This is a genomic window from Streptomyces vinaceus (assembly GCF_008704935.1).
GTDB classification, from domain to species: Bacteria; Actinomycetota; Actinomycetes; order Streptomycetales; family Streptomycetaceae; genus Streptomyces; species Streptomyces vinaceus.
The window spans coordinates 1,419,940-1,477,610 of sequence record NZ_CP023692.1; the positions used below are offsets into that span (position 1 = coordinate 1,419,940).

Annotated in this window: 46 protein-coding genes (1 of these 46 running past the window's edge); 24 read left to right on the forward strand and 22 right to left on the reverse strand. The window is 72.9% G+C overall.

Annotated elements, in window-relative coordinates; genetic code table 11:
- Positions 1 to 124: 124 nt before the first annotated feature.
- The 5 genes from CP980_RS06355 to CP980_RS06375 all read left to right on the forward strand — a co-directional run bounded on the left by CP980_RS06355 (position 125) and on the right by CP980_RS06375 (position 6,045).
- Complete coding sequence (locus CP980_RS06355; RefSeq protein WP_150492948.1) at positions 125 to 952, forward strand: methyltransferase domain-containing protein; 828 nt, start codon at positions 125 to 127, stop codon at positions 950 to 952.
- A 121-nt stretch (positions 953 to 1,073) separates the two neighbouring features.
- Positions 1,074 to 1,517: an SRPBCC family protein gene (locus CP980_RS06360; RefSeq protein WP_030155115.1), complete on the forward strand. Its 444-nt coding sequence runs from the start codon at positions 1,074 to 1,076 to the stop codon at positions 1,515 to 1,517.
- A gap of 295 nt (positions 1,518 to 1,812) precedes the next feature.
- Entirely contained in the window at positions 1,813 to 2,646 is an 834-nt protein-coding gene (locus tag CP980_RS06365; RefSeq protein WP_150492950.1) for a M55 family metallopeptidase, read from the forward strand.
- The gene (locus CP980_RS06370; protein ID WP_150492952.1) at positions 2,639 to 4,006 is read left to right on the forward strand and encodes a M20/M25/M40 family metallo-hydrolase; all 1,368 of its coding nucleotides are present in this window, start codon (positions 2,639 to 2,641) and stop codon (positions 4,004 to 4,006) included. The genes CP980_RS06365 and CP980_RS06370 overlap by 8 nt, the downstream gene beginning before the upstream one ends.
- Before the next feature lie 41 nt (positions 4,007 to 4,047).
- Entirely contained in the window at positions 4,048 to 6,045 is a 1,998-nt protein-coding gene (locus tag CP980_RS06375) for a prolyl oligopeptidase family serine peptidase (RefSeq protein WP_150492954.1), read from the forward strand.
- Between the two features lie 15 nt (positions 6,046 to 6,060).
- Here CP980_RS06375 and CP980_RS06380 read toward each other — a convergent pair whose 3' ends face one another.
- Together CP980_RS06380 and CP980_RS06385 are read right to left on the reverse strand one after the other, a co-directional pair.
- The gene (locus CP980_RS06380) at positions 6,061 to 7,371 is read right to left on the reverse strand and encodes a serine hydrolase domain-containing protein (protein WP_150492956.1); all 1,311 of its coding nucleotides are present in this window, start codon (positions 7,369 to 7,371) and stop codon (positions 6,061 to 6,063) included.
- A gap of 77 nt (positions 7,372 to 7,448) precedes the next feature.
- A complete protein-coding gene (locus CP980_RS06385; RefSeq protein WP_150492958.1) occupies positions 7,449 to 8,159 on the reverse strand; it encodes a hypothetical protein in 711 nt (236 codons plus the stop codon).
- A 35-nt stretch (positions 8,160 to 8,194) separates the two neighbouring features.
- On the opposite strand from CP980_RS06385, the gene CP980_RS06390 reads away from it, so the two are divergent.
- Together CP980_RS06390 and CP980_RS06395 are read left to right on the forward strand one after the other, a co-directional pair.
- A complete protein-coding gene (locus tag CP980_RS06390) occupies positions 8,195 to 8,758 on the forward strand; it encodes a GNAT family N-acetyltransferase (RefSeq protein ID WP_150492960.1) in 564 nt (187 codons plus the stop codon).
- Between the two features lie 89 nt (positions 8,759 to 8,847).
- Positions 8,848 to 10,815, forward strand: a complete 1,968-nt coding sequence (locus CP980_RS06395) for a DUF5107 domain-containing protein (RefSeq protein WP_132759428.1) — start codon at positions 8,848 to 8,850, stop codon at positions 10,813 to 10,815.
- 43 nt (positions 10,816 to 10,858) lie between these two features.
- Here the strand turns inward: CP980_RS06395 and CP980_RS06400 are convergent, their stop codons facing one another.
- On the reverse strand, positions 10,859 to 11,830 hold the full coding sequence (locus CP980_RS06400) for an SGNH/GDSL hydrolase family protein (RefSeq protein ID WP_189998355.1): 972 nt from the start codon (positions 11,828 to 11,830) through the stop codon (positions 10,859 to 10,861).
- A 351-nt stretch (positions 11,831 to 12,181) separates the two neighbouring features.
- Here CP980_RS06400 and CP980_RS06405 point away from each other — a divergent pair, with 351 nt between their 5' ends.
- The 3 genes from CP980_RS06405 (at position 12,182) to CP980_RS06415 (ending at position 16,406) form a co-directional block, all read left to right on the forward strand.
- Positions 12,182 to 13,222: an Rv2578c family radical SAM protein gene (locus tag CP980_RS06405; protein WP_132759427.1), complete on the forward strand. Its 1,041-nt coding sequence runs from the start codon at positions 12,182 to 12,184 to the stop codon at positions 13,220 to 13,222.
- Positions 13,223 to 13,334: 112 nt separating this feature from the next.
- Positions 13,335 to 14,918 carry an alpha/beta hydrolase gene (locus CP980_RS06410; RefSeq protein WP_150492962.1) on the forward strand — a complete coding sequence of 528 codons (1,584 nt, stop codon included), beginning with the start codon at positions 13,335 to 13,337 and terminating at the stop codon, positions 14,916 to 14,918.
- A gap of 108 nt (positions 14,919 to 15,026) precedes the next feature.
- Positions 15,027 to 16,406 (forward strand): acyltransferase family protein, encoded by a 1,380-nt coding sequence (locus CP980_RS06415; protein WP_167535799.1) that lies wholly within the window; start codon positions 15,027 to 15,029, stop codon positions 16,404 to 16,406.
- Here CP980_RS06415 and CP980_RS06420 read toward each other — a convergent pair.
- Both CP980_RS06420 and CP980_RS06425 read right to left on the reverse strand, forming a co-directional pair.
- A complete protein-coding gene (locus CP980_RS06420) occupies positions 16,389 to 16,844 on the reverse strand; it encodes a RidA family protein (RefSeq protein ID WP_150492966.1) in 456 nt (151 codons plus the stop codon). The two genes, CP980_RS06415 and CP980_RS06420, sit on opposite strands and share 18 nt — an antisense overlap.
- Before the next feature lie 31 nt (positions 16,845 to 16,875).
- Positions 16,876 to 17,427, reverse strand: coding sequence for an adenylosuccinate lyase (locus CP980_RS06425; protein ID WP_132759424.1), 552 nt, complete (start codon positions 17,425 to 17,427; stop codon positions 16,876 to 16,878).
- A gap of 370 nt (positions 17,428 to 17,797) precedes the next feature.
- On the opposite strand from CP980_RS06425, the gene CP980_RS06430 reads away from it, so the two are divergent.
- The 11 genes from CP980_RS06430 to CP980_RS06480 all read left to right on the forward strand — a co-directional run bounded on the left by CP980_RS06430 (position 17,798) and on the right by CP980_RS06480 (position 31,063).
- The gene (locus CP980_RS06430) at positions 17,798 to 19,612 is read left to right on the forward strand and encodes a 3-hydroxyacyl-CoA dehydrogenase family protein (RefSeq protein WP_132759423.1); all 1,815 of its coding nucleotides are present in this window, start codon (positions 17,798 to 17,800) and stop codon (positions 19,610 to 19,612) included.
- 175 nt (positions 19,613 to 19,787) lie between these two features.
- Positions 19,788 to 20,615: a TetR family transcriptional regulator gene (locus CP980_RS06435; RefSeq protein ID WP_132759422.1), complete on the forward strand. Its 828-nt coding sequence runs from the start codon at positions 19,788 to 19,790 to the stop codon at positions 20,613 to 20,615.
- A gap of 428 nt (positions 20,616 to 21,043) precedes the next feature.
- Complete coding sequence (gene ccrA / locus CP980_RS06440) at positions 21,044 to 22,381, forward strand: crotonyl-CoA carboxylase/reductase (RefSeq protein WP_099888798.1); 1,338 nt, start codon at positions 21,044 to 21,046, stop codon at positions 22,379 to 22,381.
- A gap of 48 nt (positions 22,382 to 22,429) precedes the next feature.
- Positions 22,430 to 24,481, forward strand: coding sequence for a protein meaA (locus tag CP980_RS06445; protein WP_150492968.1), 2,052 nt, complete (start codon positions 22,430 to 22,432; stop codon positions 24,479 to 24,481).
- The gene (locus CP980_RS06450; protein ID WP_132759420.1) at positions 24,478 to 25,452 is read left to right on the forward strand and encodes an HpcH/HpaI aldolase/citrate lyase family protein; all 975 of its coding nucleotides are present in this window, start codon (positions 24,478 to 24,480) and stop codon (positions 25,450 to 25,452) included. Before CP980_RS06445 ends, CP980_RS06450 begins: the two co-directional genes overlap by 4 nt.
- 4 nt (positions 25,453 to 25,456) lie before the next feature.
- Positions 25,457 to 25,969 carry a MaoC family dehydratase gene (locus CP980_RS06455; RefSeq protein WP_030155134.1) on the forward strand — a complete coding sequence of 171 codons (513 nt, stop codon included), beginning with the start codon at positions 25,457 to 25,459 and terminating at the stop codon, positions 25,967 to 25,969.
- A gap of 2 nt (positions 25,970 to 25,971) precedes the next feature.
- Positions 25,972 to 27,177 (forward strand): acyl-CoA dehydrogenase family protein, encoded by a 1,206-nt coding sequence (locus CP980_RS06460; protein WP_030868030.1) that lies wholly within the window; start codon positions 25,972 to 25,974, stop codon positions 27,175 to 27,177.
- A 186-nt stretch (positions 27,178 to 27,363) separates the two neighbouring features.
- A complete protein-coding gene (locus CP980_RS06465) occupies positions 27,364 to 28,020 on the forward strand; it encodes a phosphatidylserine decarboxylase (protein WP_030868027.1) in 657 nt (218 codons plus the stop codon).
- Between the two features lie 34 nt (positions 28,021 to 28,054).
- A complete protein-coding gene (gene pssA / locus CP980_RS06470; RefSeq protein ID WP_099888801.1) occupies positions 28,055 to 28,879 on the forward strand; it encodes a CDP-diacylglycerol--serine O-phosphatidyltransferase in 825 nt (274 codons plus the stop codon).
- A gap of 180 nt (positions 28,880 to 29,059) precedes the next feature.
- Positions 29,060 to 30,541 (forward strand): AlkA N-terminal domain-containing protein, encoded by a 1,482-nt coding sequence (locus CP980_RS06475; protein WP_132759419.1) that lies wholly within the window; start codon positions 29,060 to 29,062, stop codon positions 30,539 to 30,541.
- A gap of 24 nt (positions 30,542 to 30,565) precedes the next feature.
- Positions 30,566 to 31,063: a methylated-DNA--[protein]-cysteine S-methyltransferase gene (locus tag CP980_RS06480; protein WP_132759568.1), complete on the forward strand. Its 498-nt coding sequence runs from the start codon at positions 30,566 to 30,568 to the stop codon at positions 31,061 to 31,063.
- 7 nt (positions 31,064 to 31,070) lie between these two features.
- Here CP980_RS06480 and CP980_RS06485 read toward each other — a convergent pair whose 3' ends face one another.
- Genes CP980_RS06485 through CP980_RS06495 form a run of 3 tightly spaced genes read right to left on the reverse strand, consistent with a single transcriptional unit; the run spans position 31,071 to position 33,775 of the window.
- Positions 31,071 to 31,499, reverse strand: a complete 429-nt coding sequence (locus CP980_RS06485) for a hypothetical protein (protein ID WP_132759418.1) — start codon at positions 31,497 to 31,499, stop codon at positions 31,071 to 31,073.
- Positions 31,500 to 31,534: 35 nt separating this feature from the next.
- Positions 31,535 to 32,035 (reverse strand): NUDIX domain-containing protein, encoded by a 501-nt coding sequence (locus tag CP980_RS06490; protein WP_150492970.1) that lies wholly within the window; start codon positions 32,033 to 32,035, stop codon positions 31,535 to 31,537.
- 36 nt (positions 32,036 to 32,071) lie between these two features.
- The gene (locus tag CP980_RS06495; protein ID WP_150492972.1) at positions 32,072 to 33,775 is read right to left on the reverse strand and encodes a BCCT family transporter; all 1,704 of its coding nucleotides are present in this window, start codon (positions 33,773 to 33,775) and stop codon (positions 32,072 to 32,074) included.
- 143 nt (positions 33,776 to 33,918) lie between these two features.
- Between CP980_RS06495 and CP980_RS06500 the strand changes: the two genes are divergently transcribed.
- A complete protein-coding gene (locus tag CP980_RS06500) occupies positions 33,919 to 35,067 on the forward strand; it encodes a glycerate kinase (RefSeq protein WP_132759415.1) in 1,149 nt (382 codons plus the stop codon).
- A 77-nt stretch (positions 35,068 to 35,144) separates the two neighbouring features.
- On the opposite strand, the gene CP980_RS06505 is transcribed toward CP980_RS06500, so the two are convergent.
- Entirely contained in the window at positions 35,145 to 35,729 is a 585-nt protein-coding gene (locus tag CP980_RS06505; RefSeq protein WP_132759414.1) for a cysteine hydrolase family protein, read from the reverse strand.
- A gap of 82 nt (positions 35,730 to 35,811) precedes the next feature.
- On the opposite strand from CP980_RS06505, the gene CP980_RS06510 reads away from it, so the two are divergent.
- The gene (locus tag CP980_RS06510; RefSeq protein ID WP_229906822.1) at positions 35,812 to 36,813 is read left to right on the forward strand and encodes a GlxA family transcriptional regulator; all 1,002 of its coding nucleotides are present in this window, start codon (positions 35,812 to 35,814) and stop codon (positions 36,811 to 36,813) included.
- Positions 36,810 to 39,608, forward strand: coding sequence for a SpoIIE family protein phosphatase (locus CP980_RS06515; protein ID WP_150492974.1), 2,799 nt, complete (start codon positions 36,810 to 36,812; stop codon positions 39,606 to 39,608). The genes CP980_RS06510 and CP980_RS06515 overlap by 4 nt, the downstream gene beginning before the upstream one ends.
- Positions 39,609 to 39,664: 56 nt before the next feature.
- Here the strand turns inward: CP980_RS06515 and CP980_RS06520 are convergent, their stop codons facing one another.
- The 13 genes from CP980_RS06520 to CP980_RS35015 form a co-directional block, all read right to left on the reverse strand.
- Positions 39,665 to 41,731 carry a SpoIIE family protein phosphatase gene (locus CP980_RS06520; RefSeq protein WP_132759411.1) on the reverse strand — a complete coding sequence of 689 codons (2,067 nt, stop codon included), beginning with the start codon at positions 41,729 to 41,731 and terminating at the stop codon, positions 39,665 to 39,667.
- A 74-nt stretch (positions 41,732 to 41,805) separates the two neighbouring features.
- Positions 41,806 to 45,045, reverse strand: a complete 3,240-nt coding sequence (locus CP980_RS06525) for a DUF3376 domain-containing protein (protein ID WP_150492976.1) — start codon at positions 45,043 to 45,045, stop codon at positions 41,806 to 41,808.
- A 20-nt stretch (positions 45,046 to 45,065) separates the two neighbouring features.
- Complete coding sequence (locus CP980_RS06530; RefSeq protein ID WP_150492978.1) at positions 45,066 to 45,254, reverse strand: BTAD domain-containing putative transcriptional regulator; 189 nt, start codon at positions 45,252 to 45,254, stop codon at positions 45,066 to 45,068.
- Positions 45,255 to 45,537: 283 nt separating this feature from the next.
- Positions 45,538 to 47,547, reverse strand: a complete 2,010-nt coding sequence (gene recQ / locus CP980_RS06535; RefSeq protein ID WP_150492980.1) for a DNA helicase RecQ — start codon at positions 47,545 to 47,547, stop codon at positions 45,538 to 45,540.
- A gap of 77 nt (positions 47,548 to 47,624) precedes the next feature.
- Positions 47,625 to 48,137, reverse strand: a complete 513-nt coding sequence (locus tag CP980_RS06540; RefSeq protein WP_150492982.1) for an O-acetyl-ADP-ribose deacetylase — start codon at positions 48,135 to 48,137, stop codon at positions 47,625 to 47,627.
- Positions 48,137 to 49,558 carry a phytoene desaturase family protein gene (locus CP980_RS06545; RefSeq protein WP_189998353.1) on the reverse strand — a complete coding sequence of 474 codons (1,422 nt, stop codon included), beginning with the start codon at positions 49,556 to 49,558 and terminating at the stop codon, positions 48,137 to 48,139. The genes CP980_RS06540 and CP980_RS06545 overlap by 1 nt, the downstream gene beginning before the upstream one ends.
- Positions 49,559 to 49,634: 76 nt before the next feature.
- The gene (locus tag CP980_RS06550; RefSeq protein WP_150492984.1) at positions 49,635 to 50,459 is read right to left on the reverse strand and encodes an inositol monophosphatase family protein; all 825 of its coding nucleotides are present in this window, start codon (positions 50,457 to 50,459) and stop codon (positions 49,635 to 49,637) included.
- 42 nt (positions 50,460 to 50,501) lie between these two features.
- The gene (locus CP980_RS06555; protein WP_150492986.1) at positions 50,502 to 52,034 is read right to left on the reverse strand and encodes an NCS1 family nucleobase:cation symporter-1; all 1,533 of its coding nucleotides are present in this window, start codon (positions 52,032 to 52,034) and stop codon (positions 50,502 to 50,504) included.
- 34 nt (positions 52,035 to 52,068) lie between these two features.
- On the reverse strand, positions 52,069 to 53,070 hold the full coding sequence (locus tag CP980_RS06560; protein WP_132759403.1) for a TIGR03842 family LLM class F420-dependent oxidoreductase: 1,002 nt from the start codon (positions 53,068 to 53,070) through the stop codon (positions 52,069 to 52,071).
- A 9-nt stretch (positions 53,071 to 53,079) separates the two neighbouring features.
- Entirely contained in the window at positions 53,080 to 54,480 is a 1,401-nt protein-coding gene (gene hydA / locus CP980_RS06565; protein WP_150492988.1) for a dihydropyrimidinase, read from the reverse strand.
- Between the two features lie 16 nt (positions 54,481 to 54,496).
- Positions 54,497 to 55,792, reverse strand: coding sequence for an aspartate aminotransferase family protein (locus CP980_RS06570; RefSeq protein WP_229906820.1), 1,296 nt, complete (start codon positions 55,790 to 55,792; stop codon positions 54,497 to 54,499).
- Positions 55,789 to 56,631 (reverse strand): nitrilase-related carbon-nitrogen hydrolase, encoded by an 843-nt coding sequence (locus tag CP980_RS06575; protein ID WP_099888818.1) that lies wholly within the window; start codon positions 56,629 to 56,631, stop codon positions 55,789 to 55,791. The genes CP980_RS06570 and CP980_RS06575 overlap by 4 nt, the downstream gene beginning before the upstream one ends.
- A 151-nt stretch (positions 56,632 to 56,782) precedes the next feature.
- Positions 56,783 to 57,671: the 3' portion of a hypothetical protein gene (locus CP980_RS35015; RefSeq protein ID WP_167535800.1), read on the reverse strand. It continues 848 nt past the right edge of the window; 889 of the gene's 1,737 nt are visible here — the last part of the coding sequence; the start codon falls outside the window, past its right edge; the stop codon is at positions 56,783 to 56,785.

Here is a 57,671-nt window from a genome sequence, read left to right on the forward strand (position 1 = left end):
CACCGACCTGCCGGGACTCCCTGCCCCACAAGGGTGCTGTCCACATGTCAAAACAGGTATCTCATCCATCGAACGGATCCCCTACGGTGATCGCAATGCTTCCACGACGAGGAGGAGTCGGCTCATGAGCGCCGAGGAGACGAAGGAAACCGCCGTCTACACGCACGGGCACCACGAATCCGTACTGCGTTCGCACCGCTGGCGCACCGCCGCGAACTCGGCGGCCTACCTGATCGGCGAGCTGCGGCCGGGGATGGCGGTCCTGGACGTCGGCTGCGGCCCCGGCACGATCACGGCGGACCTGGCCGAACTGGTCGCGCCGGGCGGCCGGGTGACCGCGGTCGACGCGGCAGCGGACGTCCTGGAGCAGGCCGCGCGGTACGCGCGGGAGCGCGGACTGGCCGAGGCGGTCACCTTCGCCACGGCGGACGTCCACGCGCTGGACTTCCCCGACGACTCCTTCGACGTAGTCCACGCCCACCAGGTGCTCCAGCACGTCGGCGATCCCGTACGGGCCCTGCGGGAGATGCGCCGGGTGTGCCGGCCGGGCGGGATCGTGGCCGCCCGCGACGCCGACTACGCGGCGATGACCTGGTACCCGGCCGAGCCGGGCCTGGACCGGTGGCTGGAGCTGTACCGCCGGGTGGCCCGCGCGAACGGCGGCGAACCGGACGCGGGGCGCCGCCTGCTGTCCTGGGCCCGGGCCGCCGGGTTCACGGACGTGGCCTCGTCGGCGACGGCCTGGTGCTACGCGACGGCGGAGGAGACCGCGTGGTGGTCCTCCCTGTGGGCGGACCGTACGACGGCCTCGTCGTACGCCTCCCTCGCGACGCGCGACGGCCACGCGACCGCGGCCGACCTGGCCGCCGTCGCCGGGGCCTGGCACCGCTGGTCCGCCGCCCCGGACGCCTGGTTCTCGGTCCTCAACGGCGAAATCCTGGCCCGGGCCTGACCCTGCCCGGCGTGGAGTCGCGGAGCGCACCGGGGAGGGCGCGGGCCCCCGGATTTGGGCCCGTGCCCCGGAGGTGGTTGGCTTGCCGCGACGAGCGGACACAACTGCTGGAGGAACAGCTATGGCGCAGGTCGAGGCCACCACGGAGCGGATCATCGCGGCTGACGCGGAGACCGTGTTCGACGCGCTGGCGGACTACACCGGGACCCGGGGGAAGCTGCTGCCCGAGCACTTCAGCGAGTACGAGGTGCGCGAGGGCGGCGACGGCGAGGGCACCCTCGTCCACTGGAAGCTCCAGGCCACCAGCAAGCGCGTGCGCGACTGCCTGCTGGAGGTCACCGAGCCCACCGACGGCCAGCTCGTGGAGAAGGACCGCAACTCCACCATGGTCACGACCTGGGTCGTCACCCCGGCCGGCGAGGGCAGGTCCAAGGCCGTGGTCACCACCGTCTGGAACGGCGCCGGCGGCATCGGCGGGTTCTTCGAGCGCACCTTCGCCCCCAAGGGCCTCGGCCGGATCTACGACACGCTGCTGGCCAACCTGGCCGCCGAAGTCGAGGGCTGAGCAAGGCCGTTGCCCGGCGGCGGCGCGGCAGCGGCGCGGCCTCCGTCACTGCCACCGGCGCCGGGCGGCTCACCGGATCGGGTGGAATTCCCCCGCCGATGTGAGCCCCCGGCCCGGGCGTGGCCCCGGCCCGGGCGTGGCCCCGGGCCGGAGCGGGCCCCGGGGGCTAGGCTGGACCCCTGCGCGCCACCGGCGTGACCGGCGTGGAATCCCGTGCGGGCACCGTCGTACGCGCCGCCCGCGTCGGCCGCCCCGCGCCGGCGCACCGCGCGCAGCCGACCGCCCGGGGGGCCCGATGAAGATCCTCGTCTCCGCCGACATGGAAGGCGCCACGGGCGTCACCTGGCCCGCCGACGTCCTGCCCGGGACCCCCCAGTGGGAGCGCTGCCGCTCCCTGTTCACCTCCGACGTGAACGCCGCCGTCCTCGGCTTCCTCGACGGCGGCGCCGACGAGGTCCTCATCAACGAGGCCCACTGGACCATGCGGAACCTGCTGCTCGAACAGCTCGACGAGCGGGCCCAGATGCTCACCGGCCGCCACAAGACCCTCTCCATGGTCGAGGGCGTCCAGCACGGGGACGTCGACGGCGTCGCGTTCGTCGGCTACCACACCGGCGCCGGCTCCGAGGGCGTCCTCGCCCACACCTACCTCGCCAACTCCATCACCGGGGTCTGGCTGAACGGGACCCGCGCGAGCGAGGGGCTGCTCAACGCCCACGTCGTCGCCGAGTACGGGGTGCCGGTCGTCCTCGTCACCGGCGACGACCTGACCTGCGTGGACGCCGACGGCTACGCCCCGGACGCGCTGAAGGTCGCCGTCAAGGACCACGTCTCGCGCTACGCCGCCGTCTGCCGCACCCCGGCCCGTACCGCCGCCGACATCCGGTCCGCCGCCCGGCGGGCCACGGCCCTCGCCGTACGCCGGGATCCCGTGCGCGGCGGCCCGTACACGGTGGAGCTGGAGTTCGACGCCGCGCACCTGGCGATGGCCGCCACCGTCGTCCCGGGCACCGAACGCTTCGGGGAACGCAAGGTCGCGTACACCAGCGAGACGATGTACGAGGGGATCCGCACCTTCAAGGCGGTCACGACGGTCGTCTCCGCAGCCGTGGAGGAGCAGTATGGCTGACATGCCCGCAGTCACGCAGGAGCCCCGGGCGGGCCGGGAGTCCCCCGTGGACCGGCTCGCGCTCGACGAAGCCGTCGATTTCACCTCCGGCCTGATCCGCATCGACACCACGAACCGGGGCGGCGGCGACTGCCGTGAGCGTCCCGCCGCCGAGTACGTCGCCGAGCGGCTCGCCGCCGCCGGCGCGGAGCCGGTCCTGCTGGAGCGCTCGCCGGGCCGCACGAACGTGGTGGCCCGGATCGAGGGCACCGACCCCGGAGCGCAGGCGCTCCTCGTCCACGGCCACCTCGACGTGGTGCCCGCCGAGGCCGCGGAGTGGAGCGTGGACCCCTTCTCCGGGGAGGTCCGCGACGGGGTGGTCTGGGGGCGCGGCGCCGTCGACATGAAGAACATGGACGCGATGGTGCTGGCCGTCGTACGGGCCTGGGCGCGGGCCGGTGTCAGACCCCGCCGGGACATCGTGATCGCCTACACCGCGGACGAGGAGGACAGCGCCGTCGACGGCTCGGGATTCCTCGCCGACCGGCACGCGCACCTCTTCGAGGGCTGTACGGAGGGCCTGAGCGAGTCCGGCGCCTTCACCGTGCACAACGGCCCCGGCCAGGCCCTCTACCCCATCGCCGCCGGCGAACGCGGCACCGCCTGGCTGAAGTTGACGGCCCAGGGCACCGCCGGACACGGCTCCAAGCCCAACCGGGCCAATGCCGTCAGCCGGCTCGCCGCCGCCGTGGCCCGGATCGGCGAGTACCGCTGGCCCGTCCGGCTCACCGGCACGGTCGCCGCCTGCATCACCCGGCTGGCGGCCCTCCAGGGGCTCACGGTGGACCCCGGCGCCCGCAGCTTCGACCTCGACGCGGTCCTCGGCAAGCTGGGCCCGGCCGGTCTCCTCGTCGAGGCGACGGTGCGCAACAGCGCCAACCCGACCATGCTCAGCGCCGGTTACAAGCTCAACGTCATCCCGGGCACGGCCACCGCGTACGTGGACGGCCGGATGCTGCCCGGCACCGAGGCCGAGTTCATCGCCACCCTCGACGAACTCACCGGCCCCGACGTCACCTGGGAGTTCCACCACCGCGAGGTGGCCCTCGAAGCCCCCGTGGACGGGCGGACGTTCGCGGTCCTGCGCGAGTCCGTCGAGCGCTTCGACCCCGAGGGGCACGTGGTGCCGTTCTGCATGGCGGGCGGCACCGACGCCAAGCAGTTCTCCCGGCTCGGGATCACCGGATACGGCTTCTCCCCGCTGAAACTGCCGCCCGGCTTCGACTACTGGTCCCTCTTCCACGGCGTGGACGAGCGGGTCCCCGTCGAAGCCCTGCACTTCGGCGTACGCGTCCTCGACCACGCCCTGCGCACCCTGTGATGGTGACCCCGTGATGGTGATTCTGTGATGGTGAGCCGGTGATGGCGGTGCCGACCGGGCCCTACGGCAGCTGGCCCTCGCCCATCGACGCGGCCGTCGCCGCCTCGCTCGACGGGCGGCCCGAGTACGTGGGCACCGTCGGCGCCGAGGTGTGGTGGACCGAGCCCCGCCCGGCCGAGGGCGGCCGCCGCACCCTGGTGCGCCGGCCCTCGGACGGCGGCCCCGAGTCCTCGGTGCTGCCGGCCCCGTGGAACGTCCGCAGCAGGGTCACCGAGTACGGCGGCCGCCCCTGGGCGGGTACCGAACGGCCTTCGGGCGGGCCCCTGTTGGTGTTCGTGCACTTCGCCGACCAGCGGATGTACGCGTACGAGCCCGACGCGCCCGGCGACGCCCGCACCCCGCGCCCCCTGACCCCGCTCTCCCCGGTCGGCGGCGGCCTGCGCTGGGCCGACCCCGTGCTGCGCGGCGGCGAAGTCTGGTGCGTGCTGGAGGAGTTCACCGGCCCGGCGCCGACCGACGTGCGCCGGGTGCTGGCCGCCGTACCCCTGGACGGCTCGGCCGCCGAGGACCGGTCCCTCGTCCTCGAACTCACCGATGACCGGCACCGGTTCACCACCGGACCCCGGCTCTCCCCCGACGGGCTGCGGGCGGCCTGGCTGGTGTGGGACCACCCCCGGATGCCGTGGGACGGCACCGAGGTACGGCTCGCCGAGGTCGGGCCCGACGGGACGCTGACCGGGGCCCGTACCGTCCTCGGCGGCCCCGAGGAGTCCGTCGCCCAGGTGGAGTGGACCTCGGCGGGGGCCCTGCTCGCCGTCAGCGACCGCAGCGGCTGGTGGAACCCGTACCGGGTGGACCCGGCGAGCGGCGAGGCCGTCAACCTGTGCCCGCGCGAGGAGGAGTTCGGCGGCCCCCTGTGGAAGCCGGGGCTGAGCTGGCTGGCCCCGCTGCCCGGCGGGCTCGTCGCCGTCCTGCACGGCCAGGGCTCCTCCGTGCTCGGCGTCCTCGACCCGGAGAGCGGGGACCTGGTGGACGCCGCCGGGCCGTGGACGGCCTGGCAGCCGACGCTCGCCGCGCACGGCAACCGCGTGTACGGGGTCGCGGCCAGCCCGCGCAGCGCCTACGAGGTGGTCGAGCTCGACGTCGAGTCGGGGCACGCCCGGGTGGTGGGCGCGGCCGGGGTGGACCCGGTGGACCCCTCGTACTACCCCGAACCCCAGAGCCGGACCTTCCTCGGCCCCGGCGGCCGGGAGATCCACGCCCACATCTACCCGCCGCACCACCCGGCGCGCCGGGCCCCCGCCGACGAACTGCCCCCGTACGTGGTGTGGGCGCACGGCGGCCCCACCGACCACGTGCCGCCCGTACTCGACCTGCACATCGCGTACTTCACCTCGCGCGGCATCGGCGTGGCCGAGGTGAACTACGGCGGCTCCAGCGGCTACGGGCGCGCCTACCGGGAGCGGCTGCGCGAACAGTGGGGCGTCGTGGACGTGGAGGACTGCGCGGCGGTCGCCCGGGCGCTGGCCGCCGAGGGCACCGCGGACCCGGCGCGGCTCGCCATCCGCGGCGGCAGCGCGGGCGGCTGGACGGCGGCGGCCTCGCTGGCCGCCACCGACCTGTACGCCTGCGCGGCGGTCATCTACCCCGTGCTGGACCTGCTGGGCTTCGCCGAGGAGACCCACGACCTGGAGTCGCACTACATCGACGGCCTGGCCGGCCCCCCGCAGACCCTCGCCGTGCGGTGCCGGGAGCGCTCGCCGCTGGCCCGCGCCGGGCGGATCACCGCCCCCTTCGTCCTGCTCCAGGGCCTGGAGGACCCGGTCTGCCCGCCGGCCCAGGCGGAGCGGTTCCTGGCCGCGCTGCGCGGGCGGCCGGTGCCGCACGCGTACGTCGCCTTCGAGGGCGAGGGGCACGGCTTCCGGCGGGCGGAGACCATGGTCCGCGCGCTGGAGGCGGAACTCTCGCTGTACTCCCAGGTGTTCGGCTTCGAACGGACGGACGTACCGCGGCTGGCGCTGGAGCCGGGCCCACCCTGATCCGAAAGACACCGCCTAGGCCGGGAGATCGAGCCCGGTGTAGATCTGGTTGAGCACGGTGGGCAGCAGGGCCTGGGCGGTGGTGCGGCCGTCCGGGGCCACGGTCAGGTTGGTCCAGATGACGAGCGTGACGTCGTTGGCCGGGTCGTGGCCCATGAAGGAGTTGAAGCCCGGGAGTTCACCGCCGTGGTAGTACAGCTCGATGTTCCGGCCGAGGTGCTGGTAGGCGATGCCGTAGCCGTACTTCTGGCCGTCGGGAGCCGCCGGGTTCTCCGCCTGCGGGCTGTGCAGCCACTGCCGCTGGGACGCCGGGTCCAGCACCGTGCCCCTCACCAGGGCGCGGATCCAGGTGGCCAGGTCGTCCGCGGTGGATACGGCCCCGCCCGCCGCGCCGGCGTAGGAGGGGTTCTGGCGCGTGTAGTCCAGGGGCTTCAGCTTCCCGGACTCCGCCGCCTCGCGGATGGCGGCGGGGTAGGGGTCGTCGGCCAGGGCGTAGACCGAGCCGCCGTACATGTAGCCGTGCGCGGCGGGCTCGGGCAGGGAGCGGTCGTCGGCGGCCGGCAGTGACGTCCCCTTCAGCCCGAGCGGGGTGAAGAGCCGGTCCCGCAACTGCTGGGCCAGGGGCCGGCCTCCGGCCTTCTCGGCGACCAGGCCCAGCAGGACGTAGTTGGTGTTGCTGTACTCGTAGGACGCTCCGGGGGCGAAGTTCGGCGGGTGCCGGAAGGCGATGTCCAGCATCTGCTGCGGGGTCCGGGCCTTGCCCGGGTCGGCGTCCAGTGCGGTCGCGAGTTCGGGTGCGCCGGTGTAGTTGTAGAGCCCGCTGCGCATCTTCAGCAGCTGGGCGAGGGTGATGTGGGCGCCACCCGGCACTCCGGGGACGTAGGCGGAGACCGGGTCGGTCAGCCGCAGCTTGCCCTCCTGGGCGAGGAGCATGATCAGCGCCGCCGTCATGGTCTTGGTGTTGGAGGCGATCCGGAAGTGGTCGCTCGTCCGCGGCGGCGTGGTGCTGCCCCGCTCGGACGTGCCGACGATCGCCCGGTACGTGCCCTGCGGGGTGCGGAGCAGCACCACGGCGCCGGGCACCGACAGCTTCTTCGCCGCGCGCTCGACGGTGGCCTGGAAGGCAGCCGGCTCGATCGGTTTCAGGGGCGGGGGGATCCGGGTGGGGGCGGGGGCGGTCATCGTCGCCGCGGGGACGGGGGCGGGCGAGGGGTCGGCGAGTGCCGGGGCGGCGGACGGAGCGAGCGGAAGGCCGGCGCCCGCGATCAGCAGGGCCGCACAAGGTGCCAGCAGGGCCGTGTTCCGGCGTGCTCGGGAGGTCCTCATGCACTCACCCCAACCCGATATGGGCAGAATCACCCAATTTTAGCAGCGCTGTCGGAGGCGGGCCGCGCCGGACCGTTTCAGGCGGTGTGCAGCCAGACCCGGAGGGGGCCCAGCGGGGCGAACCCGTGGCGAAGGGCCGTGTCCAGGTCCTCCCCGGACTCGTAGCCGACCACCGCGTGGCCGGGCCACAGACCCGCGACCGCCGCGAGGGCACCCGACCAGGCCTCGTCGCCGGGGGTGCCGTCCGCCGCGAAGACGTTGGAGAGGCCGACGACGGCGCCCGTACGGTGGGCGGCGGCCCCGGCCACGACGCGCCCGTCACCCGACCGCCCGGCGAGGAAGGCGATCTCCGGCGTGAGCAGGCCCGGGTGGAACGGGCCCGTACCCTCCCCGCCGCCGCTCCACGCCGCCTCCCAGACGGCCAGCTCGCCGGGGTCGGCGACACGGGTCCAGGCGAGGACGGACGCGGCCGGGGCGGGGGCGTGCGCCGGCCGGTGGATCCACTCGGCGCCGAACAGCACCTCGAAGCCGGCGGGAGCCAGGTCCAGGGCGGCGAAGCTGTCCTTGACCGAACAGCCCGGGGACCGCGTGTCCATGCCGGCCAGCAGGCCGCCCGCCGAGGCTTGCGGCGTCAGGGTCACGCCGTCCGGGTAGTACGGCGGGGTGCGGTGCGCGCTGGTCCAGGCGTCGGCGGTGAAGGTCCCGCCGCCGCTGACCGCCGCGCACCATTCGGCGTTGTTGCGTACCGCCGCGCGCAGCAGTTCCGGGGTGTCCGGTCCGGTGATCATGCCGGGGATCCTGCCACAGCTCATAGCCTGGGCGGATGTCCTTTTCCACGTACCTCCGCGAGGGGGAGCACGTCGGGCTGCGGCCCTTCCGGCTCGCCGACGGCCCCGAGTTCACCGCACGGGTGCACGAGAGCCGGCACCTGCACCACCCCTGGCTGAACCCGCCCGCGACGATCGAGGAGTACGAGGCGTACGCGACCCCGCTCATCGAGGCGGCCGGCCGGGTGGGCTTCCTGGTCTGCGAGCGCGGGACCGGGGCCATCGCGGGCTTCGTCAACGTCAACAACATCGTCTACGGGGCCTTCGACTGCGGGGCCCTCGGCTACGGCGCCTTCGCGCACTCCGCCGGGCGGGGCCTGTTCCGGGAGGCGCTGCGGCTCGTGGTGGCGCACGCCTTCACCCCCGGGGGCGGGGGCGGTGGCGGCCTGGGGCTGCACCGGCTGGAGGCCAACATCCAGCCGGGCAACGCGGCCTCCCTCGCGCTGGTCCGCGGGGCCGGGTTCCGGAAGGAGGGGTTCTCGCCGGACTTCCTCTTCGTCGACGGGGCCTGGCGGGACCACGAGCGCTGGGCGATCACCGCCGACATGCCCGTCGCGTAGCGCTCCGGCCAGGGCTTTGCGTAATCCTGACCGGTGGTGATCCGCGGAACCCCTGTGCACCGGCCGCCCCTGCGTGTTCCATTTCCTCCATGGCCACCACCGTCCGCCGCGCCGTACTGAACCTGCCCGCAGCCCCGTTGGGCCCCGAGAACCCTCTGCCCGTCCTGCGCGCACCCGCCGACGCGCACACCCTCGACGAGCGGTCGCGCGAGGGCCTGCCGCGCGACATGGCCCGGCAGATCGGGTACGAGCCGCTGCGCTCGCTGCTGCCCGTACGGCTGCGGGACGGATACCGACGGCGCCGGCAGGAGCGCGAGTTCGAGGCCGTCGTCCTGGAGAACGCGCACCTGCGGGTCACCGTGCTGCCCGGGCTCGGCGGCCGCGTCCACTCCCTCGTGCACGTGCCCACCGGCCGTGAACTCCTCTACCGCAACCCGGTGTTCCAGCCCGCCAACTTCGCCCTCAACGGCGCCTGGTTCTCGGGCGGCATCGAGTGGAACATCGGCGCCACCGGCCACACCACCCTCTCCTGCGCCCCGCTGCACGCCGCGCTCGTCCCGGCACCCGACGGGGGCGTGATGGTCCGGCTGTGGGAGTGGGAGCGCCTGCGCGACCTGCCCTTCCAGGTGGACCTGTGGCTGCCGGGGGACTCCGAGTTCCTCTACGTCGGCGTCCGCGTCCGCAATCCCCACGAGCGGCCCGCCCCCGTCTACTGGTGGTCCAACATCGCCGTCCCGGAGGACCCCGGCACCCGCGTCCTCGCCCCCGCCGACGAGGCCTGGCACTTCGGGTACGAGCGGTCGCTGCGCCGGATCCCCGTGCCGCGGTGGGAGGACCAGGACCGTACGTACCCGCTGCGCAGCGAGTACCCGGCCGACTTCTTCTACGAGGTCCCGGAGGGGACCCGGCCGTGGATCGCCTCGCTGGACGCCGGGGGGCGCGGGCTCGTCCAGACGTCCACGGCCCGGCTGCTCGGGCGCAAGCTGTTCGTCTGGGGCTCGGGGGAAGGCGGCCGGCGCTGGCAGGAGTGGCTGACCGAGCCCGGAACGGGGGGCTACGCCGAGATCCAGGCCGGGCTCGCGCGGACCCAGCTGGAGCACGTACGGCTGGAGGCCGGGGCGGAGTTCAGCTGGCTGGAGGCGTACGGACCGCTGGCCGCGGACCCGGGGCCGGTGCACGGCCCCGACTGGGCGGCCGCGCGCGGCGCCGCGGAGGCGGCCCTGGCCGCGGCCCTGCCCCCGGAGCGGGTCGAGGAGGCGTACGGGGCGTGGCGCGGGTGCGCCGACACGGAACCCGGGGAGCGGCTGGCGACGGGCTCGGGCTGGGGCGCGCTGGAGGTGCTGTGCGGCGGGTTCGAGCTGCCCGGCACCCCGTTCGAGGAAGCGGGGCTCGGCGAGGCCCAGGCGCCCTGGCTGGAGCTGTGGCGCACCGGGGTCTTCCCCGCGCCGCGCAGGGTGGCGCCGCCGGGGCCCAGCCTGGTCGCCCCGCACTGGCGGGACATGCTGGAGACGGCTCCGGCGGATCCGCTGACCGAGTACCACCTGGGCGTGGCCCAGTGGCACGCGGGCGACGTCGCGCAGGCGGTGCGCAGCTGGGAGCGGGGGCTGGCGCTGGCGCCCTCGCGGTGGCCGCTGCTGCGCTGCCTGGCGGTGGCGGACGCGCTGGCCGGGGACCCGGCGCGGGCGGCGCAGCGGTACGCCGAGGCCTTCGAGGACCTGGCCGAGGAGAGCCGGGGCGGGGAGCAGTGGACGGCCGCGGAGTCGGCGCTGGGGCGGGAGGCGATGACGACGCTGCTGGCGGCAGGCCGGCTGCCGGCGGCGCGGGCGGTGTGGGACCGGCTGCGGCCGGCGCTGCGCGAGGAGGGCCGCTTCCGGCTGCTGGCCGCGCGGCTGCTGGCGGCGGAGGGGCACGTGGGCGCGGCCCGCCGGGTGTTCGAGGACGGATTCGAACTCCCGGACCTCCGTGAGGGCGACGAGATCCTGTCGGAGGTCTGGTCCCGCATAACGCACCGGCCGCTCCCCGCGACGTACAACTTCCGCATGCGCCCGCCGACGTAGGCCCACGGCCCCAGGGGGGACCGTGGGCGGGGGGCGTCGTTCGTCAGCGCGGCTCGATGGCGTCCAGGATGGCCGCTGCGACGTGGTCGGCGGCGTTGCGGTGGCCCTGGGCGTTGGGGTGCACGACGGCCGGGCGGCCCTGGTGGTCGAGGACCCCCTCGACCCACTTGCCGGCGTCACAGACGCTGTGGTCGCGGGTGGAGTCGTAGAGGTCGACGTACGTGGTGGAGCCGTGTGCGGCGGCCGACTTCTCGATGGCCTTGTTGAGCGGTTCGAGGACGTCCCGGCGCAGCCAGTCCAGGTCGCCCCCGGTGATCGAGAGGAACTGCTGCGGGTTGTTGTAGCCGCACTTGGAGGTGGCCGCGGGGATGACCGTGGGGTAGCCGACGGCCAGGATCCTCGCGTGCGGGGCCCTTTGGTGGAGTGCGGCGAGCATCTCGCCGTACTCCTCGCCCACCTTGGCCAGCCGGGCGGGGATGCTCGCGGCCAGTTCCTCCTTGCACGGAGTGCCCACGCCGCCGCTGCCCGAGCCCAGGAGCAGGCACTGCGTCAGGATGTCGGCGAACCCGATGCTGTTGCCGCCCGCGCCGACGGTGATCACGTCGGTGCCGGGCCCGACCGCCTCGGACTGCGGCGGAACCGGGGGGAAGGGGTAGTCCGGGTCCTCGGAGAAGGGCGGCAGGTGCCGCCCGATCGGCTCCTGGGCCCTGAAGGTGACGTCCTGGATCGTGGCGGCGCCGCAGCTGACGTTGGTCAGCTCGATCAGCGAGCCCAAGTCCCGGTCGATGACCTGCGGGTACGACTGGTCGGTGCGCTCGCAGCCGTCGCGGGGGTACTCGAAGACGTCACCGGCGGCCGGGATGACCCCGGCGGTGTAGGAGTCGCCCAGGGCGACCCATTCGTAGGAGGCCGCGGCCGCGGGTTGCGCCCCGGCGAGTTGTACGGGGACCAGGGCTCCTGCGGTGAGAGCGGTGGCCGAACCGAGCAGGGCCAGACGAATGCGGAAGCTCGCCACGAATCCTCCAGAGATGGGGCGTTGTCAACGCTGTCAGCGCTACGACCATACGGAATCCGTCACTCCATGCACTAGATCGAATACGGACAGTCACGCGGCGAGGGGGTCCACGGGTCTCGCGCCGCGTTGGGCGCGCGTTCTGAACGGACATGTCCGTTTCGCTCGCCAAGATCTTCCGCCGGTGACGGATTCCGCGCGGCATGGGGGCCGTGAGGCGGGTGCGGTCGGCGCTCCCGAGACCCCAGCCGTCCCCTCCGCACGTACGGGTGTCCTGTTCGCGACCTTCCGCTCCCGCACGATCATGGGAACGTTTGTTCTATTCTCGGATCGAGAACACCGAGGGAGGCGCTCATGCGCTGGGACAATCTGACGGACGGCCCTGGGGCCCCGGAGCAGTCGGGGGCGCTCTTCGGGGCGGCCTCCGTCGTCACGCGGACCTTCGACACCCCCGAGTTCCGCGGGATCACCTTCCACGAGGTCCGCGCCCGCTCGGTCCTCAACCGGGTGCCCGGCGCCTCGCGCATGCCGTTCGAGTGGACGGTCAACCCGTACCGCGGGTGCAGCCACGCCTGCGTGTACTGCTTCGCCCGCAAGACGCACAGCTACCTCGACCTCGACACCGGCCTCGGATTCGACTCCCAGATCGTCGTCAAGACCAACGCCCCCGAGGTGCTGCGCCGCGAACTCGCCGCGCCCCGATGGGCGGGCGCGCACATCGCGATGGGCACCAACGTCGACTGCTACCAGCGCGCCGAGGGCCGCTACCGGCTGATGCCCGGGATCATCGAGGCCCTGTGCGACCGGGCCAACCCCTTCTCCATCCTCACCAAGGGAACGCTGATCCTGCGCGACCTCCCCCTCCTGCGGCGGGCCGCCGAGGTCACAGAGGTCGGCATCTGCGTCTCCGTCGGCTTCACGGACACCGACCTGTGGCGGACCGTCGAACCCGGGACGCCCTCCCCCGCCGCCCGGCTCGCCGCCGTACGGGCCCTCACCGGGGCCGGGATCGAGTGCGGGGTGCTGATGGCCCCGGTCATCCCCTTCCTCGGGGACTCCCCCGAGCAGCTGCGGGCCACCGTCCGGGCCGTCGCCGAGTCCGGGGCGACCTCCGTGACACCCCTGGTACTCCATCTGCGGCCGGGCGCCCGCGAGTGGTTCACGGCGTGGCTGGGGGCCCACCACCCCCACCTCCTCCCGCGGTACGAGCGCATGTACGCGGGCGGCTCGTACGCACCCACCTGGTACCAGCGGCAGATCACGCGGCAAGTCCACCAGCTCGCCGCCGAATTCGGCATCGGACCCTCCCGGCGGGGCGCGGCCCGCAGGATCCCCGACGCCGGACGCACGGCCGGGCCCGCGCCCGCCGAACCCGTCCAGCTCAGCCTCTTGTGACCTCGTACGGCCCCTGAAGGCTCATCACATCGGGCCAATCAGTGGCCCAATACCGCCTTCCGGGCGTGGTTTCCGGGACGATTCCGCCCAGAACCCTCGGCTGGGAGGCCCCATGCTCCACCCCGCGAAGAAGCGCGGCCCGCTGACGAAGCGCGCCGCCGCCCTGCTGTCCGTCGCCACCGCGACCGTGGCCGCCGTCGTCACGAGCCCGGCGGGCGCCGCGCCGACGGCCGCCGCGCCCGCCGCCGCCCTGCGCTGGACCGGCTGTGCGACCCCGCGGTACCCGACGCTGCAGTGCGCCTCCCTCAAGGTCCCGCTCGACCACGACCAGCCGGGCGGCCGGCAGATCTCCCTGGCCCTGACCCGGGTCCCGCACACGGCCGCCACCTCGCAGGGCCCGCTGCTCGTCAACCCAGGCGGACCGGGCGGCAGCGGCCGCGCCCTGGCCGGGTTCGTCGCCTCCGCCCTGCCGAAGGACGTGGCCGCCCAGTACGACGTGATCGGCTTCGACCCGCGCGGCGTCGGCAAGAGCGAGCCCACCCTCGACTGCGGGCCGGGGCACTTCACCCCCGTGCGCCCGGACTCCGTACCGCTGGACGCGCAGACCGAGCAGGCCAACCTGGACCGGGTGAAGTCCTTCGCCGATGCCTGCCAGGCCAAGCACGCGGACGTGCTCCCGTACATCGGCACCGTCTCGGCCGCCCGCGACATCGAGACGCTGCGCGGGGCGCTCGGCGCGGCGAAGGTCAGCTACTTCGGCTACTCGTACGGGACCTACCTGGGCGCGGTGTACGCCAAGCTCCACCCGGACCGGGTGCACCGCCTCGTCCTGGACTCGGTGGTCGACCCGGGCGGGGTCTGGTACGAGGACAACCTCGCGCAGGACCGGGCCTTCGACGCCCGGCACAAGTCCTTCCTGGCCTGGGTCGCCCAGTACGACGAGAAGTACGGTCTGGGCACCGACCCGGCGGGGGTCGAGGAGCGCTGGTACGCGATGCGGGACGCCCTGCGCGGGACCCCGGCGGGCGGGAAGGTGGGCCCGGCCGAGCTGGAGGACACCTACATGCCGGGCGGCTACTACAACGGCTACTGGCCGGTCCTCGCCGAGGCGTTCTCGGCGTACGAGGTGGCCAAGGACCCGAAGCCGCTGGTGGCGGCCTACGAGCGGTTCGGGGCGGTGGAGCCGTCCGCGGGCAACAGCTACAGCGTGTACACGGCCGTGCAGTGCCGGGACTCGGCCTGGCCGAAGGACTGGAACCAGTGGCGCGCCGACATGTGGCGCACCCACGCGAAGGCCCCGTTCATGACCTGGAACAACGCCTGGTACAACGCCCCCTGCGCGTTCTGGAAGACGGAGCCGCTGGCCGCGCCGGACGTGAGCAACGCCTCCCTCCCGCCGGCCCTGCTGCTCCAGGCGACGGAGGACGCGGCGACGCCGTTCGAGGGGGCGCTGAGCATGAAGGGGAAGCTGAAGGGCTCGGCGCTGGTGGTCGAGGAGGGCGGCGGCAACCACGGGGTCGCCCTCAGCGGCAACAAGTGCCTGGACGAGAAGGTGGCGGCGTACCTGCGCAGCGGCCAGGCCTCGGACGCGACCTGCCCGGCCCAGGCGGCCCCGAAGCCGACCCCGGCCACCCGAGCGGTCCCGCCCACGGCGGGCGGCACGGCCCTCCACGGCCTCCTGGGCTTCCGCGGGTAGAGGTCGAATCGCGGCAGTCGGTACCGGTTCGCGGTGTTCCGCCCGTCCCGTCCCCGGAGCTTCCGTGAAGGGGGAGGGAACGGGCGGACATGGGTTAGGGTCCCTGCGGTGAAGACGCTGATATTCCCGCTCGCCCGGCGCGGGGCCGCCACGGCCCCAAGCCCCGCCGCAGGCGCTCGACTCGGCTGGCTGGACGCGCTGCGCGGCATCGCCGCCCTGGTCGTGGTCCTGCACCACTTCGACGTGTTGCGAATGCTGCCCTTCGGCGGGATGGTCTGGCGCAACTTCGACCTCGGCCTGTTCGGGGTCATGCTGTTCTTCATCGTCAGCGGCTACATCATCCCGGCCTCGCTGGAGCGCCGCGGCGACGTCCGGGGCTTCTGGATCGGCCGGCTCTTCCGGATCTACCCGGCCGTCATCGTCGCCTTCGTCGCCGCGATGATGATGCTCCCGGCCGGGGACGGTTCGGTCGCGCTGCTGCGCACGGGCGACGACCTCGCCTCGCTCGTCGCGAACGGCCTGATGCTCCAGGACATGCTGGGCGTCATCAACGGCATGAACGTCACCTGGACCCTCTCCTACGAGATGGTCTTCTACTTCTTCGTCACCGCCCTGTTCACCCGGGGCCTGCACCGGCCCAGCGCCCCGATCGCCGTCGGCTTCGCCGGCGCCGCGCTGGCGATCGGCACCGCCCTGGCCCCGCAGATCCTGCTGACGCAGCTCGGCTCGGTCCGCCTGCTCCTGCTGATCGCCACCCCGATCGTGCTCCTGGGCTTCTGGGGTGTGCTCAGCGGCAACCGCAGGGCCACCGCGGCGGGTGCTCTGCTGCTCGGCGCACTGGGTCTGGTCCTCGCCACGCTCAACAGCCGGGCCGTCGCGTTCGAGACTTTGATGATCTTCGCGACGATGTTCGCCGGCACCGTCGTGTACCGGGCGCAGCACGGCACGGTCCGCCGGGTTCCGGCGCTGCTCGCCTGCGGGTCCGTGGTCCTCGCCGGCGTGCTCGTCGGATGGCTCTACAACCGGAACGGGGTCCAGGACAGCACCTGGACCTCCGGCTGGAAGGCCTGGTCGCTCTCGTACCTCGCGGCCTGGATCCTGTTCGGCGTCTTCTTCCTGCTGCGGGGGCGGCGCTTCCCGAGGCCGCTGACCTGGCTCGGCGCGATCAGCTTCTCGATGTACCTGCTGCACTTCCCGCTGCTGCGCACGATCGGTCCGCCGCTGGGAGTCCCGCCGATGCCCGAGTCGACGCTCGGGAAGATCGCCTGGACTGCGATCTTCCTGACGGTGCTGATGGCCGCGAGCCACCTGATGTACCGCCTGGTCGAGCTGCCGGCGCAGCGCCTGGGCAAGCGCGTCCAGCAGGCGGCGAACCGCCGCCGCCCGGCCGCCGCGCCCGAGGGGGTCCCGCCCCGGCCTGCGGAGGGCCGGGGCCGGGAGACCGCCGCCCGGACGCCGGACGAGGCGGCTTCAGCTTCCCGCGGCTGACCGGTCCGGCAGGACGGCGAAGGCCTCCACCTCCAGCAGGAGCTCCGGACGGACCAGAGCGGCTACCTGGACGGCCGAGGACGCCGGCAGCCGATCGGCGGGGATGACGGCGTCACGCGCCTCCCGGACGGCAGGGAGGTGGGCCATGTCCGTGACGAAGTACGTCAGCTTCACCACGTCGTCGAAGGTCGCCCCGGCCGCTGCCAGGCAGCGCCGGAGGTTCTCGAACACCTGACGGGCCTGCGCGGCGGCGTCGCCCGGGCCGACGACCCGGCCCCGTTCGTCGAAGGCGCACTGGCCGGAGACCGCGACGAACTGCCCGGTGCCCCGGACGACGTGGCTGTAGCCCGTACCGGGATGGACGCCGTCCGGCGCGGATATGCGCGCGACGTGGTGGTGGTCGCGGTGGTCTTCGGGCCTGCTCGTGGGATCGCTCATGCGGTCGATCATCTCAGCGGGCTCGGCGCGCTCAGCGCAGTTCGCGCAGGGACCTCGTCGCCGCCAGCGCGAGGCGGGGGTGGGACTGGGCGCGGGTGAGGACCTCGCGGGCGCGTGGGTCCGCGAGGGTGCCCAGGCCCTCCACACAGGCCAGGGCCACCCGCCAGTACGGCTCGTGCGGGGACAGCAGCCGGGACAGCGTGGCCATCAGGACCGGGGCCGACTCGGGGGCGCGCAGGGCCGTGAGGAGCCGTACGGGCTGGAGGGCGTAGGCCGTGCGCAGGGTGTTGGTGGCGAGGGCCGCCGCCGCGCGGGCCGTACGCGGGTCGCCCAGGGCGGCCAGCGCCTCGGCGGCGGCCTCGCAGCGCGCCGGGTCGCGGTGGTTGAGCAGCAGCACCAGCGGCTCGAAGGCCCGCCGGTCCCCGGCCAGACCGAGCCGGTACGCGGCCAGTTCGCGGGCCCACAGGGGCAGGCCTGCGGAGGTCAGGGAGGCGGCCAGGGCGTCGGGGTCCGCCGCGATCAGCTCCTCGTACCGCGGGGACTGCCCGGATTCCGTCCGCAGGCGCTCCAGCACGTCGTTCACTCGGCCACCCTAGGGCGGCGCGGCCCCCGCCACGCCGGGTTTGCGGAGATGGCTGATCGATGATCGATGATCGGTACATTTGGGCGGTACAGGTCACATCTCCGCGCTCTGGCGCGGCAGTTACCGACGGGTTACGCTCCTTTCAACGTACGAGGCCGGCCTGGTGACGCAGCCGCCCCGTATCAGTCGGTTCGGTAGCTCCCACGACTCCCGTGCACCAGCTACCTCTGCTGCCTCTCGTGTACGGCGCGGCCCCGGGACAGGGTCCGCCGTTCTCCGCCCCGCGCCTCTCGACGGGCCGGAGCTCCCGCCGCGCGTCGTGCGCCGTGCGGCGCCCTCAGTCGTCACCCTCTTCCACTGGAGTCCCGCGATGGACCTTCCGTCCACGTCCAGTCAGTCCACCGGCCAGTCCGCCTTCCAGACCATCGCCGTCGTCGGCCTCGGCACCATGGGCACCGGCATCGCCGAGGTCCTCGCCCAGGCCGGCCGCGAGGTCATCGGCATCGACATCAGTGAGGCCGCCACCCGCCGGGCCACCGCCGCCCTCGCGGCCGCCACGGCCCGTTCGGTGGCCCGCGAGCGCCTCACCGAACAGGAGCGCGAGGGGGTCCTCGCCCGCTTCCGCACCTTCACCGAGCTGTCCGCGGCCGCCGACGCCGATCTCGTCATCGAGGTCGTCCCGGAGAGCTACGAGCTCAAGCAGCGCCTCTTCCGCGAGCTCGACGCGATCGTCCGTCCGGACACGATCCTGGCGACCGGCACCAACGCCCTCTCGGTGACCCGGCTCGCCGCCGAGTCCCAGCGCCCCGAGCGCGTCCTCGGCCTGCACTTCTTCAACCCCGCCCCGGCGATGAAGCTGGTCGAGGTGGTCTCCAGCGTCCTGACCGCCCCGCCGGCCGTCGAGGCGGTCACGCTGCTGGCCCGCGAGCTCGGCAAGGAGCCCGTCTCCGTCGGCGACCGCCCCGGCTTCGTCGCGGACGGCCTGCTCTTCGGGTACCTCAACCAGGCCGCCGCGATGTACGAGGCGAAGTACGCCTCCCGTGAGGACATCGACGCGGCGATGCGGCTCGGCTGCGGTCTGCCGATGGGCCCGCTCGCGCTGCTCGACCTGATCGGCGTGGACACCGCCCGCACCGTCCTGGAGGCCATGTACGCCTCCTCCGGCGACCGGCTGCACGCCCCGGCCCCGGTCCTGGGCCACCTGGCCGAGGCCGGCCTGACCGGGCAGAAGTCCGGGCGCGGTTTCTACACGTACGCCGGGCCGGGCAGCTCCACGATCGTCCGCGACGCGCAGACCCCGCTGGACGGGGCACGGCTCGGCGAGGGCCGCCCGGTCGCGACGGTCGGCGTGGCCGGCTCCGGCACCATGGCGAGCGGCATCGCGCAGGTCTTCGCGCAGGCCGGGTTCGCGGTGGTGCTCGCCGCCCGCAGCCAGGAGAAGGCGTCCGCCGCGAAGGCCGCGATCGGCAAGTCCTTGGACCGTGCGGTGTCCAAGGGCAAGCTGACCGAGGAGAACGCGGCGCGGACGCTGGAGCGGATCAGCCCCGCCGGCTCGCTGGACGCCTTCGCCGACGTGGACCTGGCCGTGGAGGCCGTCGCCGAGGACCTGGCGGTCAAGCAGGAGCTGTTCGCCGCCCTCGACAAGGTCTGCAAGCCGGGTGCGGTGCTCGCCACCACCACCTCCTCGCTGCCGGTGATCGCGGTGGCCCGCGTGACCTCGCGCCCGCAGGACGTGATCGGCATGCACTTCTTCAACCCGGCTCCGGCGATGAAGCTGGTCGAGGTGGTCCGGACCGTTCTGACCTCCGACGACGTGCACGCCACGGTCCGCGAGATCTGCCTGAAGGTGCGCAAGCACCCGGTGGACTGCGGGGACCGGGCCGGCTTCATCGTGAACGCGCTGCTGTTCCCGTACTTGAACAACGCCGTGAAGATGGTCGAGCAGCACTATGCGAGCCTCGACGACATCGACGCCGCGATGAAGCTGGGCGGCGGGTACCCGATGGGCCCCTTCGAGCTCCTGGACGTCGTCGGCCTGGACGTCTCGCTGGCGATCGAGAAGGTGCTCCACAAGGAGTTCCGCGATCCCGGCCTGGCCCCCTCCCCGCTGCTGGAGCACCTGGTGGCGGCGGGCTGCCTGGGCCGCAAGACCGGCCGCGGATTCCGTGAGTACGCCCGCCGGTAATCAGCGCCCCGGCCAGGTGCCCCCAGAGCCGGATGCGTGGGGAGGGCTGCTCGGGTCTGCCGCACCCTCACGGCAGGCCGTACCTTCCGAGCCCAGTGCGGGCCCTCCCCCGCATCCACCCCCGCCCCACCCCCCTCAGGCGCGCTCCCCCGCGCGAATGAAGTACTTTCGCTCTATGTCCCAGCCCGCCAAGTCCTCGCCCCGCGCCGCCACGGCCTCCGACAGCACCGAGAGCGCGGCCGGCACCAAGGCGGCCGCGCAGCGGCTCAAGATGCGCCGCGAGCTCGCCGCCGCCGCCATGGAGCTGTTCGCGACCAAGGGGTACGAGGCGACGACGGTCGACGAGATCGCCGCGACGGCGGGGGTGGCGCGCCGGACCTTCTTCCGGCACTTCCGGTCCAAGGAAGAGGCGATCTTCCCGGACCACGACGACACGCTGACCAGGGCCGAGGCGGTGCTGGACGTGGCGCCGGCGCACGAGCACCCGCTCGACACGGTGTGCCGCGGGATCAAGGAAGTCATGAAGATGTACGCCGCCTCGCCGGCGGTGTCGGTCGAGCGCTACCGGCTGACCCGCGAGGTGCCGGCGCTGCGGGAGCGGGAGATCGCCTCGGTGGCCCGGTACGAGCGGCTGTTCACCCGCTATCTGCTGGCCCACTTCGACGAGACCGACCACCACGACGGCAACGACGACCCGCTGCTGGCCGAAGTGGCCGCCTCGGCGGTCGTGACGGCCCACAACCACGTGCTGCGGCGCTGGCTGCGGGCCGGCGGCCAGGGGGACGTGGAGGCAGAGCTGGACCACGCCTTCTCGATCGTGCGGAAGACCTTCGGCAGCGGCATCGGCGCGGGCCGCACCCTGGGCGGCGCGCCGTCCTCGGCCCCCGCCGCGCCGGCGGAGGTCCGTACGCAAGGTGAGGTGCTGGTGGCGGTGGCCCGTACGGACGCCCCGCTCGACGAGGTCATGCGGACCATCGAGGAAGCACTCAGAAACAAGCAGTAGTCGCACACATCACAGTGGCCGCTCCCGTTCCGGGGGCGGCCGCTTTTGTTTGTCCGACTTGCCCCTACTCACCGGTAACTCTGATCGATCATCGCTCATCTGCGCAGGTCAATAGGCAAATGAGAGAAAGTTTTGGCACGCGGTGCCTTGCTGAGTGACACGGGGTGCCATACGTTGAATCTCGTCCGGATGTCCCCGCGGTCCACGCCCACTCGGCACGAGCCGCGCCCCGGATGCCTGCGTCACCAGGCCCCGCGCATGCCTCACCACGGGCACCGCGCCAGCACCACAGCTTCGCCGGACCGACGGCACTCGCAGTACCGCAAGCCCGCAAGCAGCCGCATGCACCGCAGTACCACCCACACCACACCCGTTCCACGCACCCGCGTATCCCTCAGCGCACCCTCAGCGCTCGCCGGAGGCACACCGTGAAGGACATCCTCGACGCGATCCAGTCGCAGGCCGCTACGGCCGCCGACTTCGCGGCCCTGCCGCTCCCCGACTCCTACCGCGCGATCACCGTGCACAAGGACGAGGCGGAGATGTTCGCGGGGCTCACCACCCGTGAGAAGGACCCGCGCAAGTCCCTGCACCTCGACCAGGTCCCGGTCCCGGAGCTCGGCCCGGGCGAGGCCCTGGTGGCCGTCATGGCCTCCTCGGTCAACTACAACTCGGTCTGGACGTCGATCTTCGAGCCGGTGTCGACCTTCAGCTTCCTGGAGCGTTACGGCAAGCTGAGCGACCTCAGCAAGCGCCACGACCTCCCGTACCACGTCATCGGCTCCGACCTCGCGGGCGTCGTGCTGCGCACCGGCCCCGGCGTCAACTCCTGGAAGCCGGGCGACGAGGTCGTCGCACACTGCCTCTCGGTCGAGCTGGAGTCCTCCGACGGCCACAACGACACGATGCTCGACCCCGAGCAGCGCATCTGGGGCTTCGAGACCAACTTCGGCGGCCTCGCCGAGATCGCACTGGTCAAGTCCAACCAGCTGATGCCCAAGCCCGGCCACCTGAGCTGGGAGGAGGCCGCCTCCCCCGGCCTGGTCAACTCCACCGCCTACCGCCAGCTGGTCTCCCGCAACGGCGCCGGCATGAAGCAGGGCGACAACGTCCTGATCTGGGGCGCCAGCGGCGGACTCGGCTCGTACGCCACCCAGTTCGCGCTGGCCGGCGGCGCCAACCCGATCTGCGTGGTCTCCAGCCCGCAGAAGGCGGACATCTGCCGCTCCATGGGGGCGACCGCGATCATCGACCGCAGCGCCGAGGGCTACAAGTTCTGGAAGGACGAGCACACCCAGGACCCGAAGGAGTGGAAGCGCTTCGGCAAGCGCATCCGCGAGCTGACCGGCGGCGAGGACATCGACATCGTCTTCGAGCACCCCGGCCGGGAGACCTTCGGTGCGAGCGTCTACGTCACCCGCAAGGGCGGCACCATCACCACCTGCGCCTCGACCTCGGGCTACATGCACGAGTACGACAACCGCTACCTGTGGATGTCGCTGAAGCGGATCATCGGCTCGCACTTCGCCAACTACCGCGAGGCGTGGGAGGCCAACCGCCTGATCGCCAAGGGCAAGATCCACCCCACCCTGTCCAAGGTCTACTCCCTGGAGGAGACCGGCCAGGCGGCCTACGACGTCCACCGCAACCTCCACCAGGGCAAGGTCGGCGTCCTGGCGCTGGCTCCCGAGGAGGGCCTGGGCGTGCGCGACCACGAGATGCGCGCGACGCACCTGGAAGCCATCAACCGCTTCCGCGACATCTGATCCGCCCGACCGTCCGAGACCGTTCAAGGGCCAAAGGGACAGCCTGAGATGACAGAGCGCCAGAAAGACCGTCCGTGGCTCATGCGGACGTACGCCGGCCACTCCACGGCCGAGGCGTCCAACGAGCTCTACCGCCGCAACCTCGCCAAGGGCCAGACCGGCCTGTCGGTCGCGTTCGACCTCCCGACGCAGACCGGCTACGACCCCGACCACATCCTCGCCCGCGGCGAGGTGGGCCGGGTCGGGGTCCCGGTCTCCCATCTGGGCGACATGCGGCGGCTGTTCCAGGACATCCCCCTGGAGCAGATGAACACCTCGATGACGATCAACGCCACCGCCATGTGGCTGCTGGCGCTCTACCAGGTGGCCGCCGAGGAGCAGGGCGCGGACATCGCCCAGCTCCAGGGCACCACCCAGAACGACATCGTCAAGGAGTACCTCTCGCGCGGGACGCATGTCTTCCCGCCCGGGCCCTCGCTCCGCCTGACGACGGACATGATCGCGTACACGGTCAACCACATCCCGAAGTGGAACCCGATCAACATCTGCTCCTACCACCTCCAGGAGGCGGGGGCCACCCCGGTCCAGGAGATCTCGTACGCGATGTCGACGGCGATCGCCGTGCTCGACTCGGTGCGCGATTCGGGCCAGGTCCCGGAGGATCGTTTCGGCGAAGTGGTCGCCCGCATCTCGTTCTTCGTGAACGCGGGCGTCCGCTTCATCGAGGAGATGTGCAAGATGCGCGCCTTCGGCCGCATCTGGGACCAGGTCACCCGCGAGCGCTACGGCATCGAGAACGCCAAGCAGCGCCGCTTCCGGTACGGCGTCCAGGTCAACTCCCTCGGCCTGACCGAGGCGCAGCCGGAGAACAACGTCCAGCGCATCGTGCTGGAGATGCTCGCGGTCACCCTCTCCAAGGACGCCCGGGCCCGCGCCGTGCAGCTGCCCGCCTGGAACGAGGCGCTGGGCCTGCCCCGGCCCTGGGACCAGCAGTGGTCGCTGCGCATCCAGCAGGTCCTGGCGCACGAGAGCGATCTGCTGGAGTACGAGGACATCTTCGCCGGATCCCACGTCATCGAGGCCAAAGTCGACTCCCTGGTCGCCGACTGCCTGGCCGAGATCGACCGGATCCAGGAGATGGGCGGCGCGATGGCCGCCGTCGAGTCCGGGTACCTGAAGTCCCAGCTGGTCTCCTCGCACGCCGAGCGGCGCGCCCGGATCGAGGCGGGCGAGGACAAGATCGTCGGCGTCAACTGCTTCCAGCAGACCGAGGAGAACCCGCTGACGGCCGACCTGGACGGCGCCATCATGACGGTCGACCCGGCCACCGAGGCGCTGACCGTGGAGCGGATCGCGCGCTGGCGGGCCGAGCGGCAGGAGTCCTCGGACCGGCAGGGCAACGGCGACCCGTTCGTCTTCCCGACGGTGATGCAGGCCCTGGACCGGCTGAAGGAGGCCGCGGCCGGGACCGAGAACCTGATGGAGGCCACCTTGGAGTGCGCCCGCGCCGGTGTCACCACCGGCGAGTGGGCGAACGCCCTGCGCGAGGTGTTCGGCGAGTTCCGCGCCCCGACCGGGGTCTCCTCGGCCCCCGTGGCGGTCACCGCCGAGGAGGGCACGCCGCTGGCCCTGGTCCGCGAGAAGGTCTCCCGTACCGCCGAGGACCTGGGCTCCGGCCGGCTGCGCCTGCTGGTCGGCAAGCCCGGCCTGGACGGGCATTCCAACGGGGCCGAGCAGATCGCCGTACGGGCCCGCGACGCCGGGTTCGAGGTGGTCTACCAGGGCATCCGGCTGACGCCCGAGGAGATCTCCTCGGCGGCGCTGGCCGAGGACGTGCACTGCGTGGGACTGTCCATCCTGTCCGGTTCGCACAGCGCGCTCGTGCCGGACGTGCTGGAACGCCTCCGTACGGCGGGGGCGGGTGACATCCCCGTGGTCCTCGGCGGCATCATTCCGAACGCCGATGCCATCGCCCTCAAGGCGGCCGGTGTGGCCGCCGTGTTCACACCCAAGGACTTCGGTATCACGGAGATCATCGGCCGTATCGTCGACGAGATCCGGAAAGCGAACAAGCTCGACCCTCTGGAGGTCCCCGCATGACCACGCCCTCTTCCCCCGTGAACCGGCTGCGTCCGCGCCGCTCCTGCCTCGCGGTGCCGGGCTCGAACCCCCGCTTCCTGGAGAAGGCCCAGGGCCTGCCGGCCGACCAGGTCTTCCTCGACCTGGAGGACGCCTGCGCCCCGCTCGCCAAGGAGGGCGCCCGCCACACCATCGTGGACGCGCTGAACAACGGCGACTGGACCGGGAAGACCCGGGTCGTGCGCGTCAACGACTGGACCACGCACTGGACGTACCGCGACGTCATCACCGTCGTGGAGGGCGCCGGCCAGAACCTCGACTGCATCATGCTGCCGAAGGTCCAGGACGCCCAGCAGATCGTGGCGCTGGACCTGCTGCTGACGCAGATCGAGAAGACGATGGGCTTCGAGGTAGGCAAGATCGGCATCGAGGCGCAGATCGAGAACGCCCAGGGCCTCAACAACGTCAACGCGATCGCGCAGGCCTCCCAGCGCGTGGAGACGATCATTTTCGGGCCGGCCGACTTCATGGCCTCCATCAACATGAAGTCGCTGGTCGTGGGCGAGCAGCCGCCCGGCTACCCGGCGGACGCCTACCACTACATCCTGATGAAGATCCTGATGGCCGCCCGGGCGAACAACCTGCAGGCGATCGACGGCCCCTACCTCCAGATCAAGAACGTCGACGGGTACCGCGAGGTCGCCGGACGCGCCGCGGCCCTGGGCTTCGACGGCAAGTGGGTCCTGCACCCCGGCCAGGTCGAGGCGGCCAACGAGGTCTTCTCCCCCTCCCAGGAGGACTACGACCACGCCGAGCTGATCCTCGACGCGTACGACTGGTGCACCTCCGAGGCCGGCGGCAAGAAGGGCTCGGCCATGCTCGGCGACGAGATGATCGACGAGGCCAGCCGCAAGATGGCCCTGGTCATCGCGGGCAAGGGTCGCGCCGCCGGCATGCAGCGCACCACCAAGTTCGAGATCCCGGAGGCCTAGGACCATGCAGTTCGGACGCACGTACGAGGAGTTCGAGGTCGGGGCGGTCTACAAGCACTGGCCCGGGAAGACGGTCACGGAGTACGACGACCACCTCTTCTGCCTGCTGACCATGAACCACCACCCGCTCCACATGGACAGCAATTACGCCGAGAACACGACCGACTTCGGCAAGAACGTGGTCGTGGGCAACTACATCTACTCGCTGCTGCTCGGCATGTCCGTGCCGGACGTCTCCGGGAAGGCCATCGCCAACCTGGAGATCGAGTCCCTGCGGCACGTGGCGCCGACCTTCCACGGCGACACGATCTACGGCGAGACCACGGTCCTCGACAAGACCCCGTCCAAGTCGAAGAACGACCGCGGGATCGTCTACGTGGAGACCAAGGGCTACAAGCAGGACGGCACCCTCGTCTGCGTCTTCCGGCGCAAGGTGATGGTCCCGACCGAGACGTACATCAAGGAGCGCGGCGGCGAACAGCCCGGCCGGCCCCAGCTGAAGGAACAGGGGAAGTAGCCATGGCCCGACTCGCCCAGACCGCCGGGCTGACCGACGTCCAGCGGGAGATCCTCAAGACCGTCCGGGAGTTCGTCGACAAGGAGATCATCCCGGTCGCGACCGAGCTCGAACACCGTGACGAGTACCCGCAGCAGATCGTCGACGGCCTCAAGGAGCTCGGCCTCTTCGGCCTGATGATCCCGGAGGAGTACGGCGGCCTGGGTGAGTCGCTCCTCACCTACGCGCTGTGCGTGGAGGAGATAGCGCGGGGCTGGATGTCCGTCTCGGGCATCATCAACACCCACTTCATCGTGGCGTACATGCTCAAGCAGCACGGCACCCAGGAGCAGAAGGACCACTTCCTGCCCCGCATGGCGCTGGGCGAGGTGCGCGGCGCGTTCTCGATGTCCGAGCCGGGGCTCGGCTCCGATGTGTCGGCCATCACGTCCAAGGCGGTGAAGGACGGGGACGAGTACGTCCTGAACGGCCAGAAGATGTGGCTGACCAACGGCGGCTCCTCGACCCTGGTGGCCGTTCTGGTCCGGAGTGACGAAGGACACCCCGAGGGCACCGCGCCCCACAAGTCGATGACGACCTTCCTCGTCGAGAAGGAGCCGGGCTTCGGTGAGGTCCGTCCGGGCCTGACCATCCCGGGCAAGATCGACAAGATGGGCTACAAGGGCGTCGACACGACCGAGCTGATCATGGACGGACTGCGCATTCCGGCCAATCGGGTGCTCGGAGGCCAGACGGGCCGAGGGTTTTACCAAATGATGGACGGGGTCGAGGTCGGCCGCGTCAACGTGGCGGCGCGTGGCTGCGGCGTCGCTCAGCGTGCGTTCGAGCTGGGTGTCTCGTATGCCCAGCAACGTCACACTTTCGGCAAGGCGATCGCGGAGCACCAGGCCATCCAGTTCAAGCTGGCCGAGATGGCTACCAAGGTCGAGGCCGCCCATGCGATGATGGTCAATGCAGCACGCAAAAAGGACTCCGGGGAACGAAACGACCTGGAGGCAGGGATGGCGAAGTACCTCGCCTCCGAATACTGCAAGGAGGTAGTCGAGGACGCCTTCCGTATCCATGGCGGCTACGGGTTCTCGAAGGAGTACGAGATCGAGCGCCTCTACAGGGAGGCACCGATGCTGCTGATCGGTGAAGGTACGGCCGAGATCCAGAAAATGATCATCGGTCGGCGCCTGCTCGAGGAGTACCGACTGCAGGGCTGAAAGTCCCTTTTGCGGCGGATCCTCCATGGGTTCGTCGCAAAAGAATCACTGGCAGTCACTGGCTGGCGGCCATCGACTCGGCTTCTGGCTTGCCCAGTTGTTGCGTGCAACCGATAGCATTCCAGTAAAGCCGCCGTCCCGTCCCCCTGTTTGCGGCGCGGCAATCACCCGCTACGAAGGTCATCCATGCCCCACAGCCAAACCTCTGCACCTCGCGTCGGCATCCTCGGTGGACGTCTCGCACGCGGAGCATCGCCGTGGCTTCTGCCGACCGTCGCCACCGCTGCGCTCAGCCTCACCCGGGCCCGCAAGTCCGGCCGCTGGGCCGCGGTGGCCGTGCCCACCACCGCTCTCGCGGCGGGCATGCTGTGGTTCTTCCGCGACCCCGAGCGTGAGATCACGCAGGGCCGGGTCATCTCGCCCGCCGACGGTGTGGTGCAGAGCATCATGCCGTGGAAGGACGGGCGGACCCGGGTCGCGATCTTCATGAGCCCGCTGAACGTCCACGTCAACCGCGCGCCCCTCGCGGGCACGGTGACGTCCGTGGAGCACATCCCGGGCGGGTTCGTCCCGGCGTTCAACAAGGAGAGCGAGAACAACGAGCGCGTTGTCTGGCACTTCGACACCGAACTCGGCGACATCGAGATGGTGCAGATCGCCGGCGCCGTCGCACGCCGCATCGTCCCGTACCTGCCGGCCGGTACCAAGGTGGAGCAGGGCGAACGCATCGGTCTGATCCGCTTCGGCTCCCGCGTCGACATCTACCTCCCCGAGGGTGTCGAGGTCGCGGTCGAGGTCGGCCAGGCCACCACCGCGGGGGTGACCCGAATTGACCGTGACTGACCCTGAGACTCCCACCACACCGTCGGGCGGCTGGGTGCCCGAGGCGGCAGAGGAGGAGTCCGCGGAGGACGACATGCCGCTCTCGCTGCGGCTGTCGATAGCGGACACCCTCACCCTCGGCAACGCGACGTGCGGATTCATGGCGGTGTACTTCACCACCACCGGGATCCTCATCCCGCACCTCACCGGCAGCGGCGAGTCGGGCATGGCCCGCAACAGCGCCGCGACGGCGGTGATACTCATGCTGCTCGCCGCGGTCTTCGACCTCTTCGACGGCATCGTGGCCCGCAAGCTGCGCAGCTCGCCCATGGGCGCGGAGCTGGACAACCTGTCCGACCTGATCAGCTTCGGCCTGGCTCCCGCGTACTTCGTGCTCGTCTACGGCATGGTCGCCGACGACGCGGTGCAGAAGATGTCGGCGCTGGCCGCGATCGTGGTCCTGCTGGCCGTGGTGCTCAGACTCGCGAGATTCAGCTGCGTGACCATGAAGGACGGCATGTTCCAGGGCATGCCGAGCCCCTTCGGCGCGCTCACGGTCGTCTCGATCGTGCTGCTGGAGCTGCCGTTCATCCCGACGCTGCTGGCGATCATCGGGGTGGCCTGGCTGATGGTGAGCCGGGTCGAGTACCCGAAGCCGCGGGGCGTCCTCGCGGTGGCGATGCTCAGCTGGATCATCGGGGCCATGGGCCTGCTGGCGGCCTGGGCGTTCGACGCCCCGGGCGGTCAGCTGCTGCTCCAGGCGGGCTGCGCGCTGCAGATCGCCCTGGCGGCCACCATCCCGCTGTTCGCGACGACCCGTCGCGCGAACACCTTCCGCCACAACCGCCGCGAGGCGCGAGCGGCGTCGCAGCTCCCGTAGCCGCATGCGGTCCCCGAAGGGCCCCCGGTGCCGATCAGGCACCGGGGGCCCTTTCGTATGGCCGGGGTACGCGCCCCCGGCCCGGGCCGCCCCGACGGCGCCCCCGGCCCACGCCGGAGGGCTACGCTTGATGTCGGAAAACCGCCAGCCCCGCCGGGGCCGGGCCGTGATGCTGGAGCCATGTACACCGACACCGAGCGCTGTGTGAGGGCCGTCCAGTCGAAGGACGCCCGTTTCGACGGCTGGTTCTTCACCGCCGTGCGGACCACCGGGATCTACTGCCGGCCCAGCTGCCCCGCGGTGCCGCCCAAGGTCGAGAACATGACCTTCCTGCCCAGTGCCGCCGCCTGCCAGCAGGCCGGGTTCCGGGCCTGCAAGCGGTGCCGGCCCGACACCTCCCCCGGCTCCCCCGAGTGGAACGCCCGCGCCGACGCCGTCGCCCGGGCCATGCGGCTCATCCAGGACGGCGTCGTGGACCGCGAGGGCGTACCGGGGCTCGCGGCGCGGCTGGGGTACTCCACCCGCCAGGTGGAGCGGCAGCTGAACGCCGAGCTCGGCGCCGGTCCCCTCGCCCTCGCCCGGGCCCAGCGCGCCCAGACCGCCCGGCTGCTGATCGAGACCTCCGCGCTGCCGATGGGCGACGTCGCCTTCGCCGCGGGGTTCTCCTCCATCCGGACCTTCAACGAGACCGTCCGCGAGGTCTTCGCCCTCGCCCCCGGCGAGCTGCGCCTGCGCGCCGAGAAGACGAACCGGCACGTCCCGAGGGTGCCCGGGAGCATCAGCCTGCGCCTGCCGTACCGGGCGCCGCTCAACCCCGACAACCTCTTCGGCCACCTCGCCGCGACCGCCGTCCCCGGCGTCGAGGAGTGGCGGGCCGGCGCCTACCGCCGGACCCTGCGGCTCCCGTACGGCACCGGGGTCGTCGCGCTCAGCCCGCGGCCCGACCACATCGCCTGCCAGCTGGCCCTGACCGACCTGCGCGACCTCACCATCGCCATCAGCCGCTGCCGCTGGATGCTCGACCTCGACGCCGATCCGGAGGCCGTGGACGAGCAGCTGCGGGCCGATCCGCTGCTGGCCCCGCTCGTGGACAAGGCCCCGGGGCGCCGGGTGCCGCGTACGGTCGACGCGGCGGAGTTCGCCGTACGGGCCGTGCTCGGCCAGCAGGTGTCCACGGCGGCGGCCCGTACGCACGCGGCCCGGCTGGTCACCGCCTACGGGGAGCCGGTGGCCGATCCCGACCCCGAGGGCGGGCTGACCCACCTGTTCCCCTCGCCGCAGGCGCTGGCCGCCCTGGACCCGCAGTCCCTGGCCCTCCCGGCGAGCCGGCGCACCACCGTGACCACCCTCGTCGGCGCGCTGGCCGACGGCTCGCTCCCGCTCGGCATCGACAGCGACTGGGAGGCCGCCCGCGCGCAGCTGAACGCGCTGCCCGGCTTCGGCCCGTGGACCACCGAGGTGATCGCGATGCGGGCACTGGGCGATCCCGACGCCTTCCTGCCCTCCGACCTCGGGGTACGGCGGGCCGCCAAGGAGCTGGGCCTGCCGTCCACCCCCGTGGCGCTCACCGCCCGGGCGGCCGGCTGGCGGCCCTGGCGCGCGTACGCCGTGCAGTACCTGTGGGCCACCGATGCCCACCCCATCAACCACCTGCCCGTCTGAGGAGTGCGTACCGTCATGAGCACCATGAGCACCAAGCAGCACAGCATCGTCGACAGCCCGTACGGCCCGCTCACCCTCGTCGCCACCGACGGCGTCCTCAGCGGCCTGTACATGGTCGGGCAGCGCCACCGCCCCGCCGAGGAGTCCTTCGGGGAGCGGGTCGCCGCGGCCGAGGAGCCGTTCCCCGAGGTCGTGCGGCAGCTGGCCGCGTACTTCGCCGGGGAGCTCACGGAGTTCGACGTGCCCGTCCGGCTGGAGGGCACCGCGTTCCAGCGCAGCGTCTGGGACCAGCTCGTACGGATCCCGTACGGCCGGACCTGGTCGTACGGGGAGCTCGCGGCGAAGCTCGGCAAGCCGAACGCCTCGCGCGCGGTGGGGCTGGCCAACGGGAAGAACCCGGTCAGCATCATCGTCCCGTGCCACCGGGTGATCGGCGCCTCGGGCAGCATGACCGGCTACGGCGGCGGCGTCGAGCGCAAGGTGCGGCTGCTGGCCTTCGAGGCCGGCGCGGCGGAGCTGTAGCCGGGGATCAGACCAGTACGAGCGGGACGAGCAGGGCGAACGCGGCTCCGGCCTCCACCGCGTAGGCGTACAGGGAGGGGTGCTGGACGGGGGCGGCGAGCAGGACCACGCTCAGCTGGGCGCCGGCCGCCGCCACCCAGTCGGCGTCGGCGCCGAGGTTGCCCTGGTACCAACCCTCGCAGGCGCCGGGGCCGGTGACGGCGAGGAGGTCGTCCTCGCGGCGGTAGAACGCCTGCCAGCCGGGGGCGGGGGACGACCAGCCCTCGAAGTCCGTGAACGAGGCCCAGCCGCCCTCGCGTATCGCGGTGTCGAACAGCCACACCGGCGTCCCCTCGGGGGTGACCTCGCCGCCCTCCTGCTGCTCGGTGGTGAAGTGGACCATGGGCAGGGCGTCCGGACCGTCGGCGGTGCTGGGCCAGGCGTACATCGTGATCATCAGAGGATTCTGTCCTGCTCGAAGTAAGCCCGGTGTCACGAGGAGACCGGGCGGCTGCCGTTCTCCAGCTCTGCCGTGCCCTCGCCGGACTCCAGGACCCGGTAGGCCTCCCGGGTGCGGCGGCCGAGCGATCCGGGGAGGTACGCGGTGAGTTCGGCGGGCTCGACCAGCCGCCAGGAGAGCAGTTCCTCCTCCTGGAGCCTGATGGCGGCGAGTTGCGCCGCGTCGAGCACGCCGCCGTCGTAGACGTAGGCCACCAGGGGCGGGCGGCCCTCGCCGAGCGTCCAGTCGACGGCGAGCAGCCGGCCGAGCGGCAGGTCCAGGCCGATCTCCTCGGCGCTCTCGCGCCGGGCCGCCGTCCGCGGGGACTCGCCGAGGTCCGACTCGATGGTGCCGCCCGGAAGGGCCCAGCCCTCGCGGTAGTTGGGCTCGACGAGCAGCACCCGCCCGCCGGCGTCCCGGTAGAGGGCGGCGGCGCCGGCCAGCACCCGGGGCAGGCTCGCGATGTACGTGGCGTAGTAATCGGTGGTGGTCACGCCGCCAACCCTACCCAGCCGCCCCGACGGGCGGGATCACGCCTGCGGGGTGTTCGGCGGGGGCGGGTCCGCGCGGTCGCGGCGGGCGGAGTCGGCCAGGCGGCGCAGGCGCGGGTGGCGGGCCGGGCCCGCTCCGGTGACGGCGTCGCCGACCATCGCCGTGACCGCGTCGCGCATCCCGTGCAGGGCGTGGTGGCGGGCGGGGCCGGCGCCGGGGTCCTCGCGGAGTTCCTTCACCAGGGCCCAGCAGAGCAGCAGCATGACGATGACGAAGGGCAGCGCGACCAGGATCGTGGCGGTCTGGAGGGATTTGAGGCCGCCCGCGACCAGGAGGACGGCCGCCACGGCCGCCATGAGCACGCCCCAGGTGACGACGAGCCAGGTGGGCGGGTTGAGCGAGCCGCGGCTGGTGAGCGAACCCATCACCAGGGAGGCCGAGTCCGCGCTGGTGACGAAGTACGTCATGACCAGGACCATGGCCACGTACGAGGTGACGGTGCCCAGCGGGAGCGCGTCGAGCATGGCGAACAGGGAGGCCTCGGCCCCGTCCTTGACCTTGACGGCGAGGTCGGCCGCTCCGGTGGAGTCGAGGCGGATCGCGGTGCCGCCCATCACGCAGAACCAGACCACCGTGGCACCGCTGGGCACGAGCAGGACGCCGATCAGGAACTCGCGGATGGTGCGGCCGTGCGAGATGCGGGCGATGAAGGTGCCGACGAACGGCGCCCAGGACAGCCACCAGGCCCAGTAGAAGATCGTCCACGCGCCGAGCCAGGCGCTGTCGGTGAAGGCGCCGGTGCGGGTGGCCAGGGGCAGCAGCTCGTGCAGGTAGCTGCCGACGCTGGCGGGGACCACGTCGAGGACGTAGACGGTCGGGCCGAGGAGGAAGACGAAGAGCATCAGGGTGGCGGCGAGCACGATGTTGATCGTGCTCAGCCATTTCACGCCCTTGTGCAGGCCGGAGAAGGCGGAGAGCACGAACGCGCCGGACAGCGAGGCGATGATGATCAGCTCGACGCCGGTGGAGTCCTCGATCCCGGCCGTGATGTGGAGCCCTTCGGCGACCTGGAGGGCGCCGAGGCCCAGGCTGGTCGCCGTGCCGAAGACGGTGGCGAAGACGGCGAGCAGGTCGATGGCCTTGCCGGGCCCGCCGTTGGCGCGCTCCTCCCCGATCAGCGGGACGAAGGCGGCGCTGAGCCGGTTGCCCCGGCGTTTGCGGAAGGTGGCGTAGGCGAGGGCGAGACCGGCGATGCCGTAGATCGCCCAGGGGGTCAGCGTCCAGTGGAAGAAGGAGTAGTCGAGGGCCGCCTGGGCGGCCGCCCCGGTGCCGGGGGCGGCGCCGGAGGCGGGCGGCGGGTTCAGGTAGTGGGTGAGCGGCTCGCCGACCCCGTAGAACATCAGGCCGATGCCCATGCCGGCGCTGAACATCATCGCGATCCACGCGAGGTTGGTGAACTCGGGCTCGGAGTCGTCGGCGCCGAGCCGGATCCGGCCGAAGCGGCTGATCGCGAGGACGACGCACATGACGAGGAAGACGTCGGCGGCGATCACGAACAGCCAGGCGAAGTTGGCCAGGACCCAGGCCAGCGCGGTGCTCGACGCCGTGTCGAAGGAGTCCTTGCCGAGCGCCGCCCAGGCGACGACGGCCAGCACGGCGATCACCCCGATGGTGACCACGGCACGGTCCGGTTCGGGCTCGGGGCCCGGCGGACGGACGTCATCCAGTGAATCCGCGCTCATGCGGCCACACTATGCAGGCGTATATCCCTATTTAGGGGGATGGCGCGCCGCCTGTGACCCAGGCCACCCATGGGCATAGGAGGATCCTCCGGATAGGCTCATGGGGGCGCGACTGCACTGTTCGATAGCAAGGGATTAGCAAGGTGACGGACGGAGCAGTAACTGAGACCGCGCGCGTGCTCATCGCCGCGGACAAATTCAAGGGCTCGCTCACGGCCGTTCAGGTCGCGGAGCGGGTGACGGCCGGCCTTCGCAAGGCCGTACCGGGCCTGGAGGTCGAGACCCTCCCCGTCGCGGACGGCGGCGACGGCACGGTCGCGGCCGCCGTGGCGGCCGGGTTCGAGCGCCGGGAGGTACGGGTCACCGGACCGCTGGGCGAGCAGGTCACGGCCGCTTTCGCGCTGCGCGACGGCACCGCCGTGGTCGAGATGGCGGAGGCCTCCGGGCTGCAGCTGCTGCCGGCGGGTGTCTTCGCCCCGCTGACGGCCACCACGTACGGCTCGGGCGAGCTGCTGAAGGCCGCGCTGGACGCGGGCGCGCGCTCGATCGTCTTCGGCGTGGGCGGCAGCGCCACCACCGACGGCGGCGCGGGAATGCTGGCCGCGCTCGGCGCCGAGTTCCTGGACGCGAACGGTGAACCGGTCGGGCCGGGCGGCGGGGCGCTCGCCGGTCTGGCGTCGGCGGACCTGTCCGGGATCGACCCGCGCTTCGCGGAGGTCGACTTCGTCCTGGCGAGCGACGTGGACAACCCGCTGACGGGCCCGAAGGGCGCGCCCGCCGTCTACGGCCCGCAGAAGGGGGCCACGCCCGAGGACGTGGCGACGCTGGACGCGGCGCTCGCGCACTTCGCGGTGGTGCTGGAGAAGTCGATCGGTGAGAAGGCCGGCCGGCTGGCCGCCGCTCCGGGCGCGGGCGGCGCGGGCGGCATCGGGTACGGGGCGCTGCTGCTCGGCGCGTCGTTCCGGCCCGGTATCGAGCTGATGCTGGAGGTGCTGGGCTTCGCTCCGGCGCTGGAGCGGGCCACGCTGGTGATCACCGGTGAGGGCTCGCTGGACGAGCAGACCCTGCACGGCAAGGCTCCGGCCGGTGTCGCGGCCGCGGCGCGCGCGGCGGGCAAGCCGGTGGTGGCGGTGTGCGGCCGTCTGCTGCTGGGCCAGGAGGCCCTGGAGGCGGCGGGCATCCGCAAGGCGTACCCGCTGACGGACCTGGAGCCCGACCCGGCCAAGTCCATCCCGAACGCGGGTCCCCTGCTGGAGCGGGTCGCGGAGAACATCGCCGCCGAGGTGCTCTGACCTCACGGCGGCCGCACGAGGCCCGGTGCCCCCCCGCAGGGGCGCCGGGCCTTCGTCGTACGAGGACCGTGCGAGGACTACGAGCCCAGCAGCTGGGCCGTGGTGACGACGCGGGCGAAACCGCCGCCGTGCAGGTTGACGGCGGTGGCGGTGGCCAGCTCGTCGGCGGTCAGGCCCGTCCCGTCCGGGCCCGCGAGGTCGAAGGTGTGCGTGGCGTCGAGCGGGACGAGCACGTCGTAGCCCAGGTTGCCGGCCATCCTCGCCGTGGTCTCGACGCACATGTTGGTCTGGATCCCGGACACCACCAGCTGGCCGATGCCCTGGGCGGTGAGCCACGCGGCCAGGTCGGGGGTGCCGTAGAAGGAGGAGTTGACCGTCTTGGTGACCAGCAGCGACGCCTCCCCCGCCCGGTCGGCCACGAAGTCCTTGAAGGCGTGGCCGGGGTGGTCGGCGGCCAGGACCGAGCCTGCGGTCCGCGAGGCGTGCTGCACGAGGACCACCGGGCGGCCCGTCTCCTGCCAGGCGTCCATCAGGGCGGCGATGTTCGCCTCGGCGGCCGGGTTGTTGCGCGGACCCCAGTACGACGCGTCGTCGAAGCCCTTCTGTACGTCGATGACCAGCAGGGCGGCGTCGGGGGCGAGTGCGATCTCGTTCTTCGTCATGGCTTCATGATCTTCCGCCGGACAGGCCCGCCGACAGCGGCAACCGGGACCCGAACCGATGGGATCCTGCCAAGATGGCAGCATGCATCGTGTCGCCATCGTCGTCCAGCCCGGCATCCGCGGCTTCGACCTCGCCGTCATCACCGAGGTCTGGGGCCCCGACCGCACCCGGCTCGGCGTCCCCCGCTTCGAGCTGCGCCGGTGCGCCGTCGACACCGGGCCCATCACCCTGCCCGGCGGGCTCACCCTGGCCCCCGACCGGGGTCTCGACTGGCTCGCCGGGGCCGATCTCGTGGTCGTACCGGCGCTCGCCGAGCCGTCCGACCCGACGCCCGAGCCGGTGCTGGCCGCCCTGCGCGAGGCGCACGCCCGGGGCGTGCCGGTGGCCGCGCTGTGCGCCGGGGCGTTCATCCTCGCCGAAGCGGGCCTGCTGGCGGGGCGCCGGGCCGTGACCCACTGGTCGCTGGCTCCGCGGCTGGCCGCGCGCCACCCCGCCGTGCTGGTCGAGGACGCCCCGCTGTACGTGGAGGACTCCGGGCTGTGGACCTCCGCCGGGGTGGCCTCCGGGATCGACCTCTGCCTGCACCTCGTACGGCGGGCCCACGGGGCGGAGGCCGCGGCGGCCATCGCCCGTTCGATGGTGACCGGCCCGTTCCGCACGGGCGACCACGCCCAGTACCTGGACCGGCCCACTCCGGCGGCGGACCGGACCGCCGAGGCCCTGGCGGCCGTACGGGAGCGGGCCCTGCGCCACCTCGGCGAACCGCTGTCCGTGGCCACGCTGGCCCGCTGGGCGGGGATGTCCCCGCGCTCCTTCGCCCGCCATTTCGTCGCCGCGACCGGCACCACCCCGCACCGCTGGCTGCTGGCCCACCGCCTCGACGCGGCCCGCAGGCTGCTGGAGCGCACCGACCACCCGGTGCCCGAGGTGGCCCGCCGCGCGGGCTTCGCCAGCGAGGTCACGTTCCGCCAGCACTTCACCTCGTCCGTGGGCCTCAGCCCCCGCGCCTACCGCGCTGCGGCGAGACCATCAGCCGGACCGGCCCGCCCAAATCCCGGTGACAGTGTTAGAAATGGCTCATGACCGGACGTTTGGGTCGACCCAGGGGATCGCCGCCCCGGCAGCCGACCGGGCGCGCCCCGGGCCTGCCCGCGCGCCGCTCCCGGGGCGCCCGCAGCGTCGCCGGTCAGGTCTTCGCGCTCATGGCGTTCATCGTCGTCCTGCTGATCACCGCGGCCGCGCTCGCCCTCGTCTTCCAGGAGCGGTACGGCACCGAACGCGACGCGCGCCACCGCTCGCTGGCCGCCGCCGAGGCCTTCGCCCACGCCCCCGGCCTGCCCGAGGCCCTGAGGTCGCGGAATCCGACGGCCGAGCTCCAGCCCCTGGCGGAGGCCGCGCGGCAGGCCGCGGGCGTCGATTTCATCGCGGTGATGACGCCCGACGGGCTGCGCTACACCGACTCCCGGCCGGAGCTGATCGGCAAGCGGGCCACCGGCGACCTCTCACGCGCCGTGGCCGGGCATCCCTTCACCGAGGTCTACACGGGCTCGCCGAGCGACGCGGTCCGCGCCGTGGTCCCCGTACGGGACGCGAGCGGCAAGGTCATCGGCCTGGTCGGCACCGGCATCGAGATCGCCACCGTCTCCGACTCGGTCGCCGGGCAGCTGCCCCTGCTGCTCGGCGCGGCGGCCGGCGCGCTGCTGCTCGGTACGGGCGGCGCCGCCCTGGTCAGCCGGCGGCTGCGGCGCCAGACCCGGGGCCTGGGCGAGGCCGACATGGCCCGGATGAACGAACACCACGAGGCCGTCCTGCACGCGGTGCGCGAGGGCGTCCTGATCATCAGCGAGGACCAGCGGCTGTTGCTCGCCAACGACGAGGCCCGGCGGCTGCTGGACCTGCCGGCCGACGCCGAGCAGCGCCACGTGAGCGAGCTCGGCCTCGACCCGCGCACCACCTCGCTGCTGGTCTCCGGACGGGTGGCCACGGACGAGGTGCACCTGGCCGGGGACCGGCTCCTGGCCGTCAACGTGCGCCCGACCAAGCCGTACGGGGGACACCCGTCCGGCAGCGTCATGACCCTGCGCGACACCACCGAGCTCGCCGCGCTGTCCGGCCGCGCCGAGGTGGCCCGGGAGCGGCTCCAGATGCTGTACGAGGCGGGGGTGCGGATCGGGACCACGCTGGACGTGGTGCGCACCGCCGAGGAGCTCTCCGAGGTGGCCGTCCCCCGCTTCGCGGACTTCGTCACGGTGGAGCTGCTGGAGCCCGTGCTGAAGGGCGAGGAGCCCGCGCGGGCCTCCGGCGCCTACACGGAGATGCGCCGGGCGGCGATGAGCGGGGTGCGCTCCGACCAGCCGTTGCAGCCGGTCGGCGACATCATCCGCTTCGTCGTGCCGACCGCGCCGATGGCCACGGCCCTGGACGCCGGGCACGCGGTGCTCGCCCCCGATCTGAACGCGGCGATGGGCTGGCGGGCCCAGGACGAGGCCGGCACCCGCCAGGCCCTGGACTACGGGCTGCACTCGCTGATCTCGGTGCCGCTCCAGGCCCGCGGGGTGGTCCTGGGGATGGCGAACTTCTGGCGGGCGGCCGACACCCCGGAGGCCTTCGACGAGGAGGACCTGTCGTTCGCCGAGGAGCTGGGGGCGCGGGCGGCCGTCTCGATCGACAACGCCCGCCGCTACACCCGGGAGCACGCGACCGCGGTGGCCCTCCAGCGCAGCCTGCTGCCCCGGGTGCTGCCGGACCAGACCGCGGTGGACGTGGCCTTCCGGTACCTGCCGGCGAAGGCCGGGGTGGGCGGGGACTGGTTCGACGTGATCCCGCTGGCCGGCGCCCGGGTCGCGCTGGTCGTCGGCGACGTCGTCGGGCACGGGGTGCACGCGGCGGCCACGATGGGCCGGCTGCGGACCGCCGTGCACAACTTCTCCTCCCTGGACATGCCGCCGGACGAGCTCCTGGGGCACCTGGACGAGCTGATCCACCGGATCGACCAGAACGAGGCCGGGGGCTCCGGGGACCCCGCGGAGGGGGCGGGCGAGGCGGCCGGGGTCACCGGCGCCACCTGCCTGTACGCGGTGTACGACCAGGTCTCCGGGGTCTGCGCGATGGCCAGCGCCGGACACCCCGGACCGGCTCTGGTCCGGCCGGACGGGGTGGTGGAGTTCCCGCAGCTGCCCGCCGGGCTGCCGCTCGGGGTGGGCGGCATGCCCTTCGAGGCCGTGGAGCTGCGGCTGCCGGAGGCGAGCCGGCTCGTCCTGTTCACGGACGGCCTGCTGGAGGACCGCGACCGGGACTTCGACACCGGACTGGGCCTGCTGGCCGAGACGCTCTCCCACCCCGGCCGCAGCCCCGAGCAGGCCTGCGCCGACGTACTGGCCGCGCTGCTCTTCCCGGCGCCGAGCGACGACATCGCGCTGCTGATCGCCGACACGCGGCGGCTGGAGGAGGACCGGATCGCCGAGTGGGAGGTGCCGCCCGATCCGGCCGCGGTCTCCCGGGTGCGGGGTGCGGGCTCGGCGCAGCTCGCCGCCTGGGGGCTGGGGGACCTCGCGTTCACGGCCGAGCTCATCCTCAGCGAGCTCATCACCAACGCCATCCGGTACGGGAACGCGCCGATCCGGGTGCGGCTGCTGCGCGACCGCAGCCTGATCTGCGAGGTCTCCGACGGCAGCAGCACCTCGCCGCACCTGCGGTACGCGGCGACCACCGACGAGGGCGGCCGGGGCCTGTTCCTCGTCGCGCAGTACGCCGAGCGCTGGGGCACCCGGTACACCGAGCGCGGCAAGGTGATCTGGGCGGAGCTGGCGTTGACCGGTGGGCCGGAGCCGGCCGCGCCCGTACCGGACCTGGCGGCGCTGGAGGACCTGGCCTGGTGACCGGGGCCACGGCGTAACGATTCACCCGTACGGTCGCCGGCGGGACCCCGGGGAGCTCAGCGGTTCCCGCCGGCCACCGTTCGGGCGAGCAGGACCGCCACGTCGTCCTGCGGGGCCTCCGGCAGCAGCCGGGCCAGGATGTCGTCGCACAGCGCGTCCAGGGGCTGTCCGGCCTCGCGCAGCGCACGTCCCAGCTCGGCCATGCCCTGGTCGAGGTCGCGGTCGCGGGACTCGATGAGGCCGTCGGTGTAGAGCACGAGCAGACTGCCGGGCGGCAGGGCGACCTCCTCGGTGCGGAACTCCTGCCCGCCCGTGCCCAGCGGGGTGCCCGGCGGGCCGTCGAGGAAGGTCACCTCCCCGCCGGCCGTGACCACGGCCGGCGGCGGGTGGCCGGCGCGGGCGATGACGCAGCCGCCCGTGGCCGGGTCGTGGACGGCGTAGACGCAGGTGGCCATCTCGTCCTCGCCCAGGTCGGCGACGGCCTCGTCGAGCGAGCGCAGCAGCCGGGTCGGGGAGACGTCCTGGCGGGCCAGGGTGCGGACGGCGGTGCGCAGCTGGCCCATGACGGCGGCGGCGTGGATGCCGTGGCCCATGACGTCCCCGATGACCAGGCCGGTGCGGCCCCCGGGCAGCTGGATGACGTCGAACCAGTCGCCGCCGACGTCGTGGTCGCTGGCGGGCAGGTAGCGGCCGGTCAGTTCCAGGCCGGAGACCCGGGGCAGGGCGCTGTTGCTGAGGCTGCGCTGGAGGGTCAGGGCGGCCCGGCGCTGGTTGGTGTACATCCGGGCGTTGTCGATGTTGAGGGCCGCCCGGGCGACCACCTCGTCGATCAGGACGGCGTCCTGCTCGTCGAAGGGCTCGCGGTCGGTCGTCCGGGTCACGGTGACCGCGCCGAGCACGGTGCCGCGGGCGAGGAGCGGGATCAGCCGGGCGGAGCCGAGCGTGGCGAGGTAGTCGCGCAGCTCGGCGGCGCGCGGGTCGGGCAGCAGCGCGTGGACGTCGGACCGGTACAGGTTCATGGCCCGGCCCTCGGCGATGACGCGCTCGTAGACGGAGTCGGGCGGGATCTGGAAGGTCTGGCCGGGTGCCAGCCGGGCGGTGGGGGCGTCGGGGTCGGGGAACTCGACCGCGATGCGCCGGAGCACGCCCTCGTGGGTGGCCGCCGCGTCGTCGGGGGCGAGGACGGTCTCCAGCAGCTGTACGTCGGCCGAGTCGGCCAGCTGGGGCACGAGGACCTGCACGATCTCCCGGGCGGTCTGGCTGAGGTCGAGGGTGGTGCCGATGCGGGTACCGGCTTCCGCCAGGACGGCGAAGCGGCGGCGGGCCCGCTCGGCCTCGCCCTGGGCCTGCTGGCTGTCGGTGATGTCGATGAGGGAGGCGATCACGCCGAGCGGGCGGCCGGAGACGTCGAGGAGGGGGGCGTACGAGCAGGACCAGGTGTGGTCGTGTCCGGGGTCGGCCGGGGTCCGGCCGGTGCGGCGGACGTCGACGACGGCGGTCCCCCGGTCCAGCACCTGGCGCATGGTCGCTTCGAGCGCGGCGGCGTTGACGCCGGGAACGACCTCGGTGAGCCGTTTGCCGAGGTGCGCGGCGGCCGAGACGCCGTTCATCCGGGCCAGGGCGTCGTTGACGCGCAGGAAGCGCAGGTCGGGGCCGAGGGTGGCCAGACCGATGGGCGACTGGGTGAACAGGCTCTGGAGGGCGGCGAGCGAGTCCCGCATGCGCAGGACCTCGGAGGTCTCCACGGCGATCAGCATGGCCCCGGTGCGGCCCTGCGGATCGGCGGCGGGGACGATCCACATCTCCATGGTGACGCGGTGCCCGTCGCGGTGGCGCACGGGGAGGGTGCCGACGACCGTCTCGCCCGCCTGGACGCGCCGGGTCAGATCGTCCGCGAGGGCGTGGTTGGCCTCGGGGACGAGGACGGAGGTGCCGGGGAGGCCGATGATGTCCTCGGGGCGGTGCCCGAGCAGGTCCTGGGCGGCGAGTGACCATTCGACGATGATCCCGTCGGCGTCCTCCCGCCACAGCGCGATCGGCAGGAGTTCGCTGAGTACGCCCGCGTACCCGACGGCCGCGGCCGGCTGATCCGGGACTTCACTCGTCGACTGGTATGTGTCCACCGCACCGACCTCACCCCGGGGGGTCCGATTCCTACCGATTCACCCTATCCGAGCCATCGGCGCGGGGCGCTGTGTCAGGCCGGTCCGCTGCGCTCCCTCGGGTACAGCCAGGGCAGGACGAAGGTGATCCAGAACAGGACGGCGTAGAGGATGAGGGCGGCCCACCATCCGCCGAGCCCCGTACGGCCGAACTGGATCAGGGCGGCGATCCCGCCCGCGATCAGGGCGGCCCCCGGCAGCAGCCACCACCGGTCGGTGCCGACGTACAGCACGGCCGCGGCGGCGAGGGCGAAGCAGGCCCCGACGATCAGCGTGCTCCAGCCTCCGACCTGCGGGAAGGGCGTACCGCGCAGCTGCCACAGGGCGACGGGTGGGCCGGCCAGCGCGAGCAGCAGGACGGGGACGCGCAGCCGGACCGGCCGGACCCACTGCCGGACCAGCGACGCCAGGGCCACCATGGCGTACAGGCAGACCGGGACCTGGGCGGGCAGCGAGGACCAGTGGGCGGTGGAGAACGCGACGCCCGTCCACATCAGCGCGGACGCGATCAGCCCCCACGGCGGGGCCAGGACGCCGACCAGGACCGGCAGGTAGACCAGGGGCTTCAGCAGGCCGAGGACGCCCTGCACCACACGGGCCCCCGCCTTGCCGGTGGGCTGGAGGGCCGGCCAGGCGAGGAGCCCGGCCCGCAGGGCCGCCCGGCGCGGATCCCGCGCCCGCAGCAGCGTGCCGACCTCTTCCCTGCCGATCCTGCCGAACGACTCCAGCCCGGCGTCGAACTCGGCCGGCGTCGCCAGGGGCGGCGGGTTCAGCGGGCGGTCCGGGGGCCGGTTGCCGCCCCGGAACCCCTTGCGGTTCAGCTCGGCGAGGTGAGGCAGCTCCTCGCGCAGGATCTCGTGCTGGCGCACGGCCGTGAGCACCTCTCGTACCCGGTCGTACGGATCCATGGCGCCGTTGGCGACCACGTTCTGCGCCCAGTGCTCCAGGAACACGTCGCCGAGGCCGGTCAGCTCGGCGATCTTCTCACCGACCGCCGCGGGGTCGCGGGTGTCGGTGCGCCCGAGCGCGTCCCGCAGGCGCTCGTCGCCGGCGACGACCGACACCAGGGACGCCGCGCCGTCGAGCCGGCCCCAGGTCCAGTCGCTCATGCGCCAGCGGGCGCTGAGGAAGGCGGAGAAGTTGTTGAGCTGGTTCCCGCTGAGTTTGGCCCTGACCATGGCCTCCGGGGACTCCTCGGCGGCCTCCGGCAGCACCCTGCGGGTGGCCCAGCTGGTGTTCGCCGCCGAGACGGTGTGGAAGCGGATGTCGGGAGCCTCGGCCAGCGGGTCCGGGCGCAGCGGGCCGAGCAGCACCTCGGCGTACGCGAGCGCGCCGGTCATCGGCCCGGCGCCGCGCGCGGCCGCGTGGAGGGCCTCGTAGCCCTCGACGTCGGGCACCAGGTGCAGGCCGATCTCGCCGGCCAGTTCCGCCAGCCCCGCCCACAGGCGCGTGAAGCCCTGCGGCACCTCGTCCGGGCCCGGGTCGGCGCCGGGTTCCGGAGCGCACGGCGGGCTCCCTCCGGTGACGGCCGTCGCGAGGTTCGCCGCCCACCTCTCCCACTCCCCGGGAGGGTCGCCGGGCGAGGGCCCCGTCGGCAGGAGGGAGCCCAGCAGGCGCGTCGCCTCACGGTAGGGGGATGCGGCATCGCCGGGGAGCGTCCCGCGGAGGAGTGAGCACCGGTAGCGGTCGAGGAGGAGCCGGTCCCGGGCGGCGGTCAGCGTGGCGGCGGCGGAGCGGCAGGCGAACAGCCGCCGCCGGTAGCCCTCGACCCGCTCCGCGTCCGCCCGCTCCGCGTCCGCGTCACCGGGCCGGGCGGCCGCCGGCCGGGGGCGGGCCTCGTGGGCCTCCAGCCAGTCCATGAGCAGCCGTACGGTACGCGCCAGGGCCAGCGGCGAGTATCCCGGTCCGGGGAACGCGCCGGGCGCCACCGCCAGGCGCTCCGACGCCGCGCGCAGCCGGGAGAACAGGACGGTCGAGCCGTCCCCCGCGCACCTGTCCAGCGCTTCCAGCGGCCCCGGGCCCGCCGGCAGGGGGAGCGCGTCCGGGCCGGTCACCTCCGCAGGGTCCTCCAGCAGGCGGATGAGCCGCAGGGCCTCCGCCGCACCGGCCCGTTCGGCGTAGGCCCCGCGCCGGGCCACGGCCGTGTCCTCCAGCTCGGCGAGGGTCGGGGGGAGCACCCCCGCCGCGGCGTGCCGGCGCTGGGCCGCGGCCTCGGCGGCGCGCAGTTCGAGGTCGTCGTCGCGCAGGGACTCGGAGCCGGTCTTCACCGTCAGGGACTTCACCGCGATCCGGACCAGCCGGGTGACGCGGCGGCTCGTCCCGGGCTCGGGAGGGGGCGGGAACGGCGGGACGGGCTGGAGGAAGAGCAGCCAGCGGTCGGCCTTGCGGGCGACCGGGGCCCCGGCGAGGGCCCGTACGGCCCAGGCGACGGGGATGTTGTCGAGCAGGCCGCCGTCCATGAGCTCCGCGCAGCCGTTCAGGTTCTCGTCGGGGTAGCCGGTCTCGCTGCTCACCCCGCGCATGTCGACCCGGGGCGGGTCCTCCACCGGCTGCGGGCCGTTGCCCACGTACACCCGGGCCGGTTCGAAGGCACCCGGGAACGAGGAGGAGGCGCGGGCCGCGTAGGCCAGCCGGTTCAGCGCCGGCTCGCGCGCCGCGCCGGTGCCGTCGAGGGGGAAGTCGGTCAGCGAGGTGCGGTGGCGGAAGCGGAAGTAGGCGTTCGAGCGGCCGACCGGCATCGGCCGGCCGAGGGTGGGCCGCACCCGGTCCTGCCGGGGGCGCAGCCGCGTGGCCGTCAGGATCAGCCGGAGCGAGGCCGGGGGCACCCAGTCCGCCGGGGCCTGCGCGAGGAGCCGGGCCAGCGAGGCGCGCAGCTCCTGGTAGAAGACCTCGTCGCCGCGCATCAGCGAGGCCGGCACGTGGAAGGGGGTGGAACGGCGCAGCAGTCCTTCGAGGTCGCCCAGGCGCAGCCACACGTCCCGCACTCCCGGCCCGAAGGGCATCCCGTACACGAGGTGGCAGGCCAGCAGTACGCCGTTGAGCCCCCCTGCGCTGGTCCCGGCGAGGACGTCGATGTCGACGTCCTCGTAACGGCACGCCTTCAGCAGGCCCGGGTAGAGACCCGCTCCGGGGCCGGGTTCCTGCCCGGCCGCCGCCCGCAGCGCCGCCGTCTCGCAGCAGGCCCCGCCCATCCAGACGGCGAGGCTGACCCCGCCGCGCATCGCGAGGGCCAGGCGCAGTCCGGTACTGCGCCGACCCGGCCGGTCGTCGCTCATGCCACCAGCTTGACCCCGGATCAGGCGCGGCGCACCCGGGCCGCCGCCACCTCCCGGTTGCGGGTGGCGGAGCGGCAGAAGTTCCTTGTCAGGCCGGAGAGTTCACCTCCCGGTTCCACCCCGAGATCCCGTTTCACGAGCGCGCGGTACGTGTCGTACGCGCGCACGGCCTCGATCAGGTTCCCCTCCGCCAAGTGGGCCTCGATCAGGGCCCGCGATGACGCTCAGGGGTGAACGGCAGGTACCCGCCGAGGTCACCCAGCAGCACCTGCCGCAACTGCGGCAGTTCCAGGAGGAGTTCAACGAGATCCGCCGGTGCACGGGCGGGTGGGGCTGCTGCGTGGACGACTGCGGATGCCCGGTTGCCGGCGGACGTCTGCGACGCGGCCCTGGGCAAGGACGTCGTACGCCTCTCCGCGCGGCTGCTCCTGCTGCCGCGCCGCAGCGCGGAGGGCCTGACCTCCCCTGCCCCCTCCCCTCCTGCGGACCGGCCTACTCCCAGTCGTCCCAGGGCGGGTCGGTCTCGTCGAAGTCGAACGGCGGTTCCTCCTCGGCGTGCGGGGCCGGGGGCTCCGGCGCTGCCGCCCGGGACGGCTCCGGGGACGGCGGAGCCGGGGACGCCGCGGCAGCCGCGGCTCCGGTCCCGGCCAGCGCGGCCAGGATCCCCTCGGCGTACTTGGCCAGCTTCGCCTCGCCGACCCCGCTGATCGTGCCGAGCTCCTCGGCCGTGCCCGGCAGCCGGGTCGCGATCTCCCGCAGCGTCGCGTCGTGGAAGACCACGTACGCCGGGACGCCCTGCTCCTTCGCGGTCGCCCCCCGCCAGGCGCGCAGCGCCTCGAACACCGGCACGGCCTCCGCCGGCAGGTCGACCGGGACCCGCCCGGACTTGCCCGAACCCGAGCCGGAGCCGGAGGACTTGCGGGCCGCGGGGGCCGGGGCCGCCTCCTTGCGCATCGGCACGCTGCGCCGTCCGCCGAGCACCTCGCCGCTGGCGTCCGTCAGCACCAGCGTCCCGTAGTCCCCTTCGACCGCCAGCAGCCCCGAGGCCAGCAGCTGCCGTACGACACCGCGCCACTCCGCGGTGCTCAGGTCCGTGCCGATCCCGAAGACCGACAGCGCGTCGTGGTCGAACTGGATGACCTTGGCCGTCTTCTTGCCCTGGAGGATGTCGATGATCTGGCCGGCGCCGAACTTCTGGCGCCGCTCCTTCGCCAGTCGCCACACCGTCGACATCAGCTTCTGCGCGGCGACCGTGCCGTCCCAGGACTCGGCCGGGGTCAGGCAGGTGTCGCAGTTGCCGCAGGGCCCGGCGGCGGCCTGCCCGAAGTACGCCAGCAGCCGCACCCGGCGGCACTCGACGGTCTCGCACAGCGCGAGCATCGCATCCAGGTGCGCGGCCAGCGAGCGGCGGTGCGTCTCGTCGCCTTCGGAGCCCTCGATCATCTTGCGCTGCTGCACCACGTCCTGGAGCCCGTACGCGAGCCAGGCCGTGGCCGGCTCCCCGTCACGCCCGGCGCGACCGGTCTCCTGGTAGTAGCCCTCGACCGACTTCGGCAGGTCCAGGTGTGCGACGAAGCGCACGTCCGGCTTGTCGATGCCCATGCCGAAGGCGATCGTGGCCACCACCACGACCCCGTCCTCCCGCAGGAAGCGCGCCTGGTTGGCCGCGCGGGTCCGGGAGTCCATGCCCGCGTGGTAGGCGACCGCGTCGATGCCGTGCTCCACCAGGAACGCGGCCGTCTTCTCCACCGAGGCCCGCGACAGGCAGTAGACGACTCCGGCGTCCCCGGCGTGCTCGGTGCGGATCAGCTCCAGCAGCTGCCGGGTCGGGTTGTTCTTCGGGGCGATCCGGTACTGGATGTTGGGCCGGTCGAAGCTGGCCACGAAGTGCCGGGCCTCGCCCTCCGCCAGGCCCAGCCGGGCCGCGATCTCGGCGTGCGTGGCCTCAGTGGCCGTCGCCGTCAGCGCGATCCGCGGCACCTTGGGCCAGCGCTCGTGCAGCATCGACAGCGCGAGGTAGTCGGGCCGGAAATCGTGGCCCCACTGGGCGACGCAGTGCGCCTCGTCGATCGCGAAGAGCGACACCGTGCCCCGGTCGAGCAGCCGCTGGGTGCCCTCGGTGCGCAGCCGCTCCGGGGCCAGGTACAGCAGGTCCAGCTCCCCCGCGAGGAAGGCCTGCTCGACGGCCTGGCGCTCGTACGGGTCCTGGGTCGAGTTGAGGAACCCGGCCCGCACCCCGAGGGCGGTCAGGGCGTCCACCTGGTCCTGCATGAGCGCGATCAGCGGCGAGATCACCACGCCCGTACCGGCTCTGACCAGCGCCGGGATCTGGTAGCAGAGCGATTTGCCGCCGCCGGTGGGCATCAGGACCAGCGCGTCGCCGCCGCCGGCCACGTGCTCGATGATCTGCTGCTGCTCGCCGCGGAAGGAGTCGTACCCGAAGACGCGGTGCAGCACCTCAAGGGCATCGGGGGTCTCGGTGGGGGCGTCGACAAGGCTCATCCCAGAAGCCTATCGACCCCCGCCGACACCCCCGCCCACATCCGCCGAATCCCGCCCCGACCCGCCCCCGCCCCGGGCTACCCCAGCGCCGCCTCGAAGACCGCGTACGCCTTCTCGTCGAAGAGCACGAACCGGACCTCCTCCACCGGGGCGGCCGCGGCCGCGCGGGCCGTTTCGACCGCGATGCGGGCGCCGTCGTCCATCGGCCAGCCGAAGATGCCGGTGGAGATCGCCGGGAAGGCGACCGTACGGGCCCCCAGCTCGGCCGCGACCCGCAGGGACTCGCGGTAGCAGGAGGCCAGCAGCTCCGACCGGTCCTCGTCCCGGGACCAGACCGGGCCCACCGTGTGGATCACCCAGCGCGCCGGGAGCTTGCCGGCCGTCGTGGCCACGGCCCGGCCCGTCGGCAGCCCCTTGCCGTACTGCGAGGCGCGCAGCGCCCGGCAGGCGTCCAGGATCTCGGGGCCGCCGCGCCGGTGGATGGCGCCGTCCACTCCGCCACCGCCGAGCAGCGAGGAGTTCGCCGCGTTGACGACCGCGTCCGCGTGCTCGGCCGTGATGTCGCCGTGGACGAGGGTGATGCGCACCATCAGGAGGAGACCTTTCTCAGATGGCGCCAGACGGCCTTGGCCGCGTTGTGCCCGGACATGCCGTGCACGCCGGGGCCGGGCGGGGTGGCGGACGAGCACAGGAACACGGCCGGGTGGGCGGTCGAGTACGGGAACAGGGACAGCTTGGGGCGCAGCAGCAGCTGGAGCCCGGAGGCCGCGCCGCAGGCGATGTCGCCGCCGACGTAGTTGGGGTTGCGGGCGGCCAGCTCCGGCGGTCCGGCGGTGGCACGGGCCAGCACCAGGTCGCGGAAGCCCGGGGCGAAGCGCTCGATCTGCCGCTCGACGGCGTCGGTGAGGCTGCCGCCCCAGCCCGCGGGGACGTGCCCGTACGCCCAGAACACGTGCTTGCCCTCGGGCGCCCGCCCGGGGTCCACGAGACTGGGCTGGGCGGTGATCAGGAAGGGATTGCGGGGGGCCCGCCCGCCGGTGGCCAGCTGGAGGGCGGCGTCGATGTCGCGGGCGCGCGGGCCGATCTGTACGGTTCCGGCCCGGCGCGGGGCCTCGGCGGTCCAGGGCACGGGGCCGGACAGGGCGTAGTCGACCTTGAAGGCGGCGGCGCCGTAGCGGTAGCCGTCGTAGGCGCGCCCCAGCCGGGCGATCCGGGCCAGCGCGGTCGGCGAGGTGTCGAAGACGTACGCCCTCGCCGGCGGCAGGTCGTCGAGGCGTTTGACCTCGAAGCCGGTGTGGACCGCGCCGCCGAGGTCGCGCAGGTACCCGGCGAGGGCGTCGGAGATGGACTGCGAGCCGCCGCGCGGCATGGGCCAGCCGCCCGCGTGCGCGGCGAGGGCGAAGACCAGGCCCACGGCGCTCGTCCCGATGCCGCCCAGCGGGGCCATGACGTGCGCGACGAGCCCGGCGAACAGGGCCCGCGCCCGCTCCTCGTGGAAGCGGTTCAGCAGCCAGGTGGAGGGCGGCAGGCCGGTGAGCCCGAAGCGGGCCAGGGTGAGGGGGTCCCGGGGCAGGGCGGTCGACGGCAGGGACATGAAGTCCCGTACCAGGGTGTCCCATCTGCCGAGGAAGGGCTGCACCAGCCTCCGGTAGGTGCCCGCGTCGCGCGGGCCGAGGGAGGCCGCCGTCTCGGAGACGGAGCGGGAGAGCACGGCGGCGGTGCCGTCGTCGAAGGGGTGCGCCATGGGCAGCGGGGGGTGCAGCCACTCCAGCCCGTACCGCTTCAGCGGCATGGTGGAGAACACCGGGGAGCCGATGCCGAGCGGGTGCACGGCCGAGCAGGGGTCGTGCCGGAAGCCCGGGAGGGTGAGTTCCTCCGTGCGGGCCCCGCCCCCGACCGTCTCAGCGGCCTCGAAGACGGCCACCGAGAAGCCGCGCCGGGCCAGCTCGACGGCGGCCGTCAGCCCGTTGGGCCCCGCCCCCACCACGACCGCATCGAGAATCGACGGCACCTTGAGACTCCTTCGTCCGGCGGCGGCTGCGCTCCCAGGATATTCGGCCCGTCCAGAGCGGCCCGCGCCCGCGGTCCTACGCGCCGCGCAGCAGCGCGCGGATCCGCAGGGCCGTGGCCTCGTCGCGCCCCACCGCGAACGGCAGCGCGTTGTCCCGGTCCACCCGGAAGGGGACCCCTGCGACGGTGCTCTGCGCGCCGCCCGCCTCGGCTACCAGCAGCAGTCCGGCCGCGTGGTCCCACGCGGAGGGCCAGGTGAAGGCCAGGCCGTCCATCTCCCCGCGGGCCACCTTCAGGTACTCCAGGCCCGCCGAGCCGCAGGGCCGCGCCGCGATCCCGGGGACGTCGAGCCGCGCCAGGAGCGCCTTGTCCTCGTCGGAGGTGTAGAGCGGGTGGGCCATGGCGATCCGCAGGTCGGCGCCCGGCTCCGGCGAACCGCTGTGGATCCGCTCGCCGTTGACGTACGCGCCCTGCCCGCGCACGGCGGTGGCCAGCTCCTCCAGCGCCGGGGCGAAGGTCCAGGAGGCGAGGATCTCGCCGCGGTGGGCCAGTGCGACCAGGGTGCAGAAGGCCGCGTCGCCGGCGACGAACTGCCGGGTGCCGTCGACCGGGTCCACGATCCAGACCGGCGCGTCGGCGCGCAGCGCCCCGTACACGGTCGGGTCGGCGTGGACGGCCTCCTCGCCGACGACGGCGGAGCCGGGCAGCAGGCGGGTCAGGGAGGCCGTGAGGTGCTCCTCGGCCTTGCGGTCGGCGACCGTCACCAGGTCGTGCGGGCCGTTCTTCTGGTCCACCTCGTGGTCGGCGAGCTGGCGGAATCTCGGCATGATCTCGACCGCCGCCGCCTTGCGTATGGCTTCTTCCACTGCGGACAGGTCTTGGGCCAGGAACTCTTCGATCATGCCTCCATCACATCACGCCGGGCTGACAAACCCCACCGGTCGTCATGTCCGTCCGCCGTACTCGCGGTGGCCTCCCGGTGAACCGGTGCGCGCCCCGCCCATGAGCACCGTGTAGAGCAGCGTGGACGTGGCCAGGCCCACCGCCCAGCCGTAGTCGGCGAGCGGCTTCAGGAGGGGGATCAGGCCCTCCTCGGGGAAGGGGCCCTTGCCGGGGGCCGAGTGCGAGCCGCCGACGGCCAGCACCCCGCCGACCGCGAAGGCCGCCAGCGCCCGTACGTTCCAGCCGCCCGCGTACCAGTACGGGCCGCCCTCCCGGTACAGGTCGGGCAGGGAGAGCCGGGTGCGCCGCACGATCCAGTAGTCCGCGATGAGGATGCCCGCGACCGTGCCGAGCAGCCCGCCGACGAGGCCGAGCCAGGTGAAGATGTAGAGCTCGGGGGTGGAGGTCAGCTTCCACGGCATGATCAGTACGCCGACGACCCCCGTGATCAGGGCGCCGCGACGGAAGTCGATCAGGCGTGGCGCCAGGTTGGACAGGTCGTACGCCGGGGAGACGACGTTGGCCGCGATGTTCACCGAGATCGTCGCGATCAGTACGGTGACCAGGGCGAAGAGCAGTCCGAAGACGCTGTCGGTCTTGGCGACGAGCTCCACCGGGTCCCAGATCGCGACCCCGTACACCGCTTCCGAGCCGGAGGTGACGAACACCGACAGCAGCGCGAAGAGGGTCATCGTCGTCGGCAGTCCGAGGGTCTGGCCGAGGATCTGGGAGCGCTGCCCGGCGCCGAAGCGGGTGAAGTCGGGGATGTTGAGCGAGAGGGTGGACCAGAAGGCGATCATCCCCATGAGGGCGGGGAAGAAGACCGGCCAGAACTCCGCGCCCCAGCCGAGCCGGGAGGGCTGGTCGAGCAGTTCGCCGAAGCCGCCCGCCTTCACCCCGATCCACACGAGCAGGGCCAGCGCGCCGACGATGACGAAGGGCGCGGCCCAGTTCTCGAACCGCCGCAGGGCTTCCATCCCCCGGTAGATGATGGCGAGTTCGAGGACCCAGAAGAGGGCGAAGCACAGCCACAGCGGCCACGGCTCGCCGCCGATCTCCGCGGCGCCCTCCCAGCCGCCGAAGATCTTGCCGAGGAGCACGTAGATACCGGATCCGCCGATCCAGGTCTGGATCCCGAACCAGGCGCAGGCCACGGCCGCCCGGATCACTGCGGCCAGATTGGCCCCGCGCACCCCGAAGGAGGCCCGGGCCAGCACGGGGAACGGGATCCCGTACTTGGGGCCGGCGTGCCCGGTGAGCAGCATCGGCCCCAGCACGATGACGTTGGCGAGCGCGATGGTGAAGACGGCCTGCTTCCAGTCCATCCCCAGGGCCACCAGCCCGGAGGCGAGGAGCCAGGAGGGGATGTTGTGCGCCATGCCGACCCACAGGGCCGTGAAGTTGTACGTGGTCCAGCGCCGGTCGGCGACGGGCACGGGCAGCAGGTCGGGGTTGGCGAAGCGGTCGTCGGAGGGGACCTCACCGGGGGCGAGCTCGACACGGTCCCCGGTTTCGGCGGTCGGGTGATCCGGCATGGGCGCACGCCCCTTCGGGTCGGACGGTATGGGGTCAGGCTCTGAGCGCCGGGATCACGTGCTGCCCGTACGCGTCGATGGTGGCCTCCTGGGCGTCGTGCATGTCGTACACGGCGAACTGGTCGACGCCCAGGTCGCGCAGGGTCCGCAGCTTCTCGATGTGGGCCTCGGGCGGGCCGAGCAGGCAGAAGCGGTCCACGATCTCGTCGGGCACGAAGTCGGCGGACGGGTTCCCGGCGCGGCCGTGGTGGCTGTAGTCGTAGCCCTCGCGGGCCTTGATGTACTCGGTGAGGGCGTCGGGCACCATGCCGGAGTGCTCGCCGTAGCGGCCGACGAGGTCGGCGACGTGGTTGCCGACCATCCCGCCGAACCAGCGGCACTGGTCGCGGGCGTGGGCCAGGTCCTCGCCCACGTACGCCGGCGCCGCGACGCAGATGGTGAGCGCGTCCGGGTCGCGCCCGGCCCGTTCGGCGGCCTGCCGGACCGAGCCGACCATCCACTCGGTGAGGTAGGGGTCGGCGAGCTGGAGGATGAACCCGTCCGCCTTCTCCCCGGCCAGGGCCAGCGCCTTGGGCCCGTAGGCGGCCATCCAGACGGGGAGCTTCCCGCCCCGGACCCACGGGATCCGCAGCGCGTTGCCGTCGACCTCGGCCTCCCGGCCTTCGGCGAGGTCGCGGATGACGTCGATGGCCTCGCCGAGGCGGGCCAGGGTGTTGGGCTTGCGTCCGGCGACCCGCATCGCCGAGTCGCCGCGGCCGATCCCGCAGACCGTGCGGTTGCCGTACATGTCGTTGAGGGTGGCGAAGGTGGAGGCGGTGACCTCCCAGGTGCGGGTGCCGGGGTTGGTGACCATCGGGCCGATGTGCAGCTTCTGCGTGTTGGCGAGGATCTGGCTGTAGATGACGAAGGGTTCCTGCCACAGGACCGCCGAGTCGAAGGTCCAGCCGTACCGGAAGCCGTTGCGCTCGGCGCGCTTCATGAGGCTGACGACGCGGGAGGCGGGCGGGTCCGTCTGGAGGACGAGGCCGAAGTCCATCACGGCTCCTTAGAGGTACTGGCAGGTGGAGCGGGGGACGAAGACCCCGTGGCCGGCCCGGCCCGTGTACTCGCGCCGGTCGATGACGAGTTCGCCGCGGGAGAGCACGGTGTCGACGCGTCCGGTGATCCGCTTGCCCTCGTACGCCGAGTAGTCCACGTTCATGTGGTGCGTCTCGGCGGAGATGACCTGCTCGGCGTGCGGATCGTAGAGGACGATGTCGGCGTCGGAACCCGGCGCGATGGTGCCCTTCTGCGGGTAGAGGCCGAACATCCGGGCCGGGCTCGCGCAGGCGATCTCGATCCAGCGGCGGCGGCTGATGTGCCCGTCCAGGACGGCCTGGTGGAGGAGGTCCATCCGGTTCTCCACCCCCGGCAGCCCGTTCGGGATCTTGGAGAAGTCCCCGCGGCCGAGCTCCTTCTGGCCTCGGAAGCAGAACGGGCAGTGGTCGGTGGAGACGACCTGGAGGTCGTTGGTCCGCAGGCCCCGCCAGAGCGCGGCCTGGTGCTCCTTGGGCCGCAGCGGGGTGGAGCAGACGTACTTGGCGCCCTGGAAATCGGGCTCTTCGAGGTTGTCGGTGGACAGGAACAGGTACTGCGGGCAGGTCTCGCCGAACACCGGCAGGCCCTTGTCCCGGGCGGCGGCCAGCTCGGCCACCGCCTCCTCGGCCGAGACGTGGACCACGTACAGCGGGGAGCCGGCGACGCGCGCGAGCTGGATCGCCCGGTGCGTGGCCTCGGCTTCGAGGAGGACCTTGCGGACCTCGCCGTGGTGGCGGGGGTCGGTCTCGCCGCGGGCCAGGGCCTGTTCGACGAGGACGTCGATCGCGATGCCGTTCTCGGCGTGCATCATGATCAGTCCGCCGTTGCCGGAGGCACGCTGCATGGCGCGCAGGATCTGCCCGTCGTCGCTGTAGAAGACCCCGGGGTAGGCCATGAACAGCTTGAAGGAGGTGACGCCCTCCCCCACCAGGTGGTCCATCTCCTTCAGGGTCCCCTCGTTGACGTCCGAGAGGATCATGTGGAAGGCGTAGTCGACGGAACACTTGCCGTCGGCCTTGTCGTACCAGGTGTCGAGTCCCTGGCGCAGGGCCTGGCCCATGCTCTGCACGGCGAAGTCGACGATGGTGGTGGTGCCGCCCCAGGCGGCGGCCCGGGTGCCGGTCTCGAAGGTGTCGGAGGCGGCGGTCCCGCCGAAGGGCAGTTCCATGTGGGTGTGGGCGTCGACCCCGCCGGGGATGACGTACTTCCCGCTCGCGTCGATGGTGCGGTCGGCCGTCCAGGCTTCGGCGGCCGCCGAGCCGTGGGCCGCGAGGGCGGCGACGCGGCCGTCCTCGATGAGGACGTCTGCGTGGAGTTCGTCGGCGGCCGTGATGACGAGGCCGCCGCGGATGAGGGTGCGGATGGACATGTGCGGCGCCTCCCGGTCACACGATGCTGTGCAGGGCCCGTTCGAGGATCTCGGCGCCCTCTTCCGCCTCGGCGACGGTGAGGGAGAGCGGCGGCGCGATGCGCAGCACGCTGGTGTTGTACCCGCCGCCCTTGCCGAGCAGCAGGCCGCCTTCGCGGGCGGCCTCCAGTACGGCCGCCGCCGCCTCCGGGTCGGCCTCGTCGGTGCCGGGCCTCGTCAGCTCCAGCCCGGCCATCAGGCCCCGGCCGCGGACCTCCCGTACGGCGGGCACGGTCGCGGAGATGGCGCGCAGACGCTCCAGGAGCAGGCCGCCGACGCGGCGGGCGTTGCCCTGGAGGTCGTGCTCCAGCAGGTACGCGAGGTTGGCGACGCCGGCCGCCATGGTGACCGGGGAACCGCCGAAGGTGGAGATGGAGTTGGTGTCGATGCAGTTCATCACCTCGGCGCGGGCGACGACCCCGCCGATGGACATGCCGTTGCCGATGCCCTTGGCGAAGGTGAGGATGTCCGGCGGGCCGCTCTGCCCGTGGGCCTGCCAGCCCCAGAAGTGGTCGCCGGTACGGCCCCAGCCGGTCTGCACCTCGTCGCTGATCCAGAGGATGCCGTGGCGGTCGAGCACCTCGCGGAAGGCCCCGTACAGCCCGTCGGGCGGCGCGGTGAACCCGCCGACGCCCTGGACGGGTTCGGCGATGAGGGCGGCGACCCCGCCGCGGGCCTGGCCGAGCACGTCTTCGAGGTCGGCGACGGCGGCCGCGGTGAACGCGGAGTCGTCGAGGTGCGCGAAGGGGCCGCGGGTGCGGACCGCGCCGTGGACGTAGTACGTCTGCAGCGGCGAGAGGCTGGTCGGGGACCAGCCGCGGTTCCCGGTGATGGAGACGGTCGAGAAGGACCGGCCGTGGTAGCTGTTGCGCATCGCCAGGATCTGGTTGGAGCGGCGGTACGCGGTCGCCAGCAGGAGGGCGGTGTCGTTGGCCTCGGTGCCGGAGGTGGTGAAGAAGACCCGCGCCTCGGGGATGCCGGAGAGGGCGGCGACCCGCTCGGCCAGCTCGATCATCGGGCGGTTGAGGTACAGGGTGGAGGAGTGGATGAGCCGGCCGGCCTGCTCGGCGACGGCCTTGGTGACCTCGGGCAGCGCGTGGGCGGTCATCGTGGTGAGGATGCCGCCGAAGAAGTCGAGGTAGCGGTTGCCGTCTGCGTCCCAGACGTGGCGGCCCTCGCCGTGCGTGAGCTCGATGGGGCGGTCGTAGTAGAGCGCGAGCCAGTCGGGCAGTACGGCCTGGTGGCGGCTGTGCAGGGGGATCGGGTTGGTCACGGCTGAACGAGTCCTCCGTAGGCGTCGGGGCGGCGGTCGCGGTAGAAGGCCCACTGGTCGCGGACCTGCTTGATCAGGTCGAAGTCGAGGTCCCGGACGAGGAGTTCCTCGTCCTTTCCGCTGGCGACCTCCCCGACGAACTGGCCGCGGGGGTCGACGAAGTAGCTGGTGCCGTAGAAGTCGTTGTCGCCGTACTCCTCCTGGCCGACGCGGTTGATCGCGGCGATGAAGTACTCGTTGGCGACGGCCGCGGCGGGCTGTTCCAGCTGCCAGAGGTAGGAGGACAGGCTGCGGGAGGTGGCGGACGGGTTGAAGACGAGCTGGGCTCCGGCCAGGCCCAGGGCGCGCCAGCCCTCGGGGAAGTGGCGGTCGTAGCAGATGTAGACGCCGACCCGGCCCACGGCGGTGTCGAAGACGGGCCAGCCGAGGTTGCCCGGGCGGAAGTAGTACTTCTCCCAGAAGCCCTTGACCTGGGGGATGTGGTGTTTGCGGTACTTGCCGAGATAGCTGCCGTCGGCGTCGATGACGGCGGCGGTGTTGTAGTAGAAACCCTCGGATTCGAGCTCGAAGACCGGAACGACGACGACCATGCCGGTCTCCCGGGCGAGGGCCTGCATCCGCTGGACGGTGGGGCCGTCGGGGACGGGCTCGGCCCAGCGGTAGTGCTCGGGTTCCTGGACCTGGCAGAAGTAGGGGGCGTTGAACACCTCTTGGAAGCCGATGATCTGCGCGCCGTCGGCGGCCGCCCGCCGGGCGTGCTCCTCGTGCTTGGCGATCATCGACTCGGTGTCTCCGGTCCAGGTGGCCTGGACGAGTGCGGCGCGGACGACTTGGGCCATGAGCTGCTCCTCGCGACGGGAACGCCGAGTTCTACGCACGTAGACGGTGTGCGTAGGGAGTAGAACGTAGGCCTCGTCACACCGTGGGGCAAGACCGCCGTGCGCGGTTGGGTGAGTCGATCAAGTTATGACAGCGGATGGTCGGATCCGCTCATTGGACGGGCGGCTTCGCAACCCGCAGGGCGTGTACGAGGTCACGGTGGTGCGCGGCGGAGAGGGCCTCGGCGGCCCTGAGCAGCCGGGGGGTGAACCACTGCGGATCGCGCCGGGCCAGGCGGACCGCCTCCTCGGCGGTGCGGACCTTGACGAAGGCGCCGAGCAGGGCGTCGGCCTCGCGGGACCGGCCGGTCCCGGCCAGGGCCAGGGCGGCCTCGGCGAGCTCGGCGGCGGGGCGGGCGGCGCCCTGGCGCAGCAGGGCTTCGCAGTCGGCGCGGCGGCCGGCTTCGCCGAGGGCGGCGGCGGCCGCGGCGAGCCGTTCGGGCGGGAGGGAGGCAGCCTCCCAGAGCAGCGTGGCCCAGTCGGCCGCGAGCCCGGACCGGACCAGCTCGTCGGCGAGGGCGGGCAGCCGGTCGGCGGGCCATGCGGCGGCCTCGCAGAGCAGGACGTGGGCCTCCCCGCCCCGGCCCTGGGCCCGTAACACCAGCAACTCCCCGACGACCGCGGCGATCCCGGCGGGGGCCGGGGCGGCCGGGGCCGGATCTGGGGCCTGGGGTGGGGCGGCCTGCGGGTCCCGGCCCGGGGTGGTGGGCCGGCTCTGCGGCTCAGGGGGCGCGGGGTGGGCCGGCCCGGGCGGGGTGAAGCGGGGGCGGCCGATGGCTGCGGGGCGGGACCGGCCGGCGGCGGGGGACCCGGTCCCGGGGTCGGCCGCAGGGTGGAGGGCGCCCTCGGGCCCGGGGTCGGGGGCGCGCTCGGGCCCGGAGTGGGGGGCGCGCTCGGGCCCGGGGTCGGGGGCGCGCTCGGGCCCGGAGTGGGCGAAGCGGGCGCCCCGCGGGGCGGCGGCGGGCTCCTGCGCGTGGCCGGGCGGCGGGGTGAAGGCCGCC

Coding starts and splice junctions, on each gene's coding strand:
- CP980_RS06355 (WP_150492948.1), top strand. CDS start 125: ATGAGCGCCGAGGAGACGAAGGAAACCGCCGTCTACACGCACGGGCAC.
- CP980_RS06360 (WP_030155115.1), top strand. CDS start 1,074: ATGGCGCAGGTCGAGGCCACCACGGAGCGGATCATCGCGGCTGACGCG.
- CP980_RS06365 (WP_150492950.1), top strand. CDS start 1,813: ATGAAGATCCTCGTCTCCGCCGACATGGAAGGCGCCACGGGCGTCACC.
- CP980_RS06370 (WP_150492952.1), top strand. CDS start 2,639: ATGGCTGACATGCCCGCAGTCACGCAGGAGCCCCGGGCGGGCCGGGAG.
- CP980_RS06375 (WP_150492954.1), top strand. CDS start 4,048: ATGGCGGTGCCGACCGGGCCCTACGGCAGCTGGCCCTCGCCCATCGAC.
- CP980_RS06380 (WP_150492956.1), bottom strand. CDS start 7,371: ATGAGGACCTCCCGAGCACGCCGGAACACGGCCCTGCTGGCACCTTGT.
- CP980_RS06385 (WP_150492958.1), bottom strand. CDS start 8,159: ATGATCACCGGACCGGACACCCCGGAACTGCTGCGCGCGGCGGTACGC.
- CP980_RS06390 (WP_150492960.1), top strand. CDS start 8,195: ATGTCCTTTTCCACGTACCTCCGCGAGGGGGAGCACGTCGGGCTGCGG.
- CP980_RS06395 (WP_132759428.1), top strand. CDS start 8,848: ATGGCCACCACCGTCCGCCGCGCCGTACTGAACCTGCCCGCAGCCCCG.
- CP980_RS06405 (WP_132759427.1), top strand. CDS start 12,182: ATGCGCTGGGACAATCTGACGGACGGCCCTGGGGCCCCGGAGCAGTCG.
- CP980_RS06410 (WP_150492962.1), top strand. CDS start 13,335: ATGCTCCACCCCGCGAAGAAGCGCGGCCCGCTGACGAAGCGCGCCGCC.
- CP980_RS06420 (WP_150492966.1), bottom strand. CDS start 16,844: ATGAGCGATCCCACGAGCAGGCCCGAAGACCACCGCGACCACCACCAC.
- CP980_RS06430 (WP_132759423.1), top strand. CDS start 17,798: ATGGACCTTCCGTCCACGTCCAGTCAGTCCACCGGCCAGTCCGCCTTC.
- CP980_RS06435 (WP_132759422.1), top strand. CDS start 19,788: ATGTCCCAGCCCGCCAAGTCCTCGCCCCGCGCCGCCACGGCCTCCGAC.
- CP980_RS06445 (WP_150492968.1), top strand. CDS start 22,430: ATGACAGAGCGCCAGAAAGACCGTCCGTGGCTCATGCGGACGTACGCC.
- CP980_RS06450 (WP_132759420.1), top strand. CDS start 24,478: ATGACCACGCCCTCTTCCCCCGTGAACCGGCTGCGTCCGCGCCGCTCC.
- CP980_RS06455 (WP_030155134.1), top strand. CDS start 25,457: ATGCAGTTCGGACGCACGTACGAGGAGTTCGAGGTCGGGGCGGTCTAC.
- CP980_RS06460 (WP_030868030.1), top strand. CDS start 25,972: ATGGCCCGACTCGCCCAGACCGCCGGGCTGACCGACGTCCAGCGGGAG.
- CP980_RS06465 (WP_030868027.1), top strand. CDS start 27,364: ATGCCCCACAGCCAAACCTCTGCACCTCGCGTCGGCATCCTCGGTGGA.
- CP980_RS06475 (WP_132759419.1), top strand. CDS start 29,060: ATGTACACCGACACCGAGCGCTGTGTGAGGGCCGTCCAGTCGAAGGAC.
- CP980_RS06480 (WP_132759568.1), top strand. CDS start 30,566: ATGAGCACCAAGCAGCACAGCATCGTCGACAGCCCGTACGGCCCGCTC.
- CP980_RS06485 (WP_132759418.1), bottom strand. CDS start 31,499: ATGATCACGATGTACGCCTGGCCCAGCACCGCCGACGGTCCGGACGCC.
- CP980_RS06495 (WP_150492972.1), bottom strand. CDS start 33,775: ATGAGCGCGGATTCACTGGATGACGTCCGTCCGCCGGGCCCCGAGCCC.
- CP980_RS06505 (WP_132759414.1), bottom strand. CDS start 35,729: ATGACGAAGAACGAGATCGCACTCGCCCCCGACGCCGCCCTGCTGGTC.
- CP980_RS06510 (WP_229906822.1), top strand. CDS start 35,812: ATGCATCGTGTCGCCATCGTCGTCCAGCCCGGCATCCGCGGCTTCGAC.
- CP980_RS06515 (WP_150492974.1), top strand. CDS start 36,810: ATGACCGGACGTTTGGGTCGACCCAGGGGATCGCCGCCCCGGCAGCCG.
- CP980_RS06525 (WP_150492976.1), bottom strand. CDS start 45,045: ATGAGCGACGACCGGCCGGGTCGGCGCAGTACCGGACTGCGCCTGGCC.
- recQ (WP_150492980.1), bottom strand. CDS start 47,547: ATGAGCCTTGTCGACGCCCCCACCGAGACCCCCGATGCCCTTGAGGTG.
- CP980_RS06540 (WP_150492982.1), bottom strand. CDS start 48,137: ATGGTGCGCATCACCCTCGTCCACGGCGACATCACGGCCGAGCACGCG.
- CP980_RS06550 (WP_150492984.1), bottom strand. CDS start 50,459: ATGATCGAAGAGTTCCTGGCCCAAGACCTGTCCGCAGTGGAAGAAGCC.
- CP980_RS06555 (WP_150492986.1), bottom strand. CDS start 52,034: ATGCCGGATCACCCGACCGCCGAAACCGGGGACCGTGTCGAGCTCGCC.
- CP980_RS06560 (WP_132759403.1), bottom strand. CDS start 53,070: ATGGACTTCGGCCTCGTCCTCCAGACGGACCCGCCCGCCTCCCGCGTC.
- hydA (WP_150492988.1), bottom strand. CDS start 54,480: ATGTCCATCCGCACCCTCATCCGCGGCGGCCTCGTCATCACGGCCGCC.
- CP980_RS06575 (WP_099888818.1), bottom strand. CDS start 56,631: ATGGCCCAAGTCGTCCGCGCCGCACTCGTCCAGGCCACCTGGACCGGA.